Origin of the sequence: Lysinibacillus composti, assembly GCF_016908465.1 — a bacterium.
Classification (GTDB): domain Bacteria; phylum Bacillota; class Bacilli; order Bacillales_A; family Planococcaceae; genus Ureibacillus; species Ureibacillus composti_A.
In genome coordinates this window covers 173,015-215,000 of record NZ_JAFBDY010000005.1, presented here as the reverse complement: position 1 = coordinate 215,000, position 41,986 = coordinate 173,015, and the positions used below count along the sequence as shown (strand labels likewise).

Annotated in this window: 31 protein-coding genes; 4 read left to right on the top strand and 27 right to left on the bottom strand. The window is 38.4% G+C overall.

The features are described from left to right. Positions 1-570: 570 nt before the first annotated feature. The 7 genes from JOD29_RS08235 to JOD29_RS08205 form a co-directional block, all read right to left on the bottom strand. The gene (locus tag JOD29_RS08235; RefSeq protein WP_124763952.1) at positions 571-1,797 is read right to left on the bottom strand and encodes a M16 family metallopeptidase; all 1,227 of its coding nucleotides are present in this window, start codon (positions 1,795-1,797) and stop codon (positions 571-573) included. Positions 1,798-1,944: 147 nt separating this feature from the next. Further along, positions 1,945-2,928, bottom strand: coding sequence for an NADPH:quinone reductase (locus tag JOD29_RS08230; RefSeq protein WP_124763953.1), 984 nt, complete (start codon positions 2,926-2,928; stop codon positions 1,945-1,947). Between the two features lie 259 nt (positions 2,929-3,187). Beyond that, the gene (locus tag JOD29_RS08225) at positions 3,188-4,066 is read right to left on the bottom strand and encodes an HpcH/HpaI aldolase/citrate lyase family protein (protein WP_158610537.1); all 879 of its coding nucleotides are present in this window, start codon (positions 4,064-4,066) and stop codon (positions 3,188-3,190) included. 51 nt (positions 4,067-4,117) lie between these two features. Continuing rightward, the gene (locus tag JOD29_RS08220; protein ID WP_124763955.1) at positions 4,118-5,296 is read right to left on the bottom strand and encodes a CaiB/BaiF CoA transferase family protein; all 1,179 of its coding nucleotides are present in this window, start codon (positions 5,294-5,296) and stop codon (positions 4,118-4,120) included. Between the two features lie 288 nt (positions 5,297-5,584). Continuing rightward, positions 5,585-6,871 carry a CitMHS family transporter gene (locus JOD29_RS08215; protein ID WP_124763956.1) on the bottom strand — a complete coding sequence of 429 codons (1,287 nt, stop codon included), beginning with the start codon at positions 6,869-6,871 and terminating at the stop codon, positions 5,585-5,587. Positions 6,872-7,251: 380 nt separating this feature from the next. Further along, entirely contained in the window at positions 7,252-8,154 is a 903-nt protein-coding gene (locus tag JOD29_RS08210; protein WP_124763957.1) for a hydroxymethylglutaryl-CoA lyase, read from the bottom strand. 26 nt (positions 8,155-8,180) lie between these two features. Beyond that, positions 8,181-9,392: a CaiB/BaiF CoA transferase family protein gene (locus JOD29_RS08205; RefSeq protein WP_124763958.1), complete on the bottom strand. Its 1,212-nt coding sequence runs from the start codon at positions 9,390-9,392 to the stop codon at positions 8,181-8,183. A 167-nt stretch (positions 9,393-9,559) separates the two neighbouring features. Between JOD29_RS08205 and JOD29_RS08200 the strand changes: the two genes are divergently transcribed. Then, positions 9,560-10,216: a GntR family transcriptional regulator gene (locus JOD29_RS08200; RefSeq protein WP_124763959.1), complete on the top strand. Its 657-nt coding sequence runs from the start codon at positions 9,560-9,562 to the stop codon at positions 10,214-10,216. A gap of 479 nt (positions 10,217-10,695) precedes the next feature. Here JOD29_RS08200 and JOD29_RS08195 read toward each other — a convergent pair whose 3' ends face one another. Continuing rightward, positions 10,696-11,178 carry a hypothetical protein gene (locus tag JOD29_RS08195; protein ID WP_124763960.1) on the bottom strand — a complete coding sequence of 161 codons (483 nt, stop codon included), beginning with the start codon at positions 11,176-11,178 and terminating at the stop codon, positions 10,696-10,698. Positions 11,179-11,658: 480 nt separating this feature from the next. Here JOD29_RS08195 and efeO point away from each other — a divergent pair, with 480 nt between their 5' ends. From efeO to JOD29_RS08180, 3 genes are read left to right on the top strand one after another with little or no spacing between them, the layout of a single operon-like run. Next, entirely contained in the window at positions 11,659-12,534 is an 876-nt protein-coding gene (efeO, locus tag JOD29_RS08190) for an iron uptake system protein EfeO (RefSeq protein ID WP_124763961.1), read from the top strand. 6 nt (positions 12,535-12,540) lie between these two features. Continuing rightward, positions 12,541-13,818: an iron uptake transporter deferrochelatase/peroxidase subunit gene (efeB, locus tag JOD29_RS08185; RefSeq protein WP_124763962.1), complete on the top strand. Its 1,278-nt coding sequence runs from the start codon at positions 12,541-12,543 to the stop codon at positions 13,816-13,818. Then, the gene (locus JOD29_RS08180) at positions 13,793-15,523 is read left to right on the top strand and encodes an FTR1 family iron permease (protein ID WP_124763963.1); all 1,731 of its coding nucleotides are present in this window, start codon (positions 13,793-13,795) and stop codon (positions 15,521-15,523) included. Before efeB ends, JOD29_RS08180 begins: the two co-directional genes overlap by 26 nt. Before the next feature lie 215 nt (positions 15,524-15,738). On the opposite strand, the gene pnp is transcribed toward JOD29_RS08180, so the two are convergent. The 19 genes from pnp to pyrH form a co-directional block, all read right to left on the bottom strand. Continuing rightward, the gene (pnp, locus tag JOD29_RS08175) at positions 15,739-17,859 is read right to left on the bottom strand and encodes a polyribonucleotide nucleotidyltransferase (RefSeq protein ID WP_124763964.1); all 2,121 of its coding nucleotides are present in this window, start codon (positions 17,857-17,859) and stop codon (positions 15,739-15,741) included. Between the two features lie 452 nt (positions 17,860-18,311). After that, positions 18,312-18,581: a 30S ribosomal protein S15 gene (rpsO, locus tag JOD29_RS08170; RefSeq protein WP_124763965.1), complete on the bottom strand. Its 270-nt coding sequence runs from the start codon at positions 18,579-18,581 to the stop codon at positions 18,312-18,314. 130 nt (positions 18,582-18,711) lie between these two features. After that, positions 18,712-19,665, bottom strand: coding sequence for a riboflavin biosynthesis protein RibF (ribF, locus tag JOD29_RS08165; RefSeq protein WP_124763966.1), 954 nt, complete (start codon positions 19,663-19,665; stop codon positions 18,712-18,714). 15 nt (positions 19,666-19,680) lie between these two features. Next, positions 19,681-20,589: a tRNA pseudouridine(55) synthase TruB gene (gene truB, locus JOD29_RS08160; protein WP_124763967.1), complete on the bottom strand. Its 909-nt coding sequence runs from the start codon at positions 20,587-20,589 to the stop codon at positions 19,681-19,683. A 1,108-nt stretch (positions 20,590-21,697) separates the two neighbouring features. Next, a complete protein-coding gene (gene rbfA / locus JOD29_RS08155) occupies positions 21,698-22,042 on the bottom strand; it encodes a 30S ribosome-binding factor RbfA (RefSeq protein ID WP_124763968.1) in 345 nt (114 codons plus the stop codon). A 192-nt stretch (positions 22,043-22,234) separates the two neighbouring features. Further along, a complete protein-coding gene (locus JOD29_RS08150; protein WP_124763969.1) occupies positions 22,235-22,513 on the bottom strand; it encodes a DUF503 domain-containing protein in 279 nt (92 codons plus the stop codon). Next, positions 22,510-24,807, bottom strand: a complete 2,298-nt coding sequence (gene infB / locus JOD29_RS08145) for a translation initiation factor IF-2 (protein WP_124763970.1) — start codon at positions 24,805-24,807, stop codon at positions 22,510-22,512. The genes JOD29_RS08150 and infB overlap by 4 nt, the downstream gene beginning before the upstream one ends. 14 nt (positions 24,808-24,821) lie before the next feature. Next, a complete protein-coding gene (locus tag JOD29_RS08140) occupies positions 24,822-25,130 on the bottom strand; it encodes a YlxQ family RNA-binding protein (protein ID WP_124763971.1) in 309 nt (102 codons plus the stop codon). Further along, positions 25,127-25,405 carry an RNase P modulator RnpM gene (gene rnpM, locus JOD29_RS08135; protein ID WP_124763972.1) on the bottom strand — a complete coding sequence of 93 codons (279 nt, stop codon included), beginning with the start codon at positions 25,403-25,405 and terminating at the stop codon, positions 25,127-25,129. Before rnpM ends, JOD29_RS08140 begins: the two co-directional genes overlap by 4 nt. Before the next feature lie 122 nt (positions 25,406-25,527). Continuing rightward, positions 25,528-26,673, bottom strand: coding sequence for a transcription termination factor NusA (gene nusA, locus JOD29_RS08130; RefSeq protein ID WP_124763973.1), 1,146 nt, complete (start codon positions 26,671-26,673; stop codon positions 25,528-25,530). A 22-nt stretch (positions 26,674-26,695) separates the two neighbouring features. Beyond that, entirely contained in the window at positions 26,696-27,175 is a 480-nt protein-coding gene (gene rimP / locus JOD29_RS08125; protein ID WP_124763974.1) for a ribosome maturation factor RimP, read from the bottom strand. Between the two features lie 412 nt (positions 27,176-27,587). After that, positions 27,588-31,913, bottom strand: coding sequence for a PolC-type DNA polymerase III (locus tag JOD29_RS08120; protein ID WP_124763975.1), 4,326 nt, complete (start codon positions 31,911-31,913; stop codon positions 27,588-27,590). 393 nt (positions 31,914-32,306) lie between these two features. Continuing rightward, positions 32,307-34,004 carry a proline--tRNA ligase gene (locus JOD29_RS08115; protein WP_124763976.1) on the bottom strand — a complete coding sequence of 566 codons (1,698 nt, stop codon included), beginning with the start codon at positions 34,002-34,004 and terminating at the stop codon, positions 32,307-32,309. A 1,388-nt stretch (positions 34,005-35,392) separates the two neighbouring features. Beyond that, complete coding sequence (rseP, locus tag JOD29_RS08110; RefSeq protein ID WP_124763977.1) at positions 35,393-36,652, bottom strand: RIP metalloprotease RseP; 1,260 nt, start codon at positions 36,650-36,652, stop codon at positions 35,393-35,395. 42 nt (positions 36,653-36,694) lie between these two features. Further along, positions 36,695-37,840: a 1-deoxy-D-xylulose-5-phosphate reductoisomerase gene (locus JOD29_RS08105; RefSeq protein WP_124763978.1), complete on the bottom strand. Its 1,146-nt coding sequence runs from the start codon at positions 37,838-37,840 to the stop codon at positions 36,695-36,697. A gap of 148 nt (positions 37,841-37,988) precedes the next feature. Next, positions 37,989-38,780: a phosphatidate cytidylyltransferase gene (locus JOD29_RS08100; RefSeq protein WP_124763979.1), complete on the bottom strand. Its 792-nt coding sequence runs from the start codon at positions 38,778-38,780 to the stop codon at positions 37,989-37,991. Next, complete coding sequence (locus tag JOD29_RS08095) at positions 38,777-39,562, bottom strand: isoprenyl transferase (protein ID WP_124763980.1); 786 nt, start codon at positions 39,560-39,562, stop codon at positions 38,777-38,779. The genes JOD29_RS08100 and JOD29_RS08095 overlap by 4 nt, the downstream gene beginning before the upstream one ends. A gap of 971 nt (positions 39,563-40,533) precedes the next feature. Further along, entirely contained in the window at positions 40,534-41,091 is a 558-nt protein-coding gene (gene frr / locus JOD29_RS08090; protein WP_124763981.1) for a ribosome recycling factor, read from the bottom strand. Continuing rightward, positions 41,091-41,816: a UMP kinase gene (pyrH, locus tag JOD29_RS08085; RefSeq protein WP_124763982.1), complete on the bottom strand. Its 726-nt coding sequence runs from the start codon at positions 41,814-41,816 to the stop codon at positions 41,091-41,093. The genes frr and pyrH overlap by 1 nt, the downstream gene beginning before the upstream one ends. Positions 41,817-41,986: the final 170 nt, after the last annotated feature.

The following is a 41,986-nucleotide window of genomic DNA, read 5'->3' as shown; positions in this document are numbered from 1 at the left end:
AATGTAAGCAGGGGTTTATTTATTGCCCAAAATAATTTTCTTAAGACTGTTGAAAACATTCGTATTGAAATTTACACAATTTTAAGGACTTGACTGGATTAACGGAATATTTTTCCCTTATATTGGCTTTTTGATGCTTCCTTTTTTCAATAGCGGAATATTTTTCCCTTATCTCATCCAAACAATTGGATTTCGCCTTATTTTGAGGGGATTAACGGAATATTTTTCCCTTATATTGCTTTTTGATGCTTCCTTTTTATCAATAGCGGAATATTTTTCCCTTATTATTACTCATACCAGTTCCCTCTCTCCTATAATAAGTAATCTTTCATTTGAGCAACTCAACGCACATCTATGCCAGGAACTACGCTTTCTAATCGTAGTTGCCCATTTATGAACAACTTGTCATTAATAATTTTCTCCATTTAAATACACCAGCTCGTTGTAACAAAACGCGGTTCATTCCTCCGATTAAGGACTTCTTGCGCAGACTCAATTCCTTCACTCCCAATTTCACAAAGCCCAAAATAAAAAAGCGCCCCCTCTTACAAGGAGACACCCTTTATCACATTACTCCACGCCTTGACCAATGATGGCGATGGCTGGCTTCGAACCTAAGAACTGTTCGATAAAGTCGTTCACTGTGTCTTTTGATACGGCATCGATTTCAGTGATGATTTCATCGAGTGTTTTGTGGCGGCCATGAATAAGTTCATTGCGGCCGTTGCGGCTCATGCGTGCGCTTGTGCCTTCTAATCCTAGGACTAGACTACCTTTTAGCTGCTCTTTTGCATTGGCCAATTCCGTATCGAGCACGCCTTCTTTTCGGAAAGCTTGAATCGTTTCGTCAATTGTAGCTTCCAATTGCTTTAACTGTAGATTGTTCGTGCTTCCGTAAACCGTCAGTGCGCCAACGTCTGAGAAACACGTATGGTAAGAATAAATGGTATACGCAAGACCGCGCTCTTCACGCACTTCTTGGAATAGTCGAGATGACATATTGCCACCTAAAATGTTATTTAGCGCGACTAAGCTATACACATTGGGATCCATCACATTGATGGCTGGATACGAGATCGCTAAGTGAGACTGTTCGATATCGCGCGACTTTACGTAGCGACCAGGCGTAAATTCAGGATACGTTAGGACTGTTTCAACCGCTTCAGGTGATTGTTCAAATCGGTTAAATAGATTTTCTATATGTAGTAGTAAGTCTTTTGTTATATTTCCTGCAACCGAAATGACAACATTTTCTGGCGTATAGTGTTTGGCCATATAATTTCGAATTGTATCAGCTGTAAATGTGTTTAGCGTTTTGCTCGTACCTAAAATCGGTAAGCCTAGCGCATCTTTTGGATACATGACGCCCCATAATCGTTCATGAACATCATCATCCGGCGCATCCTCACTCATTAAAATTTCTTCTAACACGACTTGACGTTCTTTATCTAATTCAGTCTCTGAAAATACCGAATTGAAGAACATATCCGCTAAGATGTTGATTGCGAGTTCCCCATGATGGTCGAGCACTTTTGCGTAGTAACATGTATTTTCTTTTGACGTGAAGGCATTTACCTCGCCTCCGATGCGGTCAAACTCTTCAGCAATTTGGCGAGCCGTGCGTGTTTTTGTTCCTTTAAAGAGCATATGCTCAATAAAATGCGTAATCCCGTTTTCTTCTGGCAATTCAAAACGAGAGCCAGCATTCACCCATATTCCAATTGACAGAGAGCGAACGTGTGACATTTGCTCCGAGACGATACGCACTCCATTTTGACAAGTATAAACTGTAACCAATTTTTATCCTCACTTCTAAAAGTTAGTATTCTTTAATCTTATGCTAATCTTATCCAACTTTTAACGCAAGTTTAAGGTTTTATCCAGAAAAATTTTACATAAAAAAACCATTAGATCACTAATGGTTTTTTCTTAAGCACCCGCGCGTTATTCTTTTACGATTTCCAACACCAGTTTTCCTTTGGCGTTACCTTCTAAAATCACTTTTTGTGCTTCAGCTGCTTCTTCTAATGGTAGGACTTTTCCAACGAATGGATGAAGGCCCCCGTTACTAAGAGCTGCTTCTACTGCAATTAAGCTTTCATTATATTGGTCAATTGGTGCATTCCAAACGGCCATCCCCATCACATCGGCTTCTTTTGCCATCGTTAAACGCGGGTTAAAATCCAATGATCCACGGTTCCCGACAACCACCACGCGGCCGTATTTATTCACTAATTGCAAATCCTTTTCTAAATTCACGTTTGCAAGCATTTCAAGAACTAAATCAACCCCTGCATCATTAAGAGATTGAATCTTTTCTATATAATGCTCTTCATTATGATAAAAAATCTCATCCGCCCCAGCTTTACGGACTAATTCGTAGCCTTCTTCTGTTCCAACTGTTCCAATCACTCGTGCTCCTGCATATTTCGCAAGTTGTACAGCCAACGTCCCCACTCCGCCTGAAGCACCGTGAATGAGAACCGTTTCTCCAGGTTTTAGACGACCACGATGGAAGAGTGAACGATAAGCCGCTGTCACAGGAACTCCTAGTGCTGCACCTTGTTTGAAGCTGATGGAATCTGGTAATTTATGTACCGCCTCAACATCACAAACAACTTTTTCAGCATACGTCCCCGTTTTTCGATTGGCTAAAATAGATGAGATAAATACACGGTCCCCTACCTGCAATCTCGTTACGCCTTCACCTACTGCATCGACTACCCCTGCCCCATCAAATCCAGGCACATACGGAAATTCTGGAGTAAAGAATGCATATCCACCTGCTCGAATATAAGCCTCTGCTGGATTAACCCCCGCATAATATATTTTCACCCGAACTTCATTTTTCTCCGGTTCTGGTTCTACAATATCAACTAATTTTAATACTTCTGGTCCCCCAAATTCGGCCATTTGAATCGCCTTCATGTAATCCCCTCCAAAACTTCTTAATATTCAAACTTTACCATTTTTGACCTATTCTTTTCAATTCGGATCTTTACGCATCTTTTAATCTCGAATACGAAAGAACTTAATAACATTATTGATAGGTATTTTTTCTAACTCCAATAATCTAGCCAAAAATTGATTTCATCTAGCCAAAATCTTAGATAATCTAGCCAAGCCTGTTTTTTTCATTAAATTTGGTCTTCATCAAATTGATGAAGACCATTTCCTACACTACATATCAGTTTTCCACAGTTGTCACTGATAAACGGTTATATAGAGCTAGTACTCCTTCAGCTTTTTTAATCACTGGGAGGTCAATCATTTTTCCGTCTACACTCACTACGCCTTTACCTTGTTCTTCAGCCTCCTCTGCAGCTTGAATAATTTTTTTAGCTTGTTCGACTTCTGAATCTGTAGGCGTGTACACTTCATTGACAACTTTGAGTTGTGCAGGATGGACGATTAATTTCCCTTTGAAGCCTAACTCTTTACTAAAGGTTACTTCTTTTCTTAAACCTTCTTCATTGTAGATATCCACATACACGACATCAATTGGTCCTTCAATTTTAGCCACTCTAGATGCTAATACAAGTTGTGACTTCGCAAATAGAAGTTCGGACCCGTGCTCTGTTAAGGTTGCCCCTATATCTAACGTGTAGTCAATCGCACCAAATGCAAGGCGGGTTACACGGTAAAAGTTCGCTAATTCTACTGCGTGATGAATCCCCAGTGCGCTTTCGATTAATGCAACGATTTTGATAGAACCAAGTGGGATATTTAGTTCCTGTTCTTTTTCTAACAACAGCTTATCCAACACTTGTAATTGTGCAGGCGTTTCAGCTTTCGGTAAGACGATCCCATCAACACCTTGAACAACTACTTGACGTACATCTTCAAGAAAATAAGGCGAATCAAAACTATTAACACGTACAAAAATATTCTTTTGTTGATAGCGAGCGATTGCTTGAATGACTTTATCTCGTGCATTTTGTTTTTCTGAAATCGCGACTGCATCTTCTAAATCAAAAATAAAAGCATCTGCTTCTAATGTAGCGACTTTATCGATATTTCGTTGATTGGAACCGGGTACAAAAAACCATGTTAATTCGTTTGACACTATTTTCACCAACCTACTCTTCATTATTTACTTAAGTTCAATCCACCGTAATTAAATGACTTTATTCTGCGCGAAAGCTTTAATATCTTCATCTGAGTAACCAACCGATTTTAAGATGTCATTTGTATGCTGTCCCACTTCTGGGATTGGGTTGAATACTGGCTCGATATCATTAAAAGTTGCGGGTGGTAAAAGTGCTTTTAACTTACCAACTGGCGAATCCACTTCGCGCCAACGGTTTCTTGCTTCTAACTGAGGATGGTTTACAAAATCCATGACAGAATTTAACCGTGCATTGGCAATACCCGAATACTCTAGTAAGTCGATAATTTCCTCCGAAGTCTTTTCAAGGAAGACCTTCTCAATTATCTTTTGAAGGGTTTGCTGGTTTTTAAATCGGTTTGTATTATTGTAATAATCCGGATGATTCGTTAAGTCCGGATCCCCTAATACTTTTTCACAGAAGTTTTTCCATTCTCTTTCGTTTTGAATCGAAATATAAACTTGTTTTTGATCACCCGCTACAAATGGACCATAAGGATAAATTGTTGCATGGCTTGCTCCTGTACGTTCGGGCTCTTTCCCACCATATTCCGCAAAGTATGAAGGGAAGCCCATCCATTCGCCAAGGGATTCTAGCATCGAGACTTCTAAAATTCTACCTTTTTGATCTTTGTTTCTTGCAAGTAACGCTGTCAGAATACCAGAATATGCATACATGCCCGTCGCAATATCCGCAATGGCAACACCCGATTTCGAAGGTGTTTCTTCCGTACCTGTAAGTGCCATCGCGCCAGATTCACATTGAACAAGTAAATCATAGGCTTTCTTATGTGTATATGGACCATTACTTCCATAACCTGAAATTCCACAAATAACGAGGCTTGGATGTTTTTCTAGCAATTCATTTGCCCCAAACCCTAAACGTTCCATAGCTCCAGGCGCTAGATTTTGCAGAAATACATCCGCATCTTCTAAAAGCTTACTTAAAATTTCTTTTCCCTCATCAGTTTTCAAATCTAATGTAAGCGACTCTTTTGAACGATTTAGCCACACAAAATGACTCGCCATACCATTGACAGCTGAGTCATAATGACGTGCAAAGTCCCCTTTTTCTGGTCTTTCAATTTTTATTACACGTGCACCTAAGTCCGCTAATTGTCTTGTAGCAAATGGACCAGCCACAGCTTGTTCAACTGACACGACAGTAATTCCTTCTAACGGTAACATGATATCTCCCCATTCTCTGTATGTAGTTTTAGTAGGTGGCAACACAGGCCCACTACTTACGAATTGAAAAGGTGGAGCACACTTTCTATAATGCGTGTCCACCTTTAAGAAGCCAATTAATCAAATGCGCCTTGGCGTATTTGTGACTGTCGCAAGCTTTCGTCACAGCCAAAACATATGCGTCCAGATTTTATCGAGCTTGTCTCGATAAACTACCTTTAAAAATCTGTGACATCCGCCGGAGGCTTTTAACTTCATTCAGTCGGGGTTTGCCCCAACTGAATGAAGTTAAATTGGGATGACTCCAATCGAAATTGCTACGATTGTCATAACGATTGTTGAGCCAAATGCCCATAATATTGTATGCTTTTGGTGTTCTGCTAAACTGATACCCGCTAATCCCAGTAATACAAACACGGATGGATTTAATGGACTTACAGAGAATCCAGTTGTCCCATTCCCTAATAATGCGGCTTTCCCGATATCTAGTGGATCAATTCCCATTGTTACAGCTGTTTCACTTAAGATTGGTAATACCCCATAGTAAAAGGCGTCAGGCGAGAAAACTAAACTTAGTGGCATACTAACAACTGCCATTATTACTGGCAAATATTGACCAATGCTATCGGGAATAACAGCAACACTAGCAGTCGCCATTGCATCAATCATACCTGTACCTGATAAAATCCCTGTAAAGATCCCCGCTGCAAAGATCGTTGCAACAACCATTACCATACTTACCGCATGCGAAGCGATTTGTTTAGACTGATCTTCAACCGTTCTACAATTGACTGCAAGACCAATCGCAAAGGCAATCATAAATAAAATCGATGTTGGAATAATATCCATAATTAAAATCGTAATTAATGAAACTGTTAAAATTAAATTAAACCAGAATAACTTTGGTAGTTTTTGACCTTCATTAATATTTGACAATTCAATCACGGAAACATCAATCTTTCCTAAACGTTTACGCTCTTTACGACCTAAAAGGAAACCAACAAATACAACCCAAACCATCCCTGCTAACATTGGAATAATTAAAGGATTAAATAATTGAGAAGCGTCTGCATCTAATGTAACCATTGCACGAGCTAAAGGACCTCCCCATGGAATAATATTCATTACCCCTGCTCCTAATGCTACAATTCCCGCTAAAACAACCGGTCTCATTCCAAGTTTTTGATAAACTGGTAGAAGTGCTGTAATCGTAATCATAAATGTTGCTGAACCATCACCATCAAGTGCAACAATTAATGTAATGATTGCTGTTGCAACAGCGATTTTTAATGGATCTCCCTTAGCAATTTTAAGCAGTGTGGAAATCATTGGATTAAATAACCCTTTGTCAATCATTAATCCGAAGTAAAGAATCGAGAAACCAATCATAATCGCAGTAGGTGCAACCTTTTGTACCCCTGCTAACATCAATTCGCCCATTTCCGTTCCAAAGCCTAAAAATAAACCAAATGCCAAAGGAATTACTGTGAATGCAATAAGAACTGAAATTTTATTTGTCATAACAAATGCTAGAAATAAACCAATCATCAAAAACCCCATTAACGCTAAGCTCATATGAACTCCCCTTTGTATGAATTTTCAATTTCTTTTGGTAAAAAAAATAGCATTCGCTCCGGTACCCCTTTTGAGATTAGATCGAATTGAATACTATTTCAGTATTGAACCTTGCGACTAACCTTGGTTTCAAGTGGGTGATACGAAGCGAATGCAAAGAATGTAAGTCTAACTTCCCCTTGTGATTATTAATCAAATGCGCCTTGGCGTATTTGCGTCCAGATTTTATCGAGCTTGCTCGATAAACTACCTTTAAAAATCTGTGGCATCCGCCGGAGGCTATAACTTCATTCAGTCGAGGTTTGAACCCCCACTGAAATCATTATCCTTCTGCATTCATCTCACCTCTAAAAGAAGTAGGAGACTAATGCTGAATGAAGTTAAATAACTAAATTTTCAATTTTACTAATATGGCCTGTTAAGTCTCTTTCTGTAACCCCTTTAATTAAATCCACACATTGTAATAATTTTGTTAAGTCAATTCCTGTTTCAATTCCCATCTCGTGTAACATAAACACTAAATCCTCTGTTGAATCGTTACCTGCTGCGCCTGGGGCAAATGGACATCCACCAAGACCACCAATTGAAGCATCAAATGCTGCTACCCCTGCTTGTAGCGCTGCAATTGTATTGGCTTTTGATAACCCGTATGTGTCATGGAAATGACCTGTAATTTTTGCACGAGTGTTTAAATTTAGGATCTCACTAAACACCTCATATACTTGTTTTGGATTTGCTCGTCCAATCGTGTCACAAACAACAATTTCATCAACTTCTAGCGATTCCAATTCTTTTACAACGCGAAGTACATTGTCAACGGGTACAGCGCGTTCGAATGGGCAACAAAAGGCAGTTGAAATATCGAATCGTACAAACGTATTATTCGATTTTGCATCTTCTACGACTTTCGCTAATTGTTTCATAGATTCTGCAATTGGCATTCTTACATTTCGCTGATTAAATGTCTCACTCGCTGCAACAAATAAGGCAATACTATCAACGCCCTGTTCTTTAGAAAGCTCATAACCTTTTAAGTTCGGAATTAACGTCATATACTGTACGCCTTCTACTCGGTCAATGCGACGTAACACTTCACTTGCATCAGCCATTTGTGGCACATGCTTTGGTGACACAAAAGAAGTTGCTTCCATTCGTTTAATACCTGTTTGACTAAGTAAGTTAATTAACTCCACTTTTTTATCTGTTGGAATAAGTTTTGCTTCATTTTGAAGTCCATCCCTTGGTCCTACTTCAATGATTTCAACAAATTTTGGTAAGTTCATTTATCGTTCCCCCCTTTAATAACTAATTATTTTATTACTTCTAAGCCTTTTAATTTCTCAATTTGCTCGTCTGTTAAGCCTACTTTTTCTTTTAAAATTTCGTCTGTATGTTCGCCTAATTTTGGACCTGCCCAGCGAATTTGACCTGGTGTTTTGCTTAGTTTTGGGATAATGCCTGGTACCTTTAATTTTCCTAAGTCTTCAACGTCTAAATCGACAATCATCTCACGAGCTTGGTAATGTGGGTCTTTGAACATATCTTCTACACTAAAGATCGATCCAGCAGGTATTCCGTTTTCCTCTAAAATATTTAAAGCGCTTTCAATATCTAGTGATTTTGTCCATTCTCCAATAACTGAATCTAAATATTCTGCGTCTTGGCTTCTTCCATCATTTGTTTCATATAAAGGATTTTCAAGGACGTCTTGGCGGTTGATTGCTACCATTAGTCGTTTGAAAATACCATCTCCATTGGCACCAATCACTACATATTTGCCATCCTTACATAAATAAATATTAGAAGGGGCAATTCCAGGTAATGTACTACCTGTGCGTTCACGAATAGCGCCGAATTTATCGTATTCTGGTACCGTACTTTCCATTAGGCTGTAGATGGCTTCATAAAGGGCAACATCTACTACTTGACCTTCACCACTCACTTGATCGCGATGTCTTAAGGCCATTAATGCACCAATGACAGCATATAAAGCAGTAACCGAATCCCCTAAACTAATTCCTACTCTCGTTGGTGGTAAATCTGGATAACCCGTTAGATAGCGAATTCCTCCCATTGCTTCTCCGATACTACCGAATCCTGGACGATCTTTATAAGGGCCATCTTGTCCATAACCTGACACTCGAACCATAATGATTTTTGGGTTGATTTGCTTTAACTCTTCATAACCTAAGCCCCATTTTTCAAGCATTCCAGGTCTAAAGTTTTCGATCACAATATCAACTTCTTTTACTAACTCTTTTATCACTTCTTGTGCGTCTTCATTTTTTAAGTCGAGTGTAATACTTTTTTTATTTCGAGATTGAACATACCACCAAAGGGAATTGTCATTATGTAATAATCTCCATTTTCTAATGGGATCTCCTTTTTTCGGTGGTTCCACTTTTAATACCTCTGCACCAAAATCTGCAAATAATCTTCCTGCAAATGGACCCGCAATTAGGGATCCTAATTCTAAAACCTTTACGCCTTCTAAAGGACCTATAGATGTTTTATCTAGCATATTTTCACCTCAAAGTACTATTTTTTTACTTAATTCTCTTTTTTCTTCCATAAATTAAATATATTGAAAGTTTCGAACTTTGTCAACGGTCGACCGTCAGCATTTTTTACTTTTCTTTAGTGTGTTGTTAAGCTAAAATATAGGGAATATGTTGTTAGAGGTGTCTTATGAATAAAATTATTAAAAGTGATTTATTGCATAATCAGGTTTATTCGGTTTTAATCGAGATGATTATGAAAGGCGAATTTCAGCCAGGAGAAAAATTAGTTGAAACTAGAATTGCAAAAAACTTAGAGGTAAGTCGTGGTACGATTCGAGAAGCATTACAAATGCTCATAAAAGACGGCTTAGTCATCAAAGAAGATAAAAACATGTACATCTATAATCCAGAGCAAAAAGATGTCATTGATTTATATGTTTGCAGAAAAAGTCTTGAATCCACTGCAGCAAAATTAGCTGCCGAAAACATCACGAAAGAGCAATTAGAAATACTTGAAGAAGTTGTTGAAAAATCTAAACAAGCGGATGCTGAAAAGGACCGTAAAGCCCTTACTAAATTAAATCAACAATTCCATGATCTTATTGACCAAGCCTCGGATAATGAACATTTAATCCAGATTTGCGGCTTAATCAAAAATAAAACATTGTTTATTCGTAACCATGTATTACAAGCACACATTTCAGATTACCAAGATTACGTTTTAGATCATGAAAAAATATTTTTAGCTATAAAAGCTGGTGACGCTGAGAACGCTTATGCACTCATGTACCACCACATTGACCGTAGTTTTGAGGAAATTAAAAAGTCACTCAATTATGTGTAAAAGGATAGATAAAAGATCCGTTTCATGATAAAAATCTGCTCAGGCAAATGAGCAGATTTTTTTGTTTGGTGGGAGTTTCTTGGGGTGGGTGCGGCTGCGGCCGTCTGTTTGAGTGGGATTTCGTCCGCATGGGTCGAGATTTCGTCCGGATACATGCAGGTTTCTTTTGTTCTGCTCCCGTTTCGTCCGGATACACCTGGCTTTCGTCCGTTCACCTCCCGTTTCGTCCGGATACACCTGGCTTTCGTCCGTTCAGCTCCCGTTTCGTCCGGATACACCTGGGTTTCGTCCGTTCAGCTCCCGTTTCGTCCGGATACACCTGGCTTTCGTCCGTTCAACTCCCGTTTCGTCCGGATACACCTGGCTTTCGTTCGTTCAGCTCCCGTTTCGTCCGGATACACCTGGCTTTCTTCCGTTCAACTCCCGTTTCGTCCGGATACACCTGGGTTTCTTCCGGATTCATTAGATCCAACTTTCTGTCAATTTCCATTGATTACAGTAATATAAGGGAAAATTATTCCGTTATTTTGAACTAAATATTGATATTTTTGAATATAAGTGAAAATTGTTCCGTTAATGTATGTTGCCGCGGCTTTTATTGGTGAAATAAGGGAAGAAGGTTCTTTTATCATCTGAAAAAGTGCTGAATTTCCATTGATTACAGTAATATAAGGGAAAATAATTCCGTTATTTCGAACGAAATATACAGATTTTTGAATATAAGGGAATATTGTTCCGTTAATGTATGTTGCCGCGGCTTTTATTGGTGAAATAAGGGAAGAAGTTTCCGTTATCATCTGAAAAAGTGCTGAATTTCCATTGATTACAGTAATATAAGGGAAAATAATTCCGCTATTTTGAACGAAATATACAGATTTTTGAATATAAGGGAAAATTGTTCCGTTAATGTATGTTGCCGCGGCTTTTATTGGTGAAATAACGGAAGAAGTTTCCGTTATCATCTGAAAAAGTGCTGAATTTCCATTGATTACAGTAATATAAGGGAAAATAATTCCGCTATTTTGAACTAAATATCAAGATTTTTGAATATAAGGGAATATTGTTCCGTTAATGTATGTTGCCGCGGCTTTTATTGGTGAAATAAGGGAAGAAGTTTCCGTTAGATCCAACTTTCTGGCCGTTCGCCCTACTCTTCTCTTCAGCAACTTCATAACATCCTAAAAATTCCCCCATCCCCCATCAGTATTTCAATTTTCCCTCCCCATTAATAATTTACTTTCGCATTCATTTCACCTGCAAAGCGCTATTAAATAGTCACTCTTGTAAATAAAAATCCACGTTTATTTGAGTTTGAAAAAAATTAACCGAATCGAAGCAAAGAAAATTTTCTAAGTCCTATTGATTTTTAAACTGATAATGATTATCATTATTAACGCTTGGTACATAATAAAAAATTATCTAAAAAAGGAAGTTGATTTTACATGAAAACAAAATCGTTATTCGCCATATTAATTGCAGGGGGCGTCTTGATGACAGGATGCAATAATTCCGAGGATGCAAAGCAGGTTGATTCAACAGTAAGTACTGAGAAAACAACAAACAATGAAACGACAAATGCAAACTTGCAAAAAGAAATCGATGCATATAAAGTTTTCGCTTTGGACCAATTAGACCAATTCACAATTGAAACCGAAAAATTTGTTCAAGCAGTAAAGGCTGGTGATCTTGAAAAAGCAAAAGAGATTTATCCACATGCAAGGATGTATTTTGAACGCTCAGAACCAATTGCGGAAAGCTTTGGCGATCTTGATCCTCGTATTGACGCACGCTTGGCTGACCTAGAAGCAGAAGGACAAGGCGAAGAAAGTTGGACTGGTTACCATAAAATCGAATACGGCTTATGGGAAGAAAATACAACAAAAGGATATGAAGCGATTGCCGATCAACTACTTGCAGATTCAAAAGAATTACGTGCACGCGTAGAAACGGTGGACGTTACTCCTGAACTAATGATGACAGGTGCAATCGATTTATTAAATGAAGTGTCGACATCAAAAATTACTGGTGAAGAAGAAATCTATTCTCATACTGACTTATATGACTTTAAAGCGAATATCGAAGGTGCTGAAAAAATCTTTACTATTTTAGAAGAACAAATTTCGAACAAAGACCCAGAATTAGTTAAAAATTTGTCTGATAAATTTAAAACTGTCAATGATTTATTAGCAAAATTTGAAACGAACGATGGGAATTTTGTTTCATATTCACAATTAACGAAAGAAGATACAAAACAATTAGCTATAGCAGTAAACCAATTAGGTGAACCGTTAAGTCAGATGGGGATTATTTTGGAGTGATGACATATGTCTAAAACAAATGTTGATGAAAAATTTCTAGATAAAAAGATTACTCGCAGACAAATGTTAAAGTTAACAGGTGTTGGGGTTGCTGGTTTGGCCATTGGTGCTTCTGGACTAGGAGGCGTGCTTAGTGCTTTCGGTGAAGAGCTATTTGTTGATGACGACACTACCGCTACTAACAAAGTGAACTTTTACGGGAAACACCAATCAGGGATTGCAACTGCAGTACAAACGAATATCTATTTTGCAGCTTTAAATGTTCTAGTAAATTCGAAGCAGGAATTACAAGAGTTATTTAAAATGTGGACTCCCCTTGCTATTCGCATGATGAATGGAGAATCCATTTCAATGGAAAAGCAGAATGACTTAATTCCACCAAAAGATACTGGAGAAGCTCAAGGTCTAGATGCGCGAAACTTATCCATTACTTTTGGTGTCGGCCTTAGTCTGTTTGAGAAACAGGAACTTGGCCTAGCATCACTTAAACCAGCTGAATTAAAAGACCTTCCCCATTTCCCGAAGGACCAACTAGACGAGGCGTATACCGGAGGCGACATTTGTATTCAAGCTTGTGCGGACGACCCGCAAGTGGCTTTCCATGCTGTAAGAAACCTTGTTCGAGCTGCATCTGGAAAAGTAACCATCAAATGGTCTCAGGCAGGTTTTAATTCATTTCCAGTTGAAAAAGGAAAAAAACAAACACCACGTAATTTATTTGCCTTTAAAGATGGTACAGAAAATCCATCCGGTGAAAAAGATATGAATGAAGTTGTCTGGGTCCAACCTGGTGAATCAACTTCATGGATGACTTCCGGAACATATTTAGTTGTACGTCGCATTCAACTGCATTTGGAAACGTGGGATCGTACTTCATTAAAAGAACAGGAAAAAACTTTTGGACGTCACCGTGAAAGTGGTGCTCCGCTTGGGAAACGAAATGAATTTGATGGGATGGAAATCGAACGAAAAGATGAAAACGGAAATTATATCGTTCCAGAGAACTCGCATGTCTTTCTTGCCAAACAAGCTAAAGCCAGAATTATGCGCCGATCCTACTCTTATTCTTCAGGAATAATTGATTCAACAGGTGCTTATGATGCAGGATTAGTCTTTGTATCATTCCAAAAAGATCCTGAGCAATTTATTAAAATTCAAAATGCACTTGGACGATTGGATAAACTTAATGAATATATTACCCATCGAGGCAGTGGTGTTTTCGCTTGCTTCCCTGGTGTGAAAAAAGGAAGTTATATAGGTGAAGCATTATTTAACACGTTGTAGCCAATTTGCCATCATCCTATTCCTTGTCATTGTGACGACACTGCATCCTGTAGCTGCTGACAGAACTTATAGCAACCTCTATATTTCCATCAGTGATGCCATCATGAGTTCAAAACAAGGGGATGAAACAAGCGCAAAAGAGGCAGTTCAAACATTTGAAGTTCAATGGAATGAAGCAAATGTTATGAATTCAGAAGAGTCAAAAGCAGTTGACCAAGCAATAGAAAAGGCACTTACAGCTAATTCAAAAGATACTCGATTAACTGCATTAACGGAGCTTTCAAAAGCTTTAACCGCTCTTGAAAAAGCGGAAAACCCAGTTGATGAAAAAGCAGAACGCACGGCCTTTGTTAAAACCATGACACCTGCGTTAAACCAACTACAAAATGCGATCAAAGAAGAAAATACAGAAAAACTAACGACTTCTTATAACTCATTTAACGCCTATTGGAACAAAAAAGAACTTCCCGTACGCCAATATGACATTGCAGCATACGGTAAAATTGAAACCCAAATGTCATTCATTCGCATCGAGCTTTCGAATGACCAGCCAAATTTTGCTTTAATTCAAGATCAATTCAATGTGTTAACACAAACCATTAAAGATTTTGGTGCTGATAAAAAAGTAAATGCAGAAACAAAGGGCACTTACTCTTTGCAGTCATTAATAGATTTAATTGATGAAGCCACATCCCAAATCTTGCAAAACGATTTTCCTAATGCATCTGACACGATCAAGGAATTGATTACCATTTGGCCAAATGTAGAAGGTGACATTCGAACAAAAAATGCGAGCCTTTACACGAAAATTGAAAGCGATATGCCCATCATTGCCAGTGATTTAATGAAAGATCAAGTTGATGCCAAAGACATAAATACACAACTTGAAGATTTAAAACAGCAAATTTTACTTATCCAAGAAGACCAAAACTATAGCTATTGGGATTCTGCTTTAATTCTTCTTCGTGAAGGTTTTGAAGCTTTACTCATTATCATGGCTTTAGTAGCATTCTTAAAGAAATCCCAACAAACGCACATGGTCAAATGGATTTATATTGGTGCAGGTTTTGGAGTTGGCCTTAGTGGACTATTAGCCATTTTCATGTCGACCATCTTCCATTCGACTACCATCAATACAAATCGCGAAATCATGGAAGGGTTTATAGGGTTACTGGCTGCGGCTATGATGATTGGTATTGGCGTTTGGTTACATAGTAAGTCCAATATTCATTCTTGGAATTCTTATCTATCGAAACAACTTAATCATGCGATATCGAAACAAAGTATTTGGGCCATGACCTTCATCAGTTTCTTATCGGTATTCCGTGAAGGTGCTGAGACCTTAATCTTTTATATGGGAATTGCCCCTAAAATGTCGGCGACTGATTTCACTTTAGGTATTGGTGTTGCCATTGCCATTTTGGTCATTGTTGCTTTCGTCTTATTACGAGTAAGTGGAAAAATTCCATTGCACCAATTCTTTGCAGTTGCCACAATCTTAATTTATTTACTGGCTTTCAAGATCATTGGTGTCAGCATTCACCTACTACAGCTTACTAGTACATTGCCTACAACGATTATTGATGGCTTACCAGTTTGGGCTTCAATTGGTTTTTATCCAACAGTTGAAACTTTGGTCGGTCAAATCATGTTAATCGTACTCATACTGTTGGCGATCATTTATAAAAAGAGAAATGCGTCTTAATTCTCCAAAAGCATTCAGTACGATCAATCATCAAGATCACAATCATAATTCACGATAACAAAAAACAATAGGCAAGAGAGCTCAAACTCCCCTAGCCTATTGTTTTTTTATTGCTTGCGCCACGATCACTTAAAAAAGTTTACTTTTGACTTTCTGACCAACAAAAAAAGCCTCACCAGGAATCTTCTGTGATCCTAATGAGACAGTTATTGTGATTATTGGTTTTCAGCTTGTTCAGCGCGTTCTTTTTCTTCTTTGATTACAACTTTACGAGAAAGGTTAACGCGGCCTTGGTTATCGATTTCGATAACTTTTACAAGTAATTGATCGCCAAGTTTTAGTACGTCTTCTACTTTGTTTGTGCGTTCTTCTTGGATTTCAGAGATATGAAGTAATCCGTCTTTTCCAGAGAAGATTTCACAGAAGGCACCGAATTTTTCGATACGTTTTACCGTTGCCATGTAGTATTCGCCAACTTTTGCTTCGCGAACGATGGATTCGATAATTTCTTTTGCACGAACGTTCATTGCTTGGTTCGCAGAAGAAATGTAGATTGTACCGTCTTGTTCAGTATCAATCTTTACGCCAGTTTCTTCAATGATTTTATTGATTGTTTTACCACCAGATCCGATAACGTCACGGATTTTTTCTGGATTGATTTTAATTGTAATAATTTTTGGCGCGTATTCAGATAACTCTTCACGTGGTTGTGAAATTGTTGACATCATGTGATCTAAAATGATCATACGCCCTGCTTTTGCTTGTTGTAACGCTTCTTCTAAAATGTTACGTGATAACCCATCAATTTTGATGTCCATTTGAAGAGCTGTTACACCTTTTGCAGTACCGGCAACTTTGAAGTCCATGTCACCAAGGTGATCTTCCATACCTTGAATGTCTGTTAATACTGAATAGTGTTCGCCTTTTTTCACAAGACCCATAGCAATACCAGCTACAGGAGCTTTTAATGGCACACCTGCATCCATCATGGCAAGAGTTGATGCACAAATTGATGCTTGAGATGTTGAACCGTTTGATTCTAATACTTCAGATACACAACGAATTGCATAAGGGAAGTCCGTTTCATCTGGAATTACCGCAAGTAATGCACGTTCTCCAAGGGCACCATGTCCAATTTCACGACGACCAGGTCCACGCATTGGGCCAGTTTCCCCTACAGAGAATTGTGGGAAGTTATAATGGTGCATGAAGCGTTTTGACTCTTCAAGACCAAGACCATCGATAATTTGAACATCACCTAGAGGCCCTAATGTACAAATTGAAAGTGCTTGAGTTTGTCCACGTGTAAATAGGCCTGAACCGTGTGCACGTTGTAATAAATTAACTTCTGATGATAAAGGACGGATTTCATCCAATTTACGACCATCTGGACGGATTTTATCTTCCGTAATAAGGCGGCGTACTTCCTCTTTCACCATTTTATCTAAAATCGTTTTAACTTGTTTAAGTGTTTCATCGTCTGCTTCTTGTTCTTCGTAGCTAGCAAGGACTTTTTCTTTTACAGCTGAAATTGCTTCTTCACGAGCATGTTTTTCAACTGTTTGAATCGCAGCGATCATTTCTTCTTCACAAGCAGCTTTCACTTGAGTAGAAATTTCTTCGTTGATTTCAAATAATTCAACGCCAATTTTTTCTTTCCCTACTTCTGCAACGATTTGTTCTTGGAAGGCAATTAATTTTTTAATTTCTTCGTGTCCGAACATAATCGCTTCAAGCATAATTTCTTCAGGAACTTCTAGTGCGCCTGCTTCAACCATGTTGATGGCATCTTTGTTACCAGCAACTGTTAAATGCACAATACTTTTTTCAGATTGTTCAACAGTTGGGTTAAGAACGAATTCTCCGTCGATATATCCAACGTGAACACCAGCGATTGGTCCATCAAATGGAATGTCTGAAACTGATAATGCTAAAGAAGAACCGAACATAGCCGCCACGTCTGTTGGACAGTCAGGATCTGAAGACATAACCATTGAGATTACTTGTACTTCGTTACGGAATCCATCTGGGAACATTGGACGAATTGGACGGTCAATAAGGCGTGAAACTAAAATGGCATGCTCAGATGGACGCCCTTCACGTTTAATGAATCCTCCAGGAATTTTCCCTGCTGCATATAAACGTTCTTCGTAGTTCACAGTTAGTGGGAAGAAATCTAGTGGTTTTGGTTGTTTTGACATTGTGGCAGTTGATAATACTGCTGATTCGCCATAGCGTACTAATGCTGCGCCATTTGCTTGTTTTGCTAGCTGTCCTACTTCAACAACGAGTTGACGGCCAGCCCATTCATACGAATAGACTTTTTTTTCGGTCATTTAATGAACCCCTTTCTCATAAAAACAAACTTACGTCTGAAATATATCGTTCGACCCTAAAAGGCACGAGCTGATGCTGTTTTTGGATACGGAAATCATCTTCATTTCCTATTCAAAAAAATTTATATATCATTAGTAAGTGTATCAAAAAAGCTATTTCTATGCTAAATATTTTCCATCAAATTATGGACATTTCGTCATTTTTTTCGGTTTGAAGGAAAAATATAGAATTTTCTTTAACATAAAGAAAAAGCGGGAACATTCCCGCTTTTTTTGATGATTACTTTGCGCGGTAACAAATAATGTTTTCATTCGCGCATCACTGATTAGCTATCTAGCTACGAACGCCAGCTCCTCGACAACTTCAGAACCTTCTTCAAGGGCCAAAAGCGCCGTTTCGAAGGTTCTTCCAGTTGTTGTCGGAGCTTAGCAGGCGTTCTCCGCTTTTCTAATTAGCGACGTAATCCAAGTTTTTGAATTAATTCACGGTAACGTTGTACGTCAGTTTCACGTAAATATTTTAATAAGTGACGACGACGACCTACCTTTTTAAGAAGACCACGCTCTGAGTGGAAATCTTTTTTGTGAGTACGTAAGTGATCGTTTAAAGCGTTGATCTCGTGAGTTAAAACTGCGATTTGTACTTCTGGAGAACCAGTATCTCCTTCGTGAGTACGGAACTCAGCGATTAGTTCATTTTTGCGTTCTTTTGTAATTGCCATAATAAATGGACCTCCCAATAATTAAAATTTATCACCATTAAGCACAGCAACCGTTGGAGATTCGGACAGCCGAGCCAAGGTTAAGCACATAGGCACTATAAAGAGTACCATACTTTCAACCTACAATCAACTATTTAGCATCTTCTGCAAAATAACGGATTGCTTCTTCTTTATCATGTTGAATTTGTGCTTTTAGCGATTCAATTCCATCGAATTTTTTCTCACTTCGTATGCGTTTATACCAGCCTACTGTCACTTCTTCACCATAAATATTCTTTTCGAAGTTCAAAATGTGCACTTCAATGGATAATTGCTTGTCTTCAGGGTTTTTAAAAGTAGGTTTATAGCCCACGTTACATACGCCGTCATACCAATTATTTTGGACTAAAATTCGAACAGCATACACACCAGTAGCTGGAATAAAACATCCATCCATCGCTTGAATATTCGCAGTTGGGAAACCGATTGTGCGTCCACGTTTATCACCATGAACGACAATGCCAGGCACTTCGAATGGACGGCCTAATAATTCATGAGCCGTTTCCATATCGCCATCTTGTAAACTTTTACGAATTCTAGTAGAACTGATTTTTTCTTCTCCATCGCTGAACTTGTCAACAACTGTTACGCCAAATTCTCCATTACTTAACTCTTTCATCATATACATTTTTCCTCTTCCTAATGCACCAAATGAAAAATCAAATCCAGCTGTTACATGCAAGACATTCAAATCACGGATGAAGTACTGGATAAAATCTTCTGGTGATAATTTTGCAAAATCAGATGTAAATTGCACAACAAACACCGTATCTACGCCAATCCCTTCAATAATTTCCAGCTTTTGACGAAGCGGTGTAATGTAAAATACTTTTTCATTTCGTCCACCAAGAACGATTGATGGGTGTGGATCAAACGTCATGACCGCACTGTTTATGTTTAACTCTCTAGCTTTATCCATCGCAGCTCCAATGACTGCTTGATGTCCTCTATGTACGCCATCAAAGAATCCGACTGCAAGGGAAAATGCAGTCAATTGATTAAGTTGATTTATTTGATATGGATATTTTAAATGAATAACATTCACATTAAAGCCTCCTATTCAGATAGTAGGGAACATTTTTTCTGGTTTCATCAAATGAGGTTTCGTTGGATGTTGAATATATACTGCTATCGCCTTTTGACTCATTCCAAATACTATTTTATCGTTTTCTTTTAATAATGCATGTATTGGGAGAACTTGTCCATTCAAAATTTGTTTTTCTATCGATTCATCGATTTCAATATATGGAAATGCAGTAAGTGCATATTCCACTGGTAGAATATATTCGTCAATTCTTTCTTCCTTCATCGCCGCTTCTACCTCTGCTATCGTAACACAATTTTCTTTAGAAAAGGTACCTGATGCTGTTCGAACAAGCGATGCCATATGTGCTGGGAACCCAAGTGCCTCTCCAATTTGAACTGCTAATGTACGAATATACGTCCCTTTTGAGCATTTGATTCGAATGTTAAAGGTGATTTCTTGCCCTTCAAAGTTGGATGCTTCATCTAATAAATCAAGTTGATAAATTGTAATTTTACGAGTTGGGCGTTCCACTTCCTGCCCTTTTCTAGCATACTCATATAATTTCTTACCGTTCACTTTGACAGCTGAGTACATCGGAGGAGTTTGTTCAATCTCTCCTGTTAGAGAAGTAAGTGCTTGTAGTAGCTGCTCGCGAGTGATGGACTTGTGCGAGTCATCTTGCTCTACTGTCTCCCCTTCTGCGTCTTCCGTTGTCGTTGTACGTCCAATGGAAACGATCGCTTCATACGTTTTCCCCGCGTCTGTTAGGTACTCGGCAATACGTGTTGCTTGTCCAATACAAATTGGTAGGACGCCTTCTACTCCCGGATCAAGTGTACCAGTATGGCCGACTTTTTTTGTTTTAAGTATTTTTCTAAGTTTGAATACGCAATCATGACTCGTCATCCCGCGCTCTTTCCATAGAGGAAGAATCCCGTTCATTGTTTGTGCTCCTTTTTTGATGAAATATTTTGGGTTTGTTAGATGTTTTGGGTTTTGTGTTCTGGCTAGGGCATAGGTAGGTCTATGCTTTGGGTTTATATTAAATTTGATTTGGAGTAATGTTGGATTATTCTGGACACTTCGGGTGATATTCTAGACACTTTTTGGAGTGTTCTAGATGATTCTTATTTGGCTGAAATAATCTAGACAAATCGGCTCTTATTCTAGACACTTTTTGGAGTATTCTAGACGATTTATCGATTATTCTAGACGCTTTTCCAATTATTTTGGATACTTTTTATTTGGATAAAATAATCTAGACAAATCGGCTCTTATTCTAGACGCTTTTTGGAGTATTCTAAGCGCTTTATCGATTATTCTAGACGCTTTTCCAATTATTTTAGACACTTTTTATTTGGATAAAATAATCTAGACAAATCGGCTCTTATTCTAGACACTTTTTGGAGCATTCTAGACGATTTATCGATTATTCTAGACGCTTTTCCAATTATTTTGGACACTTTTTATTGGCTGAAATAATCTAGACAAATCGGCTCTTATTCTAGACACTTTTTGGAGTATTCTAGACGCTTTATCGATTATTCTAGACGCTTTTCCAATTATTTTGGACACTTTTATTTGGCTGAATTAAACTTGCCAAATTTCATGAAAATCTAGCCAAAATTTTATGAAATCTAGTCAATACTTCTCAATATCTAGCCATATTCAATTTTTTATTATGAACTAGCTCAGATCTGAAAGGTTTTTAAATTAATCCCGACAAAATTTCAATTAATCCCGACATTTTTTCAAATATTCCCGACAAAATTTCAATTAATCCCGACATTTCATTTTTTCACCAAGCTAATAAACAATACTCTTTAATCTCCAATAACCCATTTCACCTTTATCAATTTAAATTTTAGCCTTCCGTATAATGAGAAAAGGTCTGTAACTGCATAACATTATGCAGATGCAGACCTTTTGTATTCAGCTTTGGCAATGGTTATCACGGCTAATCTATTGTTTAGCTTCGGCGACCATGCCTGGCTCTCACTGCTTGCCCTCTACTCAAGAGGAGAAAGCGTACCGAGTAACCACAGCTTTTCTACTGGTTCTCATGTAAGCCGCGTAGGAGTTCTTCTATTTTGTTTCCGTAAGCGACTGATGCGTCGAATTCGAAAACGATTTCTGGTGTACGACGTAAGCGAATACGTGTGCCAATTTCAGAACGAATGAATCCTGCTGCTTTTGATAGTGCTTTTAATGTTTCTTCGCGTTCACGTTCGTTTCCTAAGGATGTGATGTAAACCGTTGCTTGTGAAAGGTCACCAGTTACTTGAACATCAGTTACCGTTACGAAACCAACGCGAGGGTCCTTGATCTTGCGGCCAATGATTTCCCCAAGTTCTTTTTTCATTTGTTCCCCAACACGATTTGAACGTAATGACATAGTTTGCCACCTCTTTCTTAAAGTGGTACCGTTCGGCCGCCTTCATCAAGAAGCAAGTCACTACTTCTTGATTTAAGCAAAGCCCGTCTGTAAGTCCTACTCAGACTTACCCGAGAACACTTACACACCTTAAGTATTTCTCTATGATAGTATCTCATTTTTTGGAGAGGTTATTTATTTGACCTACTCGAATTATAAATATTCTTTCCAGACTTCTAGTTGTTCCCATTCTGGATTTGATTTTAGAAATTGAAGTGCGTAGTTGATTTCGCTTTCTGCGCTTGTTTTAGAAGAAGCGACAGAGACAATTGCCAATCTTGTACGTTGCCATACATTTTGGTGATCTATTTCTGCGACCGATACGTTAAACTTTTGCTTTGTTCGAGTAATCATTCTCTGAAGAACAGCACGCTTTTCCTTTAACGAATGGGCAGTTGGAATTAGAAATTCAACCTCAGCGTAGACTATCACGATCTCTTAATTTCTTCCATAATGAAGGCTTCAAGGATGTCGCCTTCTTTAATGTCGTTATAGTTTTTAATTGTGATACCACATTCGTAGCCTTTCGCGACTTCTTTTGCATCGTCTTTGAAACGTTTTAGAGAATCTAGTTCACCTTCAAATACAACAATGCCTTCACGAATTACACGAACTCCAGAATCACGAGTGAATTTACCTTCAGTGATATAAGAACCAGCAATTGTACCGACTTTCGACACTTTAATTGTTTGACGAACTTCTGCTTGACCGATGATTTTTTCTTCAAATTCAGGGTCTAGCATACCTTTCATCGCCGCTTCAATTTCTTCGATTACTTTATAAATAATACGGTGTAAACGAATTTCAACGCCTTCTTCATCTGCTGCACGTTTAGCATTTACATCAGGACGTACATTGAATCCAATTACGATTGCATTTGATGCTGCAGCAAGTGAAATATCTGATTCCGTAATTGCACCTGCACCTGTGTGGATAATTTTAACATTTACGCCTTCAACATCAATTTTCATTAATGATGCGGCCATTGCTTCCACAGTACCTTGAACATCCGCTTTAACGATGACATTTAATTCTTTCACATCACCTTGAGACATTTGTTCAAATAAGTTATCAAGTGTTACACGTTGTTTTTCTGAACGACTTGCTTGAATTGCTGACATCGCACGAGATTCCCCAACTTGACGAGCTGTTTTCTCATCTGCGAATACAACGAAACGGTCACCTGCTTGAGGTACCTCATTCATACCTGTAATTTCCACAGGTGTTGCAGGGCCAGCTTCTTTAATACGACGACCTAAATCGTTAACCATCGCACGGACACGACCATATGCATGACCTACTACGATTGCATCACCAATGTTCAATGTACCATCTTGAACTAAAAGAGTGGCTACAGAACCGCGGCCTTTATCTAGACGAGCTTCGATTACTGTTCCGATTGCAGAACGGTTTGGTGTTGCTTTTAGTTCAGCTACTTCAGAAACTAACAGAATCATTTCTAGTAGTGAATCAATTCCTTCACCTTTTAGGGCAGAAATCGGAACGAAAATTGTATCGCCTCCCCAGTCTTCAGGAACTAAACCATGTTCAGTTAGTTCTTGCATTACACGGTCCGGGTTAGCTGTTGGTTTATCCATTTTGTTAACTGCCACGATAATTGGCACTTCTGCCGCTTTCGCATGGTTGATGGCTTCTACCGTTTGTGGCATTACACCATCATCTGCAGCTACTACGATGATCGCAATGTCCGTGATACTCGCACCACGTGCACGCATTGTAGTGAACGCAGCGTGACCAGGTGTATCAAGGAATGTAATCTTCTTACCATCTAAATTTACTTGGTAAGCACCGATATGTTGCGTAATTCCACCTGCTTCTCCAGCAGTTACTTTTGTGTTACGAATTGAGTCAAGTAAAGTTGTTTTACCATGGTCAACGTGTCCCATAATTGTTACAACTGGTGGACGTTCTTCTAATTCTTCCTCATTCACTTCTGCTTGTTCGAAGTAAACATCTAGGTCTGTTTTATCAACACGTACTTCTTCTTCTACTTCAACGCCATAATCAGCACAGATTAATTCGATTGCATCTTTATCCAACTCTTGGTTGATTGTTGCCATTACACCAAGCATGAATAATTTTTTGATTAGCTCAGAAGGTTCGCGATGTAATTTTTTCGCTAGTTCAGCAACTGATAATGATTCATAGAACGTAATTTTTTCTGGAAGTTCTTTTGGAACTGCAGGAAGTGTTGGTTGATGAGTTTTTGGATGACGTCTTTTCCCACCGTGAATTCCTGGTTTTTTACGAGCTCCAGGGCCACCTTTTTGATTATTACGTTGATCATTACGGTTGTTGTTATTGCCACCCTGATTGTTTGGACGGCTACCGCCTTGATTATTTGGACGATTGCCCCCACCTTGGTTATTGCTTGGTCGGCTATTGCCTTGGTTATTCGGGCGATTATTATTTGATGAATTATTTGGTCTAACGTTAGTAGATGGTCTTTGTTGTGAAGATGATTGTTTGTTACCATCACGGTTAGTTGGATTATTTTTATGACCTGATTCTTTTGAAGCATTTGCTGTAGCAGTAACAGGTTGTTTTGCTGCTCCATATACAGAATCTAATTTCGTAATAGCATCACTTTCAAGCGTTGACATATGGTTTGTAACCGTAATGTTTAGTTCTTTTAGTTGTTCAACTATTTCTCTACTTGATTTATTAACTTTTTTGGCATATTCATGAACTCTTATTTTGGTCATCTGCTCACCCCCGATTATTTTTCGTTGAGTAGACTAGACATCTTTTTCGCAAATCCACTATCTGTAATAGCGACTGCGACCCGCGCTTCTTTACCAGTAGCATGTCCGATGGCGTATCTATCGCCAACCACATGATACTCAACGTTGTAATACGTACATTTATCTTTAATTTTCTTACTAGAATTATGTGAAGCGTCATCAGCTAGTAGTACAAGCTTCGCCTTTCCATTGCGAATTTCCTTCACAACGAGCTCTTCGCCTGATATTACTTTACGTGCTCTAGCTGCTAAACCTAGTAACTGAAGCACTTTTTCGTTGCTCATAGAATGGACTCCCTACGAATAAGTCGAATAAGTTCGTCATACACTTCATCAGGAATTTCCACTTCTAGTTGACGCTCTAATATATTTTTCTTTTGTGCGATGTCAACGGCTTCCTCAGATTTAGAGATGTACGCTCCACGACCTGATTTTTTACCCGTTACATCGACTGCTACTTCGCCCTCTTTTGTGCGAACAACACGTAACATTGACTTTTTTGGAAGCATCTCACCTGTTGCGACGCATTTACGTAAAGGCACCTTCTTTTTAGTCGTCATGAGTATTCACCTTCCCTACTCAAACATCATACGCAAAAGTTAACATTATGTTCTTTTACCTATTTTCAGTTTTACCGCAAGCTCCGAAATGACTACATTTGCGAGTTAACTTAATTCGCTGATTATTCCTCATCATCACCATAAAGGTCATATTCAACATCATCATATGAGAAATTATTGTCATCATCAACTTGTGAAATAAATGCGCTTGTCTCAGAAGGATAAATTCCCGCTTCACGAGCATCTGTTTCACTTTTAATGTCAATTTTCCAACCTGTTAATTTCGCAGCAAGTCTAGCATTTTGACCGCGTTTACCGATGGCTAGTGATAATTGATAATCTGGAACAACAACTGTTGTAGATTTTTCTTCTTCATTCACAAGTACATCTAATACCTTTGATGGGCTTAATGCATTTGCGACGAATACGATTGGATCCTCTGACCATTCAACGATATCAATCTTTTCACCGTTTAATTCGTTAACAATGGTTTGTACACGAGCACCTTTTGCTCCTACACAAGCACCAACTGCATCGACTTCTTCATTATTTGCCATAACCGAAATTTTAGAACGATCTCCTGCTTCACGAGCAATTGATTTAATTTCGACAATGCCTTCATAAATTTCTGGTACTTCCATTTCGAAAAGGCGGCGCAATAGCCCTGGATGTGTACGAGAAACAATTACTTGTGGGCCACGAGTTGTACGTTCTACTTTTGTAATATACACTTTCAAACGTGATTGAGGGCGATATGCTTCCCCTTGAATTTGTTCATTCACTGGTAATGCAGCCTCAACCTTGCCTAAGCTTACATAAATATTACGTGCATCTTGACGCTCAATCGTACCTGTTACGATATCATCTGTGCGGTCAACATATTCTTCATAAATTAAACCACGTTCAGCTTCACGCACACGTTGTGTTACCACTTGTTTAGCCGTTTGAGCAGCAATACGACCAAAGTTACGAGGTGTTACTTCCTCTTCTAATACATCCCCAATTTCATATGCTGGATTAATTAGTTTTGCATCTTCAATCGCGATTTCTAGACGATCATCTTCCACTTCGTCTACTACGTTTTTACGTGCGTAAACAATCATAGACCCATTATTTAAATTTAAATCAACGCGGACATTTTGTGCTTGATTGAAGTTTCTTTTATATGCAGTAACTAGTGCTGCTTCGATTGCTTCTACTAGCACGTCCCTTGAAATGCCTTTTTGCTCTTCAAGAGCAGTTAAAGCATCTAGTAGTTCACTACCCATTTTCAATTTCACTCCTAAATTGCTAGTTTGATGAAAAGTCTATTGCAAGTCTGGCTTTTGCAATCTTTTCTTTTTCGACTAAAAGTTTGATTTTACGTGTTTTGATACGAACTTCCATTTCTAAACCTTGTTCAGTATATGCAGTTAAATATCCTTGGAATTCTTTCAGATTTTTAATTGGCTCATATGTTTTAACATATATAAATTTTCCTACTGCTTTTTCAAAGTCCGATTCTTTTTTTAGTGGACGTTCTGCGCCAGGGGAAGAAACTTCTAAATAGTAGTTTTGCTCAATTGGGTCGTTTTCATCCAGAAGTACACTTAAACGTTCGCTTACTAACGCACATTGGTCAATGTCAATTCCGCCTTCAGGAGTATCTATATAGATACGAAGGAACCAGTTTCGACCTTCTTTCACAAATTCTATATCGACTAGCTCAAGATTTAACTCTTCTAGAATTGGTGTAACAAGCTGTTCAATTACTGACGTAACTTTGCTCATAGGATCCTCCCACGTAATTGTCTTGTTAATTTTTCATTCTTATTAAAACAGAAGCTACTGTTACCCTGCGCCCGCTTTCTGTTTTAGAGAAAATTTGTATAGTAGTAAAACAACAGAAAAGAGCGGAGAATAACCCCACTCTTTTGCTGGAAAACTATCAACAAATTATTACCATAACAATAGCATAAAACTTTGTTGAATGCAAATTTAGGTAATTATAGAAGACTTGACAAACTAGGGTGACACTTTCAATCTCGATTATCGAGGAAAATTTGCGTCACTTAGCTTTCGACTTCCCCTTTGTTCAGTGGTGTTTCTTTGCAAAAGATGAATCTTTAGTGCAATCCGCTTACCGGAAATAGAAATAAGCGTCTGAAACAAAGGAATTATCTTCTAAAGAAAAAGTTTTTCACTAAAATAATGAAAGTTGATTTGCATCTGGTAACCCTTCTAGACAGCCTAATTGGTCCATATACTCAATTAACGATTTCGATACACGACCTCGTTGCTGTAAATCTTCTTTCGATAGAAACTCACCGTCGCCTCGAGCTTGTACAATGGCTTTTGCCACGTTTGTCCCAAGACCTGGAATGGCATCAAACGGCGGAATGAGTGAATTACCATCAATTACGAACTCACTAGCTTGTGAACGATATAAGTCTATATTTTTCATGGTCATGCCACGTTCACTCATTTCTAATGCAAGTTCAAGTACCGTTAACAAATCTTTTTCCTTTTTCGAAGCATCTAACCCTTTTGCATTAATTTCGTCAATTCGAGCGCGGATCATTGGCGAACCTTTTGTCATGGCAAGTAAATCAAAATCACTCGCGCGAACAGTAAAGTACGCCGCATAATATAGTATAGGATGGTGTACTTTGAACCAAGCTATACGCACCGCCATTAAAACATATGCTGCAGCATGGGCTTTCGGGAACATGTACTTGATTTTTTTACATGAATCTATATACCATTCCGGTACCTTTTGCGCGCGCATTTCCTCTTCCATTTCATCTGTTAAGCCTTTCCCTTTACGCACAGACTCCATGATTTTAAATGCAAATCCAGGCTCTAGCCCTTGGTAAATTAAATACACCATAATATCGTCACGACAACCGATTACTTCTGATAATACACAAGTTCCATTATGAATTAATTCTTGTGCATTGCCTAACCATACGTCGGTACCGTGAGATAGACCAGAAATCTGAACCAACTCACTAAACGTTGATGGTTTTGTATCTTCTAACATTTGACGAACGAACCGTGTTCCGAATTCAGGAATCCCATATGTCCCGGTTTTACAGTAAATTTGCTCTTCTGTTACCCCTAATGACTCTGGCGATGAGAAGATTTTCATCACTTCTGGATCATCGGTTGGAATCGTTTTTGGATCAATTCCTGATAAATCCTGCAACATACGAATCACGGTCGGATCATCGTGTCCAAGTATATCGAGTTTTAACACATTATCGTGGATGGAATGGAAGTCGAAATGAGTTGTTTTCCATTCAGCATCTTGGGCATCAGCGGGGAACTGAACAGGTGTGAAATCATAAATATCCATATAATCAGGTACTACGATAATCCCACCCGGGTGCTGACCGGTTGTTCGTTTTACCCCTGTACAACCTTGTACGAGGCGATCCACTTCTGCCCCACGGTACGTTAAGTTATGATCATTTTGATAACCGCGCACATACCCGTAAGCCGTTTTCTCGGCAACCGTACCAATTGTACCAGCACGGAAAACGTAATCTTCACCAAATAGCACTTTCGTGTAGTTGTGGGCTTGTGGTTGATATTCCCCGGAGAAATTCAAATCGATATCGGGTACTTTATCCCCTTTAAATCCTAGGAAGGTTTCGAACGGAATATCTTGTCCATCTTTTTTATAGGCCGTACCGCACTCCGGACAATCTTTATTCGGTAAGTCAAATCCACTACCAACCGAACCATCATCGAAGAACTCGACATTTTTACAGTTTGGACAAACGTAATGAGGTGGTAAAGGATTTACCTCCGTAATTTCCATAAATGTTGCGACAAGGGACGACCCTACCGAACCACGGGAACCTACTAAATACCCGTCCGAAAGCGATTTTTTCACGAGTTTTGCTGAGATTAAGTAAATTACCCCAAACCCGTGTCCTAAAATCGAAGCTAATTCTTTCTCAATTCGCTTTTGAACGATTTCCGGAAGATTTTCGCCATAGATTTGTTTCGCCATCTCGTAGGTCATCTTTGTAATCTCTTCATCGGAACCTTCAATTTTTGGTGTATAAAGTTTGTCCTTAATTGGTTTCACATCACTAATCATGTTTGCCACTTTTTGAGAGTTCGTTACGACGATTTCTTTTGCAAGGTCTGGACCTAAGAAATCAAACTCCTCAAGCATTTCGTTCGTTGTACGGAAATGAACCTGTGGTAATCGGTAACGATTTAATGGATTCGCTCCACCTTGAGACCCAACTAAAATTTGACGGAAGACCGCATCATTTTTATCTAAATAATGAACATTACCAGTTGCGACAACGGGAATATCTAATTTCTTTCCGAGCTTCACCAGTTTTCGAAGGATGTCTTCGAGGTTCCATTGATCATGAATGATCCCACCCTCAATAAGTGGTGAATAGACCGGTTTTGGCTGCACTTCGATATAATCATAGAATTTCGCAACCTTTTCTGCTTCATCAGGTGATTTGTTCATCATCGTTTCAAATAGTTCACCATTATTACATCCTGATCCAATAAGTAAGCCTTGACGCAGTTTCATTAAATCTGAACGTCGAATACGCGGAACACGATAATATGTTTGCGTATGGGCAATCGTAATTAATTTAAATAGATTTTTTAGCCCATCATCATCTTTCGCTAAAATCGTACAGTGGTATGGGCGAGAGTTTTTATAACTTTCGTTACCCCCAACGTTTTTATTGAAATCATCGTGATAGTCAATCCCTTTTTCTTTTGCATCTTTTAATAAATGAAGCATCAATTCACCAGTAGCTTCGGTATCATAAATGGCACGGTGATGTTGTGTTAATTCAATGCCATACTTTTTACAAAGTGTATTTAAACGGTGACTTTTAAGGGTTGGGTTTAAGAAACGAGATAATTCCAACGTATCAATCACGGGATGAATTACCCCTTGAATGCCCGCTTTTTCATAGGCCGTATATAAGAAGCCAATATCGAAGGACGCATTATGAGCCACGACGATGCTATCGCCTATAAAGTCTCGGAACTCCGTCACAACTTGATCGACTTCTGGTGCATCTTGTAACATGTCATCTGTAATATGTGTTAACTCAATAATTTTGGCAGATAAAGGTCTGTGCGGATTGGAGAATCGCTCGAATTTATCGATCACTTTACCTTCTTTAATTTTGACAGCGGCTAACTCGATAATCGTGTCGTAAGCAGTGGAAAGACCTGTTGTTTCCACGTCAAACACGACGAATGTAGCGTCATCTAGTGCAATATGCTGTTCTGCATAAGCAATCGGAGCACCGTCATCCACTAAGTTGGCTTCAATTCCGTAGATGATTTTAATGCCGTGTTTTTTTCCGGCAGCATAGGCATCTGGGAATCCTTGTGCCACTGCATGGTCTGTAATAGCAATGGCAGGATGACCCCATTTCGCCGCTTGGGCAACAAGACGGTCAATTGGCGTAACAGCATCCATTTGACTCATCGGTGAGTGTAAATGTAATTCGACCCGCTTTTCACCTTCTGGAGCAGTATCTCGACGTGTTTCTTTAAATATTTCGTTGATATCCTGTGCCATCACAACCAGGTCACGTACGAATGTATCATTTTGGACTGAACCACGTACTTTTACCCACATACCTTTTTTCAAGTGAGTCATCATTTCTGCATCTTCTTTATCGCGAGAGAACATTTTCACTAAGATGGAATCTGTATAGTCGGTAATTTTAATTTCAAGTAATGAACGACCACTACGTAATTCTTTAATATCAGCTGCGAAGACAAACCCTTCAATGACAACACGTCGTTCCTCTTCGATTATGCTCTTAATGTCCATGACCTCGGTATCTTTAATATGATTCCCAAGTTGGAATGGCCCACTAATTTCAACAGACGGATTATCTTTCTTCGCTTTTTCTTGAGTTTGTAGGTCTTCTAACGCTTGTTTTGCCATTGCTGCTTCTTCTAGCTGACGTTGTTCCATATAAGTTTTTTGCGCTTCAATTAATTCTTCATTGGCTTCTACTAATTGAAACTCAACTGGAATCGTTGGAAAACCAAATTGTGAGTAAGCTTCTGCAATTTTTGTTGTATATTTTGATTTTAATGTTAATTGTTCCAGTTCAATCATGCACGAAGCGATGATTTTATGTCCTGTCCACTTTGGAATTTGTGAAATTAATCGATTTCTAAGTGGCGGAGACATATCATCAATCTGCTCAATGGCCAGTAACCAGTAATCCGTAATGAGTTGTTCCGTCACTTCCGGTTGTGAGGCTTCTATAGAGATATTTGTTTGGGCAATATTTGCAAATTGTTGTGCCATTCGTGTACGCATCAGTTGATAGAGTTGGAATGGTAAAATGTTTTGCAGTTTCATTGCAAATTCCCATATACGTTTTTTCTTATGAACTGTTAGACGTGTGAGCTCCCCGTCTTCGAAAAATGACATGTAGACATCTTCAGTTAATTGTAATTGTTGCAAAAGTGTTCGAAACCGTTCTTTTGCTTCTTGAATTTCTGACATAAACTCACCACCTACTCTAATTTTTTGCTAAATATGAAAGGCGCAAACGCTCTAAATTTTTATATCTGTTAAAAACTCTATTATACTCCAACCGTGAGCACCTTCATAAATGAATAAAATTCCTCAATATGTACTTATTTCTTTTTTGATCTTGCTTTATCGTGACGTGTCGTCCACTTTATGACTTTCGTTAGAGCATTCTTGTCGTGCATAGTAGCTTGCTTGACAGTGACATTTTGAATGTACCTCTGCCAAAGCGTTTTCCTTATCCCCTGGAACCCTAAGGATAAAAGCTTCTGCGATTTTTAATACTCATGATAATGGCTGTCCAAAAAATTTATAATTTCTGGACAGCCCGTTCACTCTCATTCATTTAAGTAATTCACAATAAAATTAATTTGAACGGAAGAATTCATTAAGTCGTTCGCCGATTTCTTCTTTCGCACATTCAAAGCTTTCGCCTGTACTACGGACTTTTACTTCTACCATTCGATCCACTGCTTTTTTACCAATTGTTACGCGGACGGGTAAACCAAGTAAATCCGAATCTGCAAACTTCACTCCTGCTCGCTCTGAACGATCGTCATATAATACATTATATTGATAAAACGTTAAAATGCCATAAAGTTCTTCTGCTAATTCAAATTGAACTTCATCATCCCGATTCACACACATTAAATGGATATCGTATGGAGCCAATTGTTTTGGCCAAACAAATCCATTTTCATCTTGATATTGTTCCGCAATTACTGCAAGTAATCGAGAAACCCCGAGATTATAACTTCCCATAATAAAAGGCTGAGCTTTTCCTTGTTCGTCAATAAACGTGGCATTTAAGTTTGATGAAAATTTTGCTCCGTGTTTAAAAATATGGGCAACTTCAATCCCTTTAGCAAATGAAATTTCACCTTGTCCATCTGGTGAAGGCTCCCCTTCTTGAATATAACGGATATCATCATATATATTAATAGCAAAATCCCGTTCAGGATTTACATTTTTATAGTGATAGCCATCTTCATTGGCACCAGCAATCCCATTTCGAATTGTTTTAATGGCATGATCAGCCACTACCTTTACGTTTAAAGGTAATTTAATTGGCCCAATGGAACCCGGAGAACAACCAAGCAATTCTTGTATAGAGGCTTCATCTGCTAATTCAACTGACTGTGCATTTAACCCTTGCATTAATTTCGTTTCATTGACAGTATGGTCTCCTCTAACTAACACTACATAAAGCTCTTCATCCACCTTAAAAACAAGAGATTTAATACAATTAACAGTTGGCATATCAAAAAACTGACTTACTTCTTCAATCGTTTTTTCATTTGGCGTTGCAACCATTTCTAAATCTTCCATCGGTTCTTCAGAAGAAACATATTCAGTAATCACTTTGGCAGTTTCAATACTTGCTGCATAGTCCGAGTGGTTTGAATAAGCAAAAGTATGCTCACCAATATCCGATAAAACGATGAATTCATGTGATTCAAGTTCACCTTTTTCAGCAGAAACTGCGCGGAATTGTAACCCAAGTTTCGTTAAAATATTAGAGTACACCTTAAACATCTGTTCATAGGTCTCATTCAAGCTTTCCTCATTTGAGTGAAAGGAGTACGTATCATTTAGAATAAATTCACGGCTTCTTAATAATCCGAAACGCGTTTTTTGTTCATCTCGATATTTCGTCTGAATTTGATAGAGTGTAAACGGTAATTTTTTATAGGATTGTATTTCATCTTTCACTAATTCTGTAACTGCTTCTTCATTCGTTGGAGCAAGTAGAAGTTCACGGTTATGACGGTCATGCATCCGAATTACTTCTGGACCATAGCTTGTTAACCGTCCAGATTGCTCCAAACTATTTGCCGATTGAATAGAAGGTAACGCAATTTCAACAGCATTGATCCCCTCTAATTCTTCTCGAATAATGTTTTCTATTTTACGTAATACGCGTTTAGCTAAAGGTAAATAGGAATAAACACCATTCGTACTTTGACGAATAAACCCAGCACGAAGTAGCATGACATGAGACTTCACTTCTGCTTCAGAAGGTATTTCACGCATTGTTGGAATAAAAGTCAAACTTTGTTTCATAAGCGCTCCATCCTTTTCATTTCAGTATTCCCCTTACTAGCATAGCACACCCAGAATACTTCAAGTGTATACAATTTGATTACAAATTAATAAAAGTTACCAGCAAAGTGCATTTTAGAACTGCACTACCAGTCTTTGAACTTCTTTCTTGAGTAAGAAGCTCAGGTTAGTGAATTATTCACTTATAGGGTTTAGGAAGGGTTACGTTGGGCAATTTATGAAATTCCGTTCATTTGTTTGTATGAAGGATGTTTCTAATGGCATTTACATGTAAAATCCTCTTCATTGGCTTGATGAAAGGGGTTTACACTGGAATTTCTTCATCGGCTTGATGAAGGGGTTTACATTGTAATTTCTGCCTGGAATCCTCTTCATTGCATCGATCAACGGGATTCCCATTGAATATTTCATTAAAATCCACTTCATTGGTTTGATCATCAAGAGATTGATTGGATCCATCCTAAAAAATCTCATATTCCCCTATCAGCTTTAACCCATACTATATAAAAGAAGTTTTGATGTTTTTATTAAGTATCATCGATTAAAAATCCTTCCTAATTAAGGAGAAAAATCTACTAACTAAATTATAAACTATCAATAGTTTTCTTAAACAAAGGGAACGATACACACCCCAAGTGCATGGGCAATACTAAATAAATAGGTGAACATTTACTATTGGTTTCACCTATTTATTTAGCATAGTTAATGACGGACAATTCGAGTGATGGGTTCTCCCTTTTTGTCCGTAATAGCCTAGATGAAGTTCATTTCCAAACACCGGCAACCTCTTTTTGAACTTCATTCCCTTGATGAAGTTCATTCCCAAACACCGGCAACCTCTTTTTGAACTTCATTCCCTTTATGAAGTTCATTTCCAATCACCGGAGACCTCTTTTTGAACTTCATTCCCCTGATGAAGTTCATTTCTAAATACCGACGACCTCTTTTTGAACTTCATTCCCTTGATGAAGTTCATTTACAATCCCAAGAGACCTCTTTTTGAACTTCATTCCCTTGATGAAGTTCATTTCCAAACACCGGCGACCTCTTTTTGAACTTCATTCCCTTGATGAAGTTCATTTCCAAACACCGGCGACCTCTTTTTGAACTTCATTCCCTTGATGAAGTTCATTTACAAACACCGGCGACCTCTTTTGAACTTCATCCCACCAAGAACTTCATACCCCACTCTGACTAAATCTTCTTTAAACGCAGTTCATTTCATATGGTATTTTCTTATATTTTTATTTTCATATTCACATTACAAAAAAACCTTATCCGAAAATGGGGGCGGCCCAATTTGGATAAGGTTTATAAGTTTAATTTTGTTGTATTGCCACAAGCTGTAAACTCTGTATATTCACTTCAGACTCGTTCTAGCTATTTATCTAGAAGAAGAACCTTTGTATGTCATTCCATGTAACCACGACCATTAGGATCATCAGTAGTACAATTCCGACAAAGTGAACGAGGCCTTCTTTTTGACGGTCAACCGGTTTGCCGCGCAATGCTTCGATACCGAAGAATAATAGTCGTCCTCCGTCTAATGCTGGTAATGGTAATAAGTTCATAATTCCAAGGTTAATACTTAATACCGCTGCCCAATTCATTAAGTTAAACACACCATATTGTGCCACTTCTTCAGTTGCTTTATAGATTCCTACTGGTCCAGATAACGCATCAATCGTAAACTGACCGGTAATTAAATCCCCTAATAAATTAATGATAAGCACTGTATAGTCCCATGTTTGTGTTGCACCAAACACAATCGCTTTAAGCGGATTTTTCTCAACAGGACTTTGATACATAACACCGATTTGACCGTACTCTTTGCCGCTATCTTCAAGGGTAGCTGGTGTAATCGTCAACTCGTGTTCTTGTCCATCACGTTCTACTACAAACGTTAATGATTCACCTGGACTTTCTTGAACAGTTCCAGAAAGCTCTTGCCAATCTTTAATTGGTTGTCCATTGATTTCTTTTACAAGGTCACCAGATTCCATACCAGCAGCTGCTGCAGGTCCATTCTCTACCACATCACGAATGACTGGTTCATATGTTGGAACACCTTGCATTAATCCAAGTGCAAGAAAAATAAAAAATGCTAAAATAAAGTTAAACAGTGGCCCTGCGAAAATCGCCATAGAACGTTGGCCCACAGTTTTAGAATTAAATTGGCGGTCATATGGAGCAATTAATGTTTCTTTACCGTTTTCTATTACTAACGCATTTCTAGAAACATTGTAACGAACTAATCGTTCCTCTTCGTCATATCCTTCAATCCATAGACCCTTTTCTAAATCTGCCCGTTCTACTTCCATAAATAAAATATTTGGGTGTTGAACATTTTGGTTTAAATAGACTTTTTCAACTACATTTTCACTGTTTAAAACTAATCCGACACGGTAACCAGGCTGTAGTTCGACGGAATCCGTATCGTCTCCCGCCATGCGAACATAACCACCTAATGGCAATAATCGGATTGTATATAACGTTTCACCTTTTGTCATTCCGAAAATCTTCGGACCCATCCCAATCGCAAATTCACGAACCATAATGCCTGCTCGTTTTGCAAAGATAAAGTGCCCAAGCTCATGGAAGAATACGAGTGATCCGAATATGATGATAAATGCTATTACCGTTTGCATAAAATCCCACCTTTAGAGCAAGTTTTACTGTCACTGCTCAGTTTATTTTACCATGCTCACTACCTTTTTTCGTGTTTCGCTATCTACAGCTAAGATTGTTTCTAAATCTGGTGTTTGAACATTGTTGTGGCTATGCATGATGTTCTCGATAATTTCTTCAATTTGTAAGAATGTAATTTTTTCTTGTAAAAATAATGCAACTGCTGCTTCGTTTGCTGCATTCATGGCCGTTAAAATCGAACCGCCAGTACGTCCTGCTTCATAGGCAAGAGCTAAAGCACGGAAACGATCAAAATCAACCTCTTTAAAATGGAGTTGTCCAATTTGTGCTAAGTTTAATCGATGACCATTATGTAGTGGTAAACGATCAGGGTAACTCAAAGCATATTGAATAGGCACACGCATATCTGGTGTACCAAGTTGAGCAATCACACTTGTATCATGATACTCAACTAAAGAGTGAATAATACTTTCTTTATGTAATAAAACATCAATTTTATCGAATGGCATATCAAATAAAACATGTGCTTCAATTACTTCTAAGCCTTTATTCATCATCGTTGCAGAGTCAATTGTAATTTTTGCACCCATTGACCAGTTCGGATGATTTAGCGCATCTTTCACTGTCACATGTTTAAGTTCTTCTCGCGTTTTATCACGGAATGAACCACCTGAAGCTGTTAATATTAATCGTTCAATATTTTTAGGATTTTCACCATTCATGGATTGATAAATTGCAGAGTGCTCACTGTCTACAGGTAAAATTGGCGCATTATATTTTTTCGCCTCAGCCATCACTAAGTGGCCAGCTGTCACAAGTGTTTCTTTATTGGCAATAGCAATTGTTTTGCCCATACGGATCGCTGCAAGAGTTGATTCTAAGCCAACACTTCCGAGCACAGCATTTACGAGCACTGTAGAATCTGGGTGTGTTGCAACTTCCACTAAACCGTTTGTTCCATATGTAAAATGAATATTCGGATAGTCTTTTTTTAGTTCTAAAGCATCTTTTTCATCTTGAACTGAGACTAGATCAGGTTGAAGTTGATTGATAATTTCACGCGTTTTTTCTATATTTCTTCCTGCTGAAAAGGCAACTAGTTTAAAACTTTCTTGATGAGATAGCAAAATGTCAACCGTTTGCAATCCAACTGAACCAGTAGCACCTAATAAACTAATTTTTTTCAAGACCTTCATTCCCTTCCACTAAATCAAATACACCTTGGCGTATTTTAACCTATCCTTTCATCCCATGTTGAACGAATATAGGTAAGCTTACTTCAAACAATGGGAAACCAATAATCCTTTCACATCGTTCAGTAGCATTTATAACAGTTTAGATGAACTGCACGAAATGTAATAATGGCAATACAAACAGTAAGCTGTCAAAGCGGTCTAAAATCCCACCATGCCCTGGCAATAGATTTCCTGAATCTTTCACACCATAATGTCGTTTAATTGCAGATTCTACTAGATCCCCCATTTGTCCAAAAATAGAACTAATGATTGTCACAATAATAAGTGAGACCCAACCAGTACTTAATGGGTAAATGAATTGCATAACACATGCAAAAATGACCGCAACGATAATACCTCCAACAAAACCTTCAACTGTTTTATTTGGAGAAATTTCCGGCCATAGCTTGTTTTTCCCTATTTTTCGTCCAACAAAATAGGCACCTGAGTCTGTTGCCCAAACAATAATAAGCGCATAGATAATAAAATGTAATCCAGCATCCCGCGTTTCGATAAAATATAAGAATCCGATGCCAACATAAAGTGCGCTTAATAAAATAAATGACACATCATCAAAGGTGAAGTGATTTTTTACAATCACCGAATAAATTAATAATAATACTACTGCAATCATTAAAAATTCCAATTTTGAGTAAGTTGTCGCTTCCGTGACTCTATCCGCAAAATCCTCTGGCATCAGTACAACAAATACTGTTAGCAATCCAATTATTCCAGGGATTGAAAAAACAGAGATCTTTTTCATACGAAGGAGCTCATACAATCCGATAGCTGCGATTACGTAAATTAGTATCGTAAAAGGTAAGTTCCCATAAATGACGAAAGGAATGAATAATGCTGCTGCAATTACTGCGGTGATGATTCTCTGCTTCACTTAATTTCTTCTCCTTTCAACCCACCGTAACGACGATTTCGCTTCTGGAAATCATTTATGGCCTCCATTAGTGTTTGTTCATTAAAGTCTGGCCAAAGCGTTTCCGTAAACCAAAATTCCGTATAGGCAAGTTGCCACAACATAAAATTACTTAATCGCACTTCACCACTTGTACGAATTAATAAATCTGGTTCTGGAAGATCCGATGTCATTAAATACTGATTGATCGTGCCTTCTTCAATGGAATCAATGGAAATCGTTCCATTTTCCACTTCTAATATCATTTTTTTCATTGCTGATACGATTTCTGCACGACTACCATAGTTCATAGCAAAATTTAAAATGAGACCTGTATTGTTTTTTGTTCGGTTCATCGCATCTTTTAAGACATTTTGCGTACTAACTGGCAATGCATCCATATCACCAATCATGGTAATTTTAATATTTCTTTCCATTACTTCAGGCATAAAGGAGTTAAGGAATTTTTGAGGTAAGCCCATTAAGTAGTCTACCTCAGTTCGTGGACGTTTCCAGTTTTCTGTTGAAAACGCATATAACGTTAACACTTTAACTCCTAAATCATCTGCATATCGAGCAATTTTTCGTACAGTTTGCATCCCTTCATGATGACCTGCTATACGAGGCATTGCCCTCTTTTTTGCCCAACGACCATTACCGTCCATAATGATTGCTATATGTGAAGGGATTAATTCATTATTAGATTGTCCATCTTCCAATAATCTTTTTTGTTTTTTAGTTTTGCCTAATATTTTTTTAAACATTCTGTATCCCCTAACTTGACAACTATTCGGACGTTTTCTTATCTTATCATAACAAAAACGACTGTTAATGTCCTAAATCTTACAAAAGTTTTAGATACTTTTTATCAATTAGTCAATAGCGTAAAGTAATTGATTTCAAATTGTGTCTCGGCATGGAAAAGAGGTAGCCGACACCTATTGGCCATCCATTAGGACTAAATAAAATTGGATGAAGTAAGAAAAAGTTCATTTTCTTGGTTATATGTATTTTAGACGTTTGTTATGTAAATATATTCATTTTAAATCAATTAACTCCCTGGTGTAAGCTCGTTTAGATGCGATCAGGTATTTTGTTCTATAATTTGTGGGTTTAATAGCATCACGAATTTTTTGGTATACAACCAGGACAATTTTTATTGGAAAATGTTAAAAAGGACGTCCTACATATGACAGGACGCCCAAACAAAATTAAGGTTCGTTCTTTTGAAAAAGTGTTCAAGGCCGACAAGTCGGTCATGCTCCTGCTGTTACTTGTCGCAGAAAACATTGTAACCGTTGTGGCGCCTCCGCTTTTCTTGATGGTCTAGCTCCGGCGGCTAGCTGCTCGGTCACTTCAACTTCCTCCTACGCATGCAAGCATGCTTCTCGGAAGTCTCCAGTGCCTGCCTCAGCTGGACGAGCCGCCTCCGCTTTTCTTGATGTCTAGCTCCGGCGGCTAGCTGCTCGGTCACTTCAACTTCCTCCTACGCATGCAAGCATGCTTCTCGGAAGTCTCCAGTGCCTGCCTCAGCTAGACGAGCCGCCTCCGCTTTTCTTGATGTCTAGCTGCGAACGCCAGCTCCTCGACAACTTCGAAAACCCCTTCGAGGACAAAAAGCGTCCTCTTGTGGTTTCCTCCAGTTGTTGAGGCTCACACGACGTGAGTCATGTCTGCGATGCCACACGATGTGGCGTTTTCGCAGACGCGGAGCTAACGGGCGTTCTCCGCTTTTCTATACAGAAAGGATTTCTTTTTCTTTTTCTTTCGCTAATTCGTCAATTTTTGCGATGTTTTCATCAGTTATTTTTTGAATATCATCACTGAAACCACGTAAATCGTCTTCTGTAATTTCGCCATTTTTTTCTAGTTTTTTCAAATCATCGTTAGCATCGCGACGAACGTTACGAACTGCAACTTTCGCTTCTTCTGCTTCTTTTTTCACGACTTTTACAAGCTCTTTACGACGTTCTTCAGTTAACGCTGGAATTGTTAAGCGAATCACTGTACCGTCATTTGTTGGTGTAATACCGATGTCTGATTTCATGATTGCTTTTTCAATTTCACCAAGAATTGATTTGTCGTATGGTGCGATCACTAGTAAACGAGCTTCAGGTACAGAAACTCCAGCTAATTGATTAATTGGTGTTGGTGCACCGTAATAATCAACAGAAATACGATCTAAAAGTGATGCGCTTGCACGGCCTGCACGAATTGATGCCAATTCACGAGAAAATGCAGAAATTGATTTGTTCATTTTATCTTTTGCTTGTGCTAATACTTCTTTAGCCATTATAGATTCCTCCTAACAACTGTTCCAATTTTTTCACCTTGTACGGCGCGTTTAATATTTCCTTTATCCATAATAGAGAATACTATTAATGGGATGTCATTGTCCATACATAAAGTGGAAGCGGTTGAATCCATTACCTGTAAACCTTGTTGAATTACATCTAAATATGTGAGTGATTCGTATTTTACTGCATTTGGATCGATTTTTGGATCTGCAGAGTAAACACCATCTACATTGTTTTTCGCCATTAAAATTGCTTCAGCTTCAATCTCTGCAGCACGTAAAGCTGCTGTTGTATCTGTTGAGAAGTATGGGTTACCAGTACCTGCAGCAAAGATTACAACACGTTTTTTCTCAAGATGTCTTACTGCTTTACGGCGTATGTAAGGTTCCGCCACTTGTGTCATTACGATGGATGATTGCACACGAGTTTGAATTTCTAATTTTTCAAGTGCATCTTGAAGAGCTAAGGAATTCATAACAGTAGCAAGCATTCCCATGTAATCAGCAGAAGCACGATCCATACCCATTTCGCTACCAACTTTTCCTCTCCAAATGTTACCGCCACCAACTACGACCGCAACCTCTACTCCAAGATTAACAACTTCTTTAATATCTTCTGCAACTGATTTAATGATTTTTGGTGATAAACCAAAGCCTGCATCACCTGCTAAGGCTTCACCGCTTAATTTAATTACAACTCGTTTATATTGTGGCACACTCATAGTAAACCTCCGTTACTCATATTTAGAAAGGCTAAAGCCGTCCGCCTTATACCATTAGACTGCCCCAATATAAATAAAAGCACTAAACTCTTATCAAAATGTGGTCACGTAAACTTTTGGAGAATGGTACTTTAGCCAAGACAATTATTGATTCTCATTCAGTGAGGGTA

Bases quoted from the DNA above. Each gene is read 5' to 3' on its own strand.
- JOD29_RS08115 (WP_124763976.1), bottom strand. From the start codon at position 34,004: ATGAAACAAAGTTTGACTTTTATTCCAACAATGCGTGAAATACCTTCT.
- truB (WP_124763967.1), bottom strand. From the start codon at position 20,589: ATGAACGGGATTCTTCCTCTATGGAAAGAGCGCGGGATGACGAGTCAT.
- efeB (WP_124763962.1), top strand. From the start codon at position 12,541: ATGTCTAAAACAAATGTTGATGAAAAATTTCTAGATAAAAAGATTACT.
- rimP (WP_124763974.1), bottom strand. From the start codon at position 27,175: ATGAGCAAAGTTACGTCAGTAATTGAACAGCTTGTTACACCAATTCTA.
- JOD29_RS08230 (WP_124763953.1), bottom strand. From the start codon at position 2,928: ATGAAGGCGATTCAAATGGCCGAATTTGGGGGACCAGAAGTATTAAAA.
- JOD29_RS08210 (WP_124763957.1), bottom strand. From the start codon at position 8,154: ATGAACTTACCAAAATTTGTTGAAATCATTGAAGTAGGACCAAGGGAT.
- rseP (WP_124763977.1), bottom strand. From the start codon at position 36,652: ATGCAAACGGTAATAGCATTTATCATCATATTCGGATCACTCGTATTC.
- pnp (WP_124763964.1), bottom strand. From the start codon at position 17,859: ATGACCGAAAAAAAAGTCTATTCGTATGAATGGGCTGGCCGTCAACTC.
- JOD29_RS08140 (WP_124763971.1), bottom strand. From the start codon at position 25,130: ATGAGCAACGAAAAAGTGCTTCAGTTACTAGGTTTAGCAGCTAGAGCA.
- JOD29_RS08095 (WP_124763980.1), bottom strand. From the start codon at position 39,562: ATGTTTAAAAAAATATTAGGCAAAACTAAAAAACAAAAAAGATTATTG.
- rbfA (WP_124763968.1), bottom strand. From the start codon at position 22,042: ATGTCATTACGTTCAAATCGTGTTGGGGAACAAATGAAAAAAGAACTT.
- pyrH (WP_124763982.1), bottom strand. From the start codon at position 41,816: ATGAGTGTGCCACAATATAAACGAGTTGTAATTAAATTAAGCGGTGAA.
- JOD29_RS08215 (WP_124763956.1), bottom strand. From the start codon at position 6,871: ATGAGCTTAGCGTTAATGGGGTTTTTGATGATTGGTTTATTTCTAGCA.
- JOD29_RS08205 (WP_124763958.1), bottom strand. From the start codon at position 9,392: ATGCTAGATAAAACATCTATAGGTCCTTTAGAAGGCGTAAAGGTTTTA.
- efeO (WP_124763961.1), top strand. From the start codon at position 11,659: ATGAAAACAAAATCGTTATTCGCCATATTAATTGCAGGGGGCGTCTTG.
- JOD29_RS08120 (WP_124763975.1), bottom strand. From the start codon at position 31,913: ATGTCAGAAATTCAAGAAGCAAAAGAACGGTTTCGAACACTTTTGCAA.
- JOD29_RS08220 (WP_124763955.1), bottom strand. From the start codon at position 5,296: ATGTTACCGTTAGAAGGAATTACTGTCGTGTCAGTTGAACAAGCTGTG.
- rpsO (WP_124763965.1), bottom strand. From the start codon at position 18,581: ATGGCAATTACAAAAGAACGCAAAAATGAACTAATCGCTGAGTTCCGT.
- JOD29_RS08195 (WP_124763960.1), bottom strand. From the start codon at position 11,178: ATGATAACGGAAACTTCTTCCGTTATTTCACCAATAAAAGCCGCGGCA.
- rnpM (WP_124763972.1), bottom strand. From the start codon at position 25,405: ATGACGACTAAAAAGAAGGTGCCTTTACGTAAATGCGTCGCAACAGGT.
- infB (WP_124763970.1), bottom strand. From the start codon at position 24,807: ATGACCAAAATAAGAGTTCATGAATATGCCAAAAAAGTTAATAAATCA.
- frr (WP_124763981.1), bottom strand. From the start codon at position 41,091: ATGGCTAAAGAAGTATTAGCACAAGCAAAAGATAAAATGAACAAATCA.
- nusA (WP_124763973.1), bottom strand. From the start codon at position 26,673: ATGGGTAGTGAACTACTAGATGCTTTAACTGCTCTTGAAGAGCAAAAA.
- JOD29_RS08200 (WP_124763959.1), top strand. From the start codon at position 9,560: ATGAATAAAATTATTAAAAGTGATTTATTGCATAATCAGGTTTATTCG.